Origin of the sequence: Psychrobacter nivimaris, assembly GCF_904846365.1 — a bacterium.
Lineage (GTDB): Bacteria > Pseudomonadota > Gammaproteobacteria > Pseudomonadales > Moraxellaceae > Psychrobacter > Psychrobacter nivimaris_B.
This window is the reverse complement of sequence record NZ_CAJHAL010000003.1, coordinates 1-57,671: the sequence shown is the minus strand read 5'-3', so window position 1 is coordinate 57,671 and position 57,671 is coordinate 1. Positions and strand designations below refer to the sequence as shown.

The following is a 57,671-nucleotide window of genomic DNA, read 5'->3' as shown; positions in this document are numbered from 1 at the left end:
TTTGGTTTGTTATCCCAGTACCGACGGGTGTCACACCAGAAGCGTGGCATATGTTGGCACTATTCATCGCGACTATTGTTGCTATCATAGGTAAGGTACTGCCCATTGGTGCCATTGCTATTATTGCTGTGACTCTAGTGGCACTGACCGGTGTCACAAATGATAATCCGAAGCAAGCCATTAGCGATGCATTATCAAGCTATTCAAGCCCTCTGATTTGGCTCATTGGTATTGCAGTTATGATATCGCGTGGATTGATAAAGACAGGTTTAGGTCGACGTATTGCTTATTATTTCATTTCTATCTTTGGTAAAAAAACCATTGGCGTGGCTTATTCCTTGGCCGCTGCTGAGCTAATGGTCGCACCTATTACCCCTTCTAATACGGCACGTGGTGGCGGTATTATTCATCCTATTATGAAATCCATTGCGCAGAGTTTTCATTCGACACCAGAAGAGGGTACTCAAAACAAAATTGGGCGTTACTTAGCGATGGTGAATTACCACGCTAATCCTATTACTTCTGGTATGTTTATCACTGCTACGGCTCCTAACCCTTTAGTTGTCGAGCTGGTGAATAAAGCCACAGGTGGTGATATTCAGTTATCATGGACAACGTGGGCAGTAGCCATGTTTATACCCGGGATGCTTTGTTTAATCGTCATGCCATTGATCATTTATATGATTTATCCTCCTGATGTTAAAGCAACGCCTGATGCCAAAAACTTTGCAAAAGATAATTTGACAGAGATGGGTCAAATCAGTATTCACGAAAAAATAATGTTCGGTGTATTTGCTCTTATGTTAGTACTGTGGGCGAATATTCCTGCGTTGATTTTGGGTGAACAATATAGTGTTGATGCTACTACCACGGCCTTTGTTGGCTTGACGACACTGATATTGACTGGTGTGCTGACTTGGGATGATATTCTCAAAGAGAAGTCTGCATGGGATACTATCGTTTGGTTTGGTGCCCTGATTATGATGGCAGCTTATCTAAACAAACTTGGTCTAATTAGCTGGTTCGCAGGCAATATTGAGTCTCTCATTGGAACAACTGGGGTAGGTTGGGTAGGTGCAGCAACTATTTTGACCTTAGTTTATTTATACATACATTATTTCTTTGCTAGTACCACCGCTCATATTACCGCACTATTTGCAGCATTCTATGCAGTTGGCCTGACGTTAGGGGCACCGCCGATGTTATATGCGCTAATCTTGGCCGCAGCGGGTAATATCATGATGACGCTTACGCATTATGCGACTGGTACTGCGCCTGTAATTTTTAACTCTGGTTATGTGACGTTAAAAGAGTGGTGGGCCATTGGGGCGATTATGAGCGTGGTTAATTTAGTCATTTGGATAGGTGCTGGCCTCATTTGGTGGAAAGTACTCGGTTATTACTAAATTTAAAAAGCATTCGCTAAAAGCGTGCATCTAATGTTTCTAATGTATAGTTGAGCGCAGCAAAGCAGATATCGGTGTTAAACCCTCTATATTGCAAAAATCGTAACTGCTTAGCTTTTTCTTTTTGCTCAACTGGTATGTCATTACCATACTTTTTGGTACGTGCTGTCACCGCCAGTTTCAGCCAATCTACACCATCAACTAGGTTGTCTGCATCATCATCTACAAACTCACTAAATTCATCAGACTCAGTATTTGCCATATCGATTAGCTCATCGATGTTACCTGGTATAGCAATTTTCTTACGATAGAATTCTTGTTTGATCCGACCACGTCCACGGCCTTTACGAATATTCTCACGTATCAGCATTAGGGTAGTGCGGTAATCACTTTGATAACCTTTTTCTTCAAACTCATCGAGCAGGGCATCAATTTTCTCTGGGTCTTGTTCTTTGTCGATCAGCTTTTGCTTTAGCTCAGCCTTACCGTATTCACGGCGTGATAAATAATAAAATGCGAGCCAACGCAATCGACTTTCTGCTTTGATCGCATCGATTTCTGCTTGTTTTTGTTCAGGGGTTCGTAAGTAAGCTTTGAGCGCGGCTGGTATGTTATCGTTTTGGCTGTCTGTTTCACTACCATTGATAGCAAAAAGCTCAGCTTCATTTTCTGAGTTTTTGGATAGTGGCTCAGTGCTATCACTAGAACCAGTTGTCAAACCATCACTAATTTCGTCATTATGAATGTCGAGTTTGACTTCTGCCAGCATCTCTTTAATGGTTTGTGCTTCAGGTGGTTGATATGTAGGGGCGTCACTAGGCTCAGCGGTAAAATTGGCCGCTGGATGAAAACGCTTTTTACGTTTTTTAGATTTAGAAGTTTTCTTTGACTTAGGAGAGGAGTCTTCAAAGAACGCTGTATCAATAGTAGCGTCATTCGTGACTGAATCATCTTTACTTGAACGAATAGCCCGTTTACTAGGTTTCTCTCGTTTTTTAGGCTCTTTCGTATGAGAATCTTTGGACTGTTTTTTTGGTTTATTATCAACAGAACTAGCTGAGTCGGGTGCCGACTCAGCTAGAATTTCAGCTAAGGTTTTAATTTTCATAATGAATCATAGTGACTGACAACGGTTAATCGTTAAACCATTATTGTACAGGTTCAGAAGCCTGTTCTGCTTCTTCAGTTTCGTCGGCTTTACTATTTTTTTTCGTACCAAGCTTTTCGTCACGTATCTTGTCTTCGATTTCTTGAGCAATGGCAGGATTCTCTTTTAAGAAAAGCACAGAGTTGGCTTTACCTTGACCAATTTTTTCGTCGCCATAGCTGTACCAAGATCCTGCTTTACCAACCGCTCCAATCTCAACGCCTAAATCAATGACTTCGGCTAAGTGGTTAGTACCTTCACCGTAAGTGATTTCGAACTCAGCTTGGCGGAAAGGTGGTGCCATTTTATTTTTGATAACTTTAACACGGGTCTGGTTACCAATGATTTCATCACCATTTTTGACCGCACCAATGCGGCGGATATCCATACGTACAGAAGCGTAGAATTTCAGCGCGTTACCACCAGTTGTGGTCTCAGGGCTACCGAACATAACACCAATTTTCATACGGATTTGGTTAATAAACACCACCATACAGTTAGAGCGTTTGGCGTTACCAGTGATTTTACGTAGGGCTTGGCTCATCAGACGTGCTTGCAGACCCATGTGCGAGTCACCCATTTCGCCTTCAATCTCAGCTCGTGGCGTCAAAGCAGCCACTGAGTCAATTACGATCATGTCGATCGCGCCTGAGCGTACCAACATATCGGTGATTTCAAGTGCTTGCTCGCCATTGTCAGGCTGCGAGAGCAATAAGTCATCAGTATTTACCCCAAGCTTGCGAGCATAGACAGGGTCAAGCGCATGCTCGGCATCGATAAAGGCACAGGTACCGCCTTGCTTTTGACATTCTGCAATAGCTTGCAGAGTCATCGTTGTCTTACCTGAGCTTTCTGGGCCGTAAATTTCAACGATACGGCCTTTTGGTAGACCACCAATGCCAAGCGCAATGTCTAATCCTAGAGAGCCTGTAGAGACCACGTCGACATCCATAATGGCCGAGTCATCGCCTAGATGCATGATGGTGTTTTTACCAAATTGCTTTTCGATTTGACCTAATGCCGCTTTGAGGGCTTTGGCTTTATTGTCGTCCATATTGGATTCCTTGTTTCCGGTAGTTAAGTTGATGCTATAAATAAAATATTGGTACTGTTGAAACCTTTGGCAAACGCATACTGACTGTTATGAAGTCGGCAATTATTGTTTGGCTGTTTTATCGAAAAATAGGTTGTCACGTGACTGGTATAGGTAGTAGTATCGAAGGTATCGTTCTACTATACAGTAAAATTAAATAGCGAGAGAAGTAAAAATAAGTCCGTAATACACTGTCGTTATCGTTGTTTTTAGTCAGCCTTGACGTGCTAATTACTTGACTCAACTTTTTAACACTGTTGATTTGATAAGGTAATTATAACAAAAGCAAGGCACTATAATGAGCGTTGAGGGATGCTAGACGACACTATCTGTCGTATGGTATGCGGCTAAAATCTACGGAAATAATGCGATAGGTCGTTGTTGTTTTGAACCTGATAATGACTATGCTTGTCAATAGATTTAGGAGTTGTCCACAACAAATAAAAGGCTTATTTTCGCTAATTGTGAAACATTATGAATAATTGAATTATTTTAGAAATTATTTAAAATAATTTTTTATGTGTGTGAATTTAATATAAGTATTTGATTTTAAATGATTTATAAATTGTACAAAAAATGAACGATTTTACCTTATCCTTTAAGTTGCTTAGCTATAAACTTGTCAAGTGGTGACTTATACACAGGGTTATCCACAGCTTATGGGGAGAACTCTGTAAAGCCTTATAATACATAAGTTTACGTAGATTATTAGTGTTGGGAACGGGTTCTATATCTCGTTTTTAATCACTTTATAGGAGCAATTTTTTCTACAAACAACGCTATGAGCGCTATGTTTCACAAATTATAAATTTATCTTTTTTTATGCATAATCATACTATAGGTATTAAAAGTCAGGAGTATGACTCAAGATATACAGCTAAGATATCAGCAGACATAGTTATGTATAGGATGTCTAGTATTTTTAGAGATATTTTCTACAGCCTATAGAAGGCCACAAAAAAGCGGCTACATCAGATAGCCGCTTTGTCAAAACATTTAAAAGTAAAGCTGTATTAATCAGTCTTTGATATAGATCAAATCCCACACACCATGCCCACGGTCGAGGCCACGACGCTCAAACTTGGTCATTGGACGAAAGTCAGGACGCTCAGTGAAATTACCTGTACCTGCTTTGTTGGTCAATCCAGCGAAACCATCCAATACTTCAACCATCCAAAATGCATAATGCTCCCAGTCAGTTGCTGTATGGAACCAGCCGCCTTGTTTTAAGCTGCGCGTAACGATGGTCATACGTTCAGGACTGACAAAACGACGCTTATAGTGACGCTTCTTTTGCCATGGATCAGGGAAGTATAGCTGAATACGGTCGATATGGTTTTCTGGTAGCTGCTTGAGCAATTGAATGGCATCACCGTTGATGATTTTTACGTTGCTCAAATCTTGGGTGCCAGCCATATACGCACATTTACCAATACCAGGCTCATGCACTTCTACACCGACAAAATTACGAGTAGGGTCAGCGGCCACCATTTCAATAAACGAATCGCCCAAGCCAAAACCAATCTCTACCGTAAGCGGCGCATCTGGGCCGTTAGGGCTATCGGCGAATAACGTACGTAGGTTATCAATACCGGTAAGATCGCCATCACCAAAACTGTTGTTGACCAAATACTCAGAAAATTCTGGAGCAGTTAGTGCAAGCTCAGCATTTTTGTTCATGTGCGTACGGCGCTTCATAAATGTATTGACGATGCGGATATGCTTGTCAGAGGTCGGTTCTATCTCTTGGCTAGTGCTGTTATCGATATCGATAGGCTCGCTTGTGCTATTAAGGGTTTGCTCATCAGTAGTATCGGTACTATTGACGTTGTCATTGATATCAGAATGTTGACTCATAGGATTCGTAAGGCTTAATTAGGTGGGTGATGTTTGCTTATTATAAGTCAAATCCATACAACTGTGAACGGACAATCCTATTTTCGCGTATTTGCTGATCGGTGCTATGGTTTCTCTATGTTACACACGGGTTTTGGCATTATCATATAATGGTATCTTTTAAATGCTTTTTCTAAGAGTCAGTAAGTAGAGCGTGTTGCCATGTTATTTATCGAGACAGATTCACCGCCACCATTTTATCAAGAGTCGTTAACACCTGCTAAACGTAAGCAGTTAGACAAGTGGTTCATCGGTAACCGTAGCCAGCGTTATTACCTTAAACGTTTTGAGCAGTTTGATCAGCAAGGTTATCTGTCGCCAAAATGGCATTGGGCTGCGTTTTTTATCACTTTTCCTTGGTTGCTATATCGCAAGCGCTATATGGATGCGATTGTCTATAGTGTCGCAGGGTGGTCTTTTATTCAGCTTAATGTCGCGTTGGTGCTAGTCGCCTTTGAATTTATAGCGATGTCCTATGTACCAGATGCTTATCAGATGGCAATACGTATCGGTATTGCTGCTGTTATTTGGCTGTTTTGGTCGTTTATGGTGGCACGTTGGACGGATGCGTATTACTACCGAATGGCAAGGCGTGAGATCGCTGATGCGATAAATGACTATCCGCAAGATGAGGCAGCACAGAAAGCGCATCTGCAAAGAGAGGGCCGTGTTAGCTTATTTGGATTAGCATTAGGGTTTGGTTTTTTTGCGTTTTCGCTATTGGTGATTAAGGTGCAGTTTTTACCGATTATTGCCAAGCCAAAAGCAAATGAAGTATTGTTTGACGCTTATGATATTGCAAAGAATGCTCAAAACCGAGTGGCGTTGATTTATCAGCAGACAGGGCAGTGCCCAGTAAATCTGCCCCTGAGTACCGAGCAGCAGCAGATACGCATGCATGTCGATACTCAGGCCGCTGGCGTGCTAGAAACTGACTGTGCGGTAGTGGCAACGATTCAGAACGTGACGTTTCCGTTACGCTATTTAAATGAGCAGACGCTGGTCTTTTATCATATACCAGACAATGATAACTGGGATTGCACCAGCTCACTGAATAAAAAACAAGCCCCTAAAAACTGCATAGCTGATTAGGGGCTGTATTTCACGAGTGTTTGTAGGGGTTGGTAGTGCTGAGAGCCACGGCTTAGGGTTAATGCTTAGAATCCGTTGCAGTATCATCCTTTTCCTCAACTGGTGTTGCTTGGCTTTTTAACGCCTCATAAAAGTCGGTCAAATCCATTTTACGTGCTTTACCAATATCTTCATCAAACAAGCTTTCGAGCTCAGCCATTGATGATTGCGCGGATTCAATCATGCTAGCTTCATCATCGTAGATAGCTTGTTGACGTTCGATCAAGTCATCATCATAATCACGGAATGTTTTTACTGTTTCTCGTGCTTTTTCTGGAGAAATACCTAACAGCTGTAGTGATTCGCGTGACATGTCCAAAGATGACAAATAAGTCTCACGCCAGATGTGCCGCACACCAACCTCACGTAAACGATAATAGTGCTGACGATCGCGCGCTCTTGCCAATACAATCAGTTCAGGATAATTTTTGCGTAAATACTGGGCGGTGGTGATAGAACGCTCTAAGTCATCGATAGCCAGAATAAACACCCGCGCTTTTTGAATACCTGCCGCTCTTAAAATCTCAGGGTTCTTTGGGTCGCCATAATAGACTTGGTTACCGAATTTTCTTACGAAATCTACTCGGTTTGCAGAGCGTTCGATAGCGGTAAATTCGATATTATGCATGCGCAGTACACGGCCAATAATCTGACCGACGCGGCCGAAGCCTGCAATAATGACCTGATGCTCATGATCGGGAATGGTATCGTATTCGCGGCTCGGTTTGCTCTCGGCAAATAGCGGCTCACCCACTTTTTCTAACAATAAGAATGCCAGAGGTGTCAGCGCCATCGAGATGGTAACGACTAGGTTAAGAGTATTGGCAAGTTCGGGACGCAAGACGTTTTGAGCAGTGGCGACACTGAATAGGACAAAGGCAAACTCACCACCTTGAGCTAGAGTCACACCCAATCTGATACTCGTCGGCCAGCGATTGCCCGATACTTTTGCAATACCTGCAATCACCGCAAACTTGATAAACATCAAGGCGAGCGCGCAGCCAATAATAAAGATGGGCTCTGCCAAAATGAGTTTGACGTCGGTAAGCATACCGACCGACATAAAGAATAGACCTAACAGCAATCCTTTAAAAGGTTCGATACTGGCTTCTAATTCGTGACGATACTCAGAATCAGCGAGCAACACACCTGTCAAAAATGCACCTAATGCCATTGATAGACCGATTTGACCCATCAAAATAGACACGCCCATCACGATAAATAGCGCGACCGCTGTCAGTAGTTCTGACGCACCACTGGAAGCCACAAATTTAAAGAAGGGTCGAACCACATAACGGCTGGCAAAAATCAGACCGGCAAAGACAGCAAATACCTTACCAAAATAAATCAAGTCGTAGCTTTGTTCACGCACCCCTGATAAAAATGGAATGACTGCTAACAATGGAATGACCGCAATATCTTGGAATAATAAGATAGTGAAGGCTTCTCGACCATGCGTGCTTGAAAGCTGCTGTTTTTCAGTCAGTATCTGTAGTACAAACGCGGTAGAAGACAGGGCTAAACCAAAACCAACAATAAAGGCAGTATCTAGTTGTAAGGAGAAAAACTGATGCAATAGCCACATCAGTAGCGTACCAGTCAAACCGACCTGCAAACCGCCCAATACAAATATAGAGCGGCGCAATGCCCAGAGCCGGGAAGGTTGGAGCTCAAGCCCGATAATGAACAGCAGCATGACCACGCCAAACTCTGAAAAGTGTAATAGACTTTCAGCGTCGCCTGCTACATCCAAGCCACTTGGGCCCAATATGAGTCCAGTGATGAGATAGCCTAAAACCGTTGCAATGCCGAAGCGTTTACCAAGAGGGACAAAGAGCAATGCTGCTCCCAAAAATATAGTGGCTTGCAACATGAGATTTGGTGAGCCGGCGGCGGCAGCAAACATCTGGGCTCCTTAAAAATTTGAATAAAATATACAATATAAAATGAACGTGACTAAAATCAGTATGGCTAAAACGATATCGCGCTAGTATCTATTATTTTTTGCGATAAATTTTCCACACACCATTGTCTGCAAGCGGATTATTATAAGCATCGTTGCGGCGTTTACGCGGTGTCTGGCGACTATCTACAATCTTAAAGTCAGGCAGGGCATGTACAATCAGACCAGTACGATAAAAACGCACCCGCTCAGGCTCTAGCATCTCGCCCTTATTATCGCGACAAAAAACATAGGCACGCAGATCGATAAATTCACGATGCGCTACCAGTCGCGCTTCCTCGTCGTTATCTAGCACCGCTGTCATGCGCTCAATTTCATCATCCGTATATTGACCACATTTATCAGTCAGGGCGCCTACTGATCCAAAGCTTTTAGATTCTTTGGCGCGTGTCTTAGTTAAATGTAGACGCTGAACGTGATAGATGAATTGCGGTATCTCAAGGCTGGCAGGGAGCGGTAGATAGTCAGGTGGCATATTGGCCGCTGGATAAAAATCCTTTGCACGCTCAAGCAGATTTTGCCAACGTTGTTGATAGGTTTGGACTTCGGCTAAGTTGCCTTCATAAATAGGCATATCACGAATTTGGCGCAAAATATCAGGTGGAAACTGTTCATTACGAAAGTTTGCAATGTCTTCTTGCAGCGTTGATAACAAAACTTTGGCGTGTTTTTTGCCATCTTTTGATGCAGGATCATCGATATAGTCTGGGGCGACAAAGGGTGCTGAGCGTCTAGACATAGTGTTGTATCATCAATAGATAGAGTGAAAATACCAAAAAGTATGATTATAAAAATTAACTGGGGTGCTAAACAAAACTTTATAATAGTTATTATAACCACATAAGCCGATTTGAACTTAAGTTTTTTGAATGGAATAAAGCAAAAGTTTGTCGCAAATCACGACTGTCTTAATGTGATCTAGATTCTAGTTCTAATTCTACGTAACTTTTAGTATGAACCAGTATCAGATGCCTATACTTGTATTTTCTAGGTCGTGTTTCAAGTTACTGACTTCTTTATTCAATCATTGAGCTGAAAATGTATCGTCAATGGTTATGACCAATATGATTATTGTCATCAGATAGCTGTCCCGAAATATCACAGACCAAGGCATCGCTATGTGAGATATTCTGCGGATGAGACGAGCTTTCAACCTGAATAGTAGCATGGTGAATACCAAGCTCTAGCAGTCTTTGCTCGAGACTGGCAATCAGAATATTTGATTCATGGATACTCATTTCACCATCGACCACCACGTGACAAGAGAGTGCATTGAGACCGCTAGTAATACTCCAAACATGTAAGTCATGTACTTTTTGTACTTGTGAGTCTTCGAGTAATTTTTGCTCTACATCGACGAGCGATATATTGGCAGGCGTTCCTTCCATCAATATATGCACAGAATCACGTACAACGCGGTAGCCACTGATTAAAATAAGCACGGCAACGATTACTGATGCCACTGCGTCTGCCCATACCCAACCAAAACCCATCATAAGTAATGCAGCGATAATCGCAGCTACTGACCCTAATAAGTCACTCAGTACGTGCAAATAGGCGCTTTGCATATTAAGGTTGACGGTTTCTGCATTATTCGGTTTCTGCTCTGCGACCTTGGCATCATCCGTACCATGACTATGACTATGATTATGGCCGTGTGACTCGCCACCTTGACTACCTCGGTGCATTAGCCAAGCGACCAGAATATTGATTAACATACCGATAGTCGCCACGATAAGCATGCCTTGGGTTGCAATTTCTGGCGGTGAGTTAAAGCGTTTAATCGCTTCATAAAAAATCATCAAAGCAATTATGACAAGTGTCGCGCCATTTACCGTAGCAACTAATATCTCAAAACGCTTGTAGCCAAAGGTTTTCTGGTGAGTGGCCGCTTTTTCGCCAATTTTAAATGCGACCAAAGTGGCACCAAGCGCTATCGCATCGCTTAACATATGCCCTGCATCAGATAGCAAGGCCAAACTACCGGTGAGCCAACCACCAATGGCTTCGATAAACATATAACCAGTAATGATAATAAAGCTGAACAGCAAGGTACGCTGATAGCCCTTGGTGTCTCGTGCTGTGGTGGTTTGCTCTAGATGCTCATCATGATCGTGATGGCCTTGGGTTTCCTGAGTGTAGTTATTTTCTTCATCTTCGCGAATGTACTTAGGCACATCCGTATTATCATGCTGTTGGCTATGATTGTGCTCGTCAGAGTTTGGATTATTTGGATTCATAATAATACTCAGATTCGCTGATAGTTGCGTTCGATAGATGATACTTACTGATATGACGTTTACTAATAAGTGATGCTTGCTATGGGTAAAATAGGCATAGAGCCTCTATCGCATACCATTTGATAGTTATAAATTTAACATAGCCAAGCATGAGAAGCTGTAACGACGAAGTAAACATGATGAGAGGAGGAGCAGAAAGATATGCACCCATTTGTTGAGAGCTGCGTGAGAACTACCAACCGACAGGATCAATATCCAAAGTGAGCTTAAGGTATTTAGCGCTTGGTAGGGCAAGCACTGGCTGCCACCACTGTCCCAACACATGGTGCAATTGACGACGGTCTTTAGCCAATAGCAAAAGCTGTGCATGGTAGCGACTGTTCTTCTTACTCATGGGCGCATCAATAGGACCGAGAACAGCGAGGTTATGAGCATTCGGCAAATGCGCAATAGCATCCTTGAGTGCTTGAGTAGTGGCTGCTAATGTTTTGCCTTCACAGCGTATTAAGGCAGCATGTCGATGAGGAGGCAAGCCCATCATTTGACGCTCTTGCAATAACTCGCGCGCGAATGACAAGTAGCCGTCTTTGACCAGTTTTAATAGTAATTCGTTATCAGGTTGCAATGTTTGAATCAATACGCGGCCAGCTTTGTCACCTCGACCAGCACGGCCAGCTACCTGAATCATGAGCTGTGCAGTATGCTCTGGTGAGCGAAAGTCTGCTGATAAAAATCCGCGATCAGCATTGGGTAAGCAAACCAGCGTGACATTGGGGAAGTGATGACCTTTGGCAACCATCTGTGTACCGACCAATATGGCAGGGTTGCCTTTATTAATTTGCTCATAAATGTTTTCCCAGCTGTCTTTACGTCTTGTGGTATCACGGTCTATTTGAATAATTGGATAGAGCTCTTTGCTGGTTTGGGGATTAGCAAAGATTGCGTGTAGATTTTCGCTGAGCCTTGTCGTTCCCATGCCTTTGGCATCCAAATTTTGACTACCACAATCAGGGCATACGGTAGGGATATAGGCTTGCCAGTCGCAATGATGGCATTTCAAATAAGAGTTGTTTGAATAACTGTTTCGCTGGGATTGGCTATTATAGTGAACGGTCAGATGAGCGTCACAGCGCGGACAATCAGCTTGCCAGCCACAAGCCTCACACAATAGAACAGGCGCATAGCCACGACGATTCAAAAATATTAATACCTGATCACCGGCTTCTAGCGTTTGCCGTATCGCCCCGATCATGGCATCCGTCAGCCCTGTATCATAGCGCGCACCGTCATCTTGAGCCTGTTGATGGGTACTTTGCAAGCGAGCATCAATCAGCTGCATGGTTGCAGGCTTGGCATTACCTGGACGAGTAAGCAGTTGGTATTCTACTAGTTTGCCATCATCGACCAGTTTTAAATGCTCAAGGGAAGGTGTGGCAGTACCAAGTATCACTGGGATTTTGTACTGCAAACCTCGATAGAGAGCAACATCAGCGGCATGATAACGCAATGTGTCTTGCTGCTTGTACGAGCCATCATGCGCTTCGTCAACGACAATCAGGCCTAAGTCTGCGAAAGGATATAGCACAGCCGAACGTGTACCGATCACGATTTGTGCATGACCCGTGCGGCAGTCTTGCCAACCTTGCAAGCGATGAGTATTGGTCATGCCAGAGTGTAATAGCACAATGTGGGCTGCGAACCGACTGGCAAATCTTGCCCGCGTTTGCGGTGTTAGTCCAATCTCTGGTACCAAAATCAACACCTGTTTGCCAGCCTCTAGTACAGCTTGCATCGCTTGCAGATAGACTTCGGTTTTACCACTCCCAGTAATACCGTTGAGCAGAAAACCAGTATAAGTATCAGATTCGTGTGCAGCAATAATAGCGTCGACAGCAAGTTTCTGCTCATCATTGAGATCAAGTGGCATTTTTGCCAGTTTAACTGGAGTAGGCGCTTGTTTTGGCTGAATATAGCGCTCGACTAACCCTTTATCTTCTAGCGTCTTTAAAAAGGCTCGTTGCATCCCTTCTAGTAGCAATACATCTTCACTTGCGCCATGCTGACCATGTAGCTTTAGCATGTCGAACTGCTGCTTTTGTTTTTTAGCATTGGCTCGAAAATCATTATCAGTGATATGAGGCAAAATGCGCCAATGGGTAATCAGCAAGTCTAATGGTTTGCCTTGACGGACAAGGCTTGGCAGGATAACTGCTAACACGTCGCCAAGCGGATAGTGGTAATAGCGGGCTAACCAATAGGCAAGCTTGAGCATGTCCGAGTCCAAAATCGGCTCAGCATCTAGACATTTATTAATGGGTTTAATTTTATTAACAGGTACGCTGCTATCGTCTTGTGAAATATGAGCAATCACAATACCAATCAGAGTCTGACGACCAAATGAAACCTCAACACGGCTGCCGATTTGCGGTATCGCACTGTTTGGCAAAGCAAGCATATCAGCTGGTAATCTATAGTCAAACACCCGATAAAGGGGAACGGGCAGAGCAACTTGTACCAACATAAACGGCTTCGCAGTCTTATTAGGTGAATATGAGATCAGAATAATAGAACGGAGACCAATAAGCTTAGCATGATGCTAAGCTTATTGTGATATGACTTATAGGCTGTTACTAAAACTAGCACCTAATATTAAACATCAAATATCGTCTTATTCGACATAAAGAATAGACTCAATTTCTACCACGCCACCTTTAGGTAGAGCAGCTACTTGAACGGCAGCACGGGCAGGGTATGGCTCGCTTAGATTGGCGACAAACACTTCGTTCAAGACAGCAAAATCACTCAAGTCAGTCAAAGATACGTTGAATTTGACCACGTCATTTAGACTGCCACCAGCTGCTTCACAGATAGCTTTGATGTTTTCAAATACTTGCTCAGCCTGTGCTTTAAAACCTTCTCTTAGTTCCATCGTGTCAGGATCAAAACCAAGCTGACCTGAGATATAAACAGTATTGCCGACTTTTACAGCTTGAGAATAGGTGCCAACTGCTGCAGGTGCTTTATCAGTTTGGATGGTTTGACGAGTCATGGGGTGTCCCTTTTATATTTTATGTGAGTGATTCATTGCTACTAGAATAGCAGTTCTATTTTAGCTATTTGCATCACGACTATAGCAGTGATGCAAATGTGCTTATTATAATTGATATAACCGTATAATGTTAGGGAAACCTAGCAGCGAGCGTAGTTCACGAATGCCCTGTGCTAAGTGGTTGCGACTACGTACTACAATATGAATGATGGTATCCGTATTGCGAACATCAACGGTTTCAACACCCATATTGAGCTGGCGTAAGTGATAGATAACTTTACTGATTTGCTCGTCACTAAGCGCAATAGAGAGCTTTAAATAAGCAGGAAAACGAATCTTGCCACTGTTTTTTAGATCGTGCTCACCGATGTCACCTTGTTTGACTGCATTGTCATTGCGCCAACGTAACTGGATCACTTGATAAGGATTGTCTTTTCGGATATCGTCCAGTGAGAAGCACTTATGACGATGAACGACCAAACCATGACGCGATAAATGCCCTACGATAGGGTCGCCATATATCGGATGACAGCAATTAGCAAAATCAAGCTCGACACCAGCAGCATTTGCAATCAGCTGTTGCGGTTGGGTCATGTCATCGCTATGTACTTTTGCCTGTAGATCGCTCAGCTCATCGCTAAATAAACGTGTCACGACTAGCTGAGGAAGTAGCGTACCTGAGCTTATTTGTTCAAATAACGCATCTTTTTCAGTTAGGCCGCGCCATTCAGTCAGGTCTTTCCAATCAGCATCTGTCAAGTCATCAAAACTTTTCTGATGCGTTCGGAGTGCACGATCTAAGGCTTGCCTGCCATGGTGTTGTTTGTCAGCGACAGACAGATCTTTAAACCAACGTAAAATCTCTTCACGGGCTTTGTTAGTCACTACAAATCCTAACCACTCCGCTTTTGGTTCTGAGTGGCTATTCACTTCTATCTCAACGGACTGTCCATTTTTTACCACGGTGCCGAGCTTTGCAGCTTTACCATCGATATTTGCACCAACGGCAACGTTACCAATCATAGGCCCGACCGCGTAGGCAAAATCTAGCGCCGTTGCACCCTGTGGAAGCTCGTAAGCACGCCCTTGAGGGCTATAACAAATGATTTTACTAGAGTGCAGATAATCCATCAGCTCATTAATAGTAGAGACTGCTGCTGAAAAATCAGGACTGTTTTCATTCAGGTTGTCTTCATCGACCAAATCTTTCATGTTGCGCAATGACGCTTGGATAACCGACTGACTGACATCAGATGCGTGCTCTGCGCCGATGACCCCAAGTCTTGCAGCGCTCTGCATTTGCTTAGTCAATATAGTAACTTTTACCACGTCATTATCACGCTCATAGATGAGGGTGAGGGATTGGTTACCACCTGGCAGCGGACGACGAATATTATCCGCAATATGGGTATCATCAATCTGATATTTTTTGATTAGATAATAGGCTAGCTTGTCGCAGGCTTCGATATTGTCGAGGACGATTTCAAACGCATAGTGACGTAGTAGCGCATTAATCTCACCGCGATTGCGAAAAAACTGACGATATATGACCACGCGATTGTCTAAGACTTTGACCAGACCATTGAGATCCAAGTTGTTTAGCACGATACTCAAATAACGATGAATCGACTCTCTTTGAAAGTTTCGTCCAAGCCCATGTTGTAACAGTTTATCAGACAGCTTGTTGTACATATCAGAGTCTAAATTGCGATAACACAATACTTCGATATAGTCAGCAATATCATTCAGACCCATTAATCGTGCAAATGGCACATAAAAATCCAAGGTTTCTTGAGCTGTGGTGCGTTGCTTCTCAGGACGTACCGCGTCTAGCGTAGACATATTATGTAGACGGTCAGCAAGCTTGATAATGAGTACACGCGGATCAGCGAGGGTAGCGGTCAGAATTTTATGAAAGGTGGCCGCTTTATTCTGCTGCTTGTTATGTGAAGAGGACTTTAGCTTGGTCACACCATCGACCAATCTTGATACAGTTTCACCATAACGCTGCTTGATTTGCTCATCACTAACTTCGGTGTCTTCGACCGTATCATGCAGGATTGCTGCAATGATGGTATCTCGATCTAAGCGAAAGCCCGCTAGTATCTCAGCGACAGCGATTGGATGCGTGATATAAGGTTCCCCTGATTTGCGCTTGTCTTTAATGTGCGCAATATCTCCGAACTCACAAGCATCAACAATATCACGGCGCTCAGCAGCAGTGAGATAACCTACCGAACGTAGTAAATTATATTGAGCATCATCGACGAGGTGATGACTGAGTTTGGGTAGGGTTTGACTCATAAAATAATGATCCTATTTTCCATGACCTACTTGTTGGGCCACTTACCGAAGCAAATGGAGGCTAAATAATGACCTACCATACAAAACTTAAGGATGAGTACGCCATTCTCTAATTAATCGCAAATCGCTTTCAATGTCAACTGATAAGCGTGTGGGCGATGAAAAAATTTCACTCAGTGGTCTATTTTGGAGATAAATGGTGACCAAAATAGCCAATACATTATTATTACAACCAAAAAACCACAGCCTATGCTGTGGTCTCTATAGTTGATCAAGATGTGTATTTATTTTATAAAAACACGATTGGCTTTATAAAATACATCTTATCAAAACAGCCTACTAGAAGCTGTGGTCGCCTGACAATGCTAAATCTAATGAACTAGTAGCAAAATTATGCTCTGGCTGATTTAGGATATCGCGTGTGATTTTGCCAGCGGCAATTTCACGTAGTGCCAATACTGTAGGCTTGTCGTTATCAACGTCAACCAACGGTTCGGCAATACCTTTGGCCAATTGACGGGCGCGTTTGCTTGCGACCAAAATTAGCTCAAAGCGATTATCAACATTATCCAAACAATCTTCAATCGTCACTCGTGCCATAAATAGCTACCTCGGTTGTTTTTATTAGTAACGGACCTTGCCCGCCACTCAATAAAAATAATATCAAAAATATAAAGGGGGATAGCTAAATATTATAGCATTTTTTGCCAAGTCGCGTAGTTGCTTTTTATATCTACTTACGAGATTAGCTGCTTGTACGTAGTTTACTCTTCTACTTGAGTGTTTAGCAAGTTGCTAATCGTGCGATGATAGCGCTGCTGCTGACGACCAAGTGTCTGCCTGTCGGCCACGATGATGGCTTTTAGCTCAGCTAAGGCTACATCAAAATTATCATTGATCACTACATAGTCAGCATTCACATATTGTGCCATTTCGGTGACTGCGCCAGCTAGACGGCGCTCTATCACTTCTACAGAATCCTGCGCGCGGGTTGAGAGACGTTGACGTAATGTCGCAATGCTAGGTGGTAGAATAAAAACCATAATGGCATCGGGAAAGATATTTCTGATTTGCGTCGCGCCTTGCCAGTCAATCTCCAAAATAACGTCAATACCCGCTGCTAGCTGGGTACGGACACTTTCCTCTGACGTGCCATAATAGTTACCAAATACTTCAGCATGCTCTAGAAATAGACCCGCATTGATACCATTGGTAAAACTATCGGTATCTGTGAAATGATAGTGCTGACCATCAATCTCACCTGGACGTGGTGCGCGAGTGGTATGAGAGACGCTGACAGTCAAGTCATTGGTGGTTGCAAGCAACTGCTTAACCAGTGAGGTCTTGCCAGTACCTGAAGCGGCAGTAACGATGAATAATGAACCTGTCATACAATTTATCCTAATAGAAGGTGTCTTAGTAACTCGTAAAATGTATTGTAATAAATGCGTGTTGATAAAAAGTTAAGCAGTACCTCAGTCAAAAACAAAGACTGGAAAAAATAAAAAACGCCATCATGTATGGCGATAGAAATTATAATAGATGCATTATTATAAACTGCTTTTATACAAGTTAAAGCTGGTTTTGCAATATGTCGTAAGTATGCTGAGATTTGCCTATAAAATATTGCTATGAGTAGACAGCTATTTTAGAGAGCGATAAAAGCAAATTATGCTAAAGTAGAGCATTGATTTCGCCCTAACTTTTGAATAAAAAATTCAAAAATACGTTTTAACTATAAATTATCCAATGATAGGCCTTTTTATGCAAATTTATCTTGCCAATCCCCGTGGGTTTTGTGCTGGTGTGGACCGTGCAATTGCGATTGTTAATGAAGCATTGACACGTTTCGAGCCGCCTATTTATGTCCGTCATGAAGTTGTGCATAATAAGTTTGTGGTGTCAGACTTGGCCAATCGTGGTGCGGTATTCGTTGAAGAGCTTCACGAAGTGCCAGATGGCTCTATCGTTATTTTCTCCGCTCATGGGGTCTCCAAAGCAGTCGAAGATGAGGCTGAGCTCCGAGATTTGACGGTGTTTGATGCAACATGCCCGTTGGTAACTAAAGTACATATCGAAGTGGCAAAGTTTGCGCAAGATGGGATGGATGCAGTGTTAATAGGACATGCAGGACACCCAGAAGTCGAGGGTACTATGGGGCGTTTCAACCGTCGCCATGGTGGGCAGATTCATCTGGTCGAAGATGAAGGTGATGTGGCCGCGTTGACTGTCCAAGATGCCGAACGCTTGGCATTTGTGACTCAGACAACTTTATCGATGGATGATACTGCGCGCGTTATCGATGCACTGCGTGAAAAATTCCCTAGTATCCAAGGCCCTCGCAAAGACGACATTTGCTATGCTACTCAAAACCGCCAAGATGCGGTAAAAGATTTGGCCAGTCGCTGTGAAGTAGTCTTGGTAGTTGGTTCACCAAACTCATCAAACTCTAATCGCTTGCGAGAGCTGGCTGAGCGTATGAATTGCCGTGCGTATTTAATTGATAATGCCAGTGAGATGGACAAGCGTTGGTTAGATGGTGTGCAGAGTATAGGCGTGACCGCTGGTGCATCTGCGCCCGAAGTATTAATCCAAGAAGTATTGCAACAGTTGCAAGACTGGGGTGGTGATCTGCCTAGTGAGCTATCTGGTATTGAAGAAAATGTGACGTTTAGTCTGCCAAAAGCCTTGCGGATTCCTGTCACTCAGGTTGGTAAGTAACTAATATTCGTGTTTGTATTTATATTTGTATGAACTATTATTTATATGGATAAGGTCGCATGAAAGAACCAAAAGCCAGATTTTTATTGGCAGAGGCCACGCTCGCTGAAGTCAACAAGCAACTAAAACTCAATATGCTAGTGATGGCAGCAGTGGTTTTCGTATTGTTTATGAATATCATGAAGTTTATGGCAGAAAAAAGCTTTTTCTACGCGATGCTTGCAGTAGTTATGATCTGTTTATTATTTTTCATACAAAAGGCTCGCCGTATTCTCACGCTAAGAAAACAAGAGCTTATTCATAAATAGAAAGTACAAGCCTAAATAAAAAATACAGATGAAAGTACCAAATATAGGATAGCTATGACTGCTTATTACAAATTTATCAAACGAAAATTACAAGAAGACGGTGTCAGTGTGGCGCATTATCAGCCAACCAAGCATGCGCAAGGTGCTTGGAATGAGCATGAGCAGCACATGGCACCAGCAACGGGCCTACTGACAGCTGAGATCAACAGCTTTGCGCCACAACCCAATACTCGTATCGCACGTGTGAGCCTTGATATCTTGGGGCTAATACCGCTTGACGATTTTACTATCACTACTCGCTGTATCCGACCGGGTAAGACTATTGAACTGGTCGAAGCGGTCATGAGTAGCCGTGGCCGCGATGCTATCATTGCAAGAGCATGGCGACTGATTACTCAAGATACCAGCGAGATTGCCGGACTTGAAGATCAACCAGCAGAATATAACCCTGAAGAGTTGCCAGTTTGGGAAGGTATGAAGGGCTGGCCGGGTGGCTTTATCGAAAGTGTACGTCTAGTAGCAACAGAAGACCGTCGTGCTGGTCGCGGTATGGTATGGATTACCAATGATCTCGACATGATTGAAGGCGAGGCTACTGATGATTTGGTGCATCTATTAGGTATGGTCGATACTGCCAATGGTGTTGTACCAAGATTGGGTCTTGGTTTATCTAAGTTAGAATGGATGTTTCCCAATACGGATTTGCAAATCCATATGCATCGCTCGCCAAAAGGTCGCTGGCTCGGTATCGAGGCTGTACAACAATATGGCGATGATGGTATCGGATTGACCAGTGCGGTACTGCACGATGTATACGGCCCTTTTGGTCGTAGTGAGCAAATCCTTACTATTCGTCCGATGCCACGCTAAAAGGCTAAGAGTCAGCCAGCTTATAGTTTTGTAAAATGAAATGATACGTTGTAATCAATTAATTATACAAATAATAGAGAAATAGTTTTAATAGTAGCTAACAAGACAATATTACTAAAAAGATAATATTACTAACAAGCCGATGTTAATCGACATAGAGGTTACTATGAAAACCCATACTCAATTTTCAAAAAAGCTGACGACTCTCTGGGATATATTGATAGAAGCATATTCAGAGTAGTTGCTGTTGTTTGCACTTTGATTGCTATATCAGAAAATGACTGAGCAAATAAATAACTGATACCAGAACACCGCCTTGGTAAACAAGCGCGGTGTTTTTTATTGAATAAAGCTTTTGAGCTTGAATTTTTTCTCAATGCCCATATTAGTATAGACAGTTTAACGGTATTGCATACGGTAAGTTCTCTAACATTATGAGAACGGCTTTAGTGAGTATATCGTTATCTGATAATAGGTCTTTCATAGAATTTAAAGGAGTTTTTATGAGTGAAGCAACTCAAGCTGAAGGTCTGAATCCAGAATTAAAAAAACATACGTTTGAAGCGGAAGTGGCGCAGTTACTGCATTTGGTAACGCATTCACTATATTCTAACGCTGATATTTTTGTCCGCGAATTGGTATCTAATGCGTCGGATGCTTGTGATAAGTTGCGCTTTGAAGGCACAAATGATGATAGCCTTTATGAAGATGATGGCGAATTAAAAATCCGTATCGCCGTCGATGAAGCTGCCAAAACTATTACCTTTACTGACAATGGTATTGGTATGAACGAAGCCGATGCAATCGAAAACTTAGGTACGATTGCTAAGTCAGGCACCAAAGCATTTTTGGATAAACTGTCTGAATCACAAAAGCAAGACGGTCAATTGATTGGTCAGTTCGGTGTTGGTTTCTACTCTGGTTTTATCGTCGCTGATACCATCAGTGTTGAATCACGTAAAGCGGGTGAGCCTGCTGATAAAGGCGTGCGCTGGGTATCAGATGGTACTGGTAGTTTTACTGTTGAACCTATTACCAAAGACACGCGCGGTACGGCGATTACTTTGCATCTAAAAGAAGAATATAGCGAGGGCGAAGATAACTACTTAGATCGCAGCAAAATCAAGCGCTTGGTTAATAAGTACTCTGACCATATCAGCTTGCCGATTCAGATGCGTAAAGAGATCTGGCAAGAAGATGTAAAAGAAGACGAGAACGACGACACGCCTGCTAGTGGCGAGATGGTACTCACTGATGAGTGGGAAACAATCAACAAAGCCAGTGCACTGTGGACTCGCTCAAGCTCTGAAATTGAAGATGATGAGTATGTTGATTTTTATAAGAATATCTCTTATGACATGGATGCGCCGCTTACTTGGACGCACAACCGTGTAGAGGGTCGCGTACAGTATACGCAGCTACTATATATCCCTAAAAAAGCGCCAGTCGATCTATACACTCGTGAGCAGCAGCATGGTCTAAAGCTTTATGTGAAGCGCGTCTTTATCATGGACGAAGCTGAACAATTGCTGCCGATGTATTTGCGTTTTGTGAAAGGTGTGATTGATTCAGCAGACTTGCCATTGAACGTGAGCCGTGAGCTACTACAAGAGTCACGTGATGTAAAATCTATTCGTGATGGTAACGCTCGCCGTATTTTGACCTTACTCGCAAGCCTTGCGAATAGCGAAGACAGTGACAAGCAAGAGAAATTTGCCCAATTCTATGCAGAGTTCGGTGATGTCATCAAAGAAGGTCTAGGCGAAGACGCAGGCAATCAAGAACGTATTGCTAAGCTATTACGTTATGCCACCAGCACGCAAGACGGTCTAGTGACGAGCTTTGAAGACTATAAAGGCCGTATGAAAGATGGCCAAAAAGCCATCTATTACCTCACCGCTGATAACCTAGCAGCTGCGAAAAACAGCCCGCAACTTGAGCTATTCAAGAAAAAAGGCATCGAAGTTATCTTGATGACCAGTCGTGTTGATGAATGGGCAATGAACTTCTTGACCTCATTCGATGAGACACCGCTGCAAAACATCGCGAAAGGCGCAGTAGATTTAGGCGACTTGCAAGATGAAGCAGAAAAAGCAGAAGCAGAGAAAGCACAAGAAACGCTAAAGCCAGTAGTTGATAAGCTAAAAGCTGCGTTGGGCGAGCGTGCTAAAGACGTCAAAGTGTCTACTCGTTTGGTTGATAGTCCAGCTTGCTTGGTTGTAGGTGAAGGTGAGTTATCGCCACAAATGATTCAGATGCTACAGCAAATGGGTCAGGACGTACCAGCAAGTAAGCCAACGCTAGAAGTAAACCCTGACCATCCACTCATCAAAAAGCTTGAGAGCAGTGAGCAGTTTGATGATCTGGCACAAGTGATCTTTGATCAAGCATTATTGGCAGATGGCGGTCAGCTAGACGATCCAGCCGCTTACCTAAAGCGCGTCAATGAGCTATTGATGAGATAATGTTTAGTAATTAGTAAAAAAGGAGGCTTTGTATAATAGGCCTCCTTTTTTATTTAAATTTTTAGCCAAATTTGAGTGAATTTTACAAATCAGCCTTATCCTCTTAACCGACAATCCGTTACAATCGCGATAGATTAGCGAGCTAAAATATTAGGCAGTGCTAGTCATCTTCTATAATCACTCCATCGTGAATTCAATATAAATCGATGTCTGCATGCTGTACAAAAAATCGTCAATTGATTGCACCGCGCGGCTGTTACATTAAGATAATTATCATTGAGTCATTTTATTTTTCTCGACTGGCTAGAGGTCTAAGTCTTTGTCACTTACGTCGTTAAAAACCGTCTCGCTTCAGCGTTTTTCGCTCAATTTCGCTGCCAATATTATTGCAACCTTGTGGATGCTAGTGGGCTCAACACGGGCTTTTTCTTGGGTTAAACCCACTTTTGTACAGTTTGCCGTATTTGCGCTATTGGCGCTTGGTAGCAATGTCTTATTTTCATGGTTAGCTGCTGAAAGTGGCAGCATATTTAATGAGCAAGGATTGGTCAGTTATTTGATCTGGCCGATGATTATTTTGCTTGGTGGTATCATTTTGGCTCGGCGAGCCAGCAACCAAGCATTGGTATTTGTACCAGTAGTACTGTGGTTGGTCGCTGATACATTGTCAGCCCTATTGCAGAGCTTGGTGCAGTTTTTTGGTAGCTATGGTTGGTTGCCAAATTGGAGTTATTCGTTCTTACCAGTACTGTTTTTAGTATTGTTCTTATGGCAGACGTTAGCTCTATTGTGGATTTTCTCCCGTCGTCTGCGTATACCATGGTGGGAGCGAATCATTGTATTGGTTGGCGCGGTAGCGTTGCTGACCATCTGGCAGCGTAATGTCGCAGATCAGCCAATCTTTAAGCAAATACCTGTAGAGCCTGTATTAGAAGAGGCGGCACTGTATCAGCAGCCACGTCTATTACAGCAAGCATTGGATAGTATAGACCCAAGTATCGATGGCAAAACAGACTGGTACTTTATGGGGGTTGCAGGATTTTCTGATCAAAACGTCTTTCGCTCTGAGATTAATAAAGTGCGTGAGCTGTTTGACGTGCGCTTTGGTACTAGTGGCCATTCATTATCGCTGATTAATAATACTTATAGCTGGCTAGATGAACCAATCGCTACTAAGACCAGTATTTTGCGCGGCCTAAAGAAAATCGGTCAGCAGATGAACGCTGATGAAGATGTATTGTTTCTAACGTTGTCTTCACATGGTAATCAGGATATCGTCCAGTTGGCAAATCCGCCGCTTGCGATGGATAATTTAGATGCTACATGGTTGCGTGACGCGTTAGACGCATCTGGTATCCGCTGGCGTGTGATCGTGGTGTCTGCCTGCTACTCAGGTTCGTTTATTGACGAATTGGCATCGCCAACCACGGTAGTGATTACTGCGTCAGCCGCTGACAAAGCATCGTTTGGCTGCACTAATACAGCTGAGATGACCTATTTTGGCCAAGCGTTTTTTGCTGAAAGCCTTCGAGGAAACACCAGTTTTGAGTCGGCTTTTAAAGATGCCAGTATACGGGTCAATGAGCGTGAGAGCGCCATGGGCTTCGAGCCATCAGAGCCGCAAATGGTCATTGGTAGTTTAATGGAGACAGCATTGCCTGCGTTTGAGCAAGTATTGTTTGATAAGGCACGCCCATCCGTTGCTAGTATTACAAATAATGCTACTTCTACAACGGTTAATACTCTACCTGAAAGCGCTACTAATCTGTCGGTAGACGAAGGAGAGATAGCTGCTGAATAGCTGAATAGCTGAATAAATACGAAGTATGATCTAGCATTTTATAAATGCCAATATCAGATTTACTATTAGATGATGAGTATTTATTAAACATCGTCATTGGTTCTATTTTGAATAAAAGGATATCACTCATGCAAAATTCCTATAGTCATAGTTTATCTACCAATAAACAGCTTACCCAAAAAAGTGTGAATCGTTGCTTTAACGGTGAGCAGCATTATTATAGTCACGAGTCGACATCTACCAAAACCTCTATGACGTTTAGTATTTATTTACCTGACGAAGCCTTGGCTGGACGACGTTGTCCTGCGATATTGTATTTATCAGGTTTGACATGTAATGCTGATAATGTCACTCATAAAGCGCATTTTCAGCAAAAATGCAGCGAGCTTGGTATGATACTTATCGCACCTGATACCTCACCTAGAAGTAGTGACGACAGCGATGTACCAAACGACGATCGCTATTTTGTCGGTCAAGGTGCAGGTTATTATGTTGACGCGACCCAAGCGCCTTGGTCAGACAACTTCAACATGCAAAGCTACATCGTCGATGAGCTATATGACTTACTACGTTCAGAGTTTCCCATTCACAGCATCGGTGTCACAGGACACTCAATGGGTGGTCATGGTGCGTTATTGCTAGGGTTTAAGTTCCCAAGCAAGTTTGTCAGCGTATCGGCTTTATCGCCAGTATGTGCGGCGAGTGAGTCTGCATGGGGGCAAGCTGCCTATACAGAGTACTTCGGTGATGATAAGTCTCTATGGGCGCAAGCCGATGCCTCACAAATGATTGAAAAGGTTGGCCAGCAATATTCGAGCATTTTGGTTGATCAAGGCGCAGCTGATAATTTCTTAGCAGAAGGTCAGCTACAGACCTCTAAACTACAAGATGCTTGTGCAAAAGCCAAACAGCCCTTAACATTACGCTACCAAGCGGGGCATGACCACAGCTATTATTTTATTCAGACGGTGATTAATGATCATATCGAACATCATTGGCATATGGCTCAAATGAGCTAAGATGCCCTGCAGATGACCGTGATACATTTTTCGCTATTCCATTCATGCTTAACAGGTAATTTTTATGGCAAGTTATCAAGATTTGACAGCTTCTAATCCAAAGAATAAGTCAGCAGATACGAGCTCTACAAAAGCGACTATGCAAGCTGATATGGATGCTGCTCTACAAAACAAACAACGTAGCAATGATTATAATGATGAAGTGTCTCAAGCTAAGTCAGACGAGCTGATTGTAAAAACCGTCAATGACGCTGGTGATAGAGTACTTGATGACGTGCAAATATCTCGTGTGATAGAGATGGCATGGGAAGATAGAACGACATTCGGTGCCATAGAGCATAGCTACGGTCTCGATGAGACTGGGGTTATCAAGCTCATGCGCCAAGAGCTAAAGCCGTCATCTTTTCGCTTATGGCGTCAGAGAGTAAGCAATCGTGCTACCAAACATGAGGCAAAGCGCTCTTTCGAAGTTGGCCGCGCTTATTGCAAAACTCAATATAAGCAGCGCTAAACCATTAAGTATTTAGCATCAATATATAAAAGGCTCTCAGCATATGTGAGCCAATTATAATTTCCTTTTTAATTTATTAATATCTTATATAAACATGAATTAGGTAGCTCAATTATGAACAGTCCTGCTAAACCTTATCTTATTGCACCGTCGATACTCTCAGCTGATTTCGCGCGGTTGGGCGAAGAAGTGGAGAAGGTACTAGAGTCTGGTGCCGATGTGATTCATTTTGATGTAATGGACAACCATTACGTACCCAATTTGACGTTTGGTAGCATGATTTGTAAGGCACTGCGTGACTATGGTGTTGAAGCGCCAATTGATGTGCATCTTATGGTTTCACCTGTCGATAGTATGATTGAGCAGTTCTTGGAAGCGGGTGCTAGTATCATTACTTTCCATCCTGAAGCCAGCGCTCATATCGATCGCTCACTTCAACTGATTAAAGATGGCGGTGCGGAGTGTGGCTTGGTATTAAACCCAGCGACCCCGCTGCATTATCTTGATTATGTCATGGATAAAGTAGATCAGATTTTATTAATGAGTGTGAACCCAGGCTATGGTGGACAGTCGTTTATCGATAGTACTTTAGATAAAGTCCGTCAGGTACGTCAGCGTATTATTACTAGTGGTCGAGATATTCGATTGGAAGTTGATGGCGGTATCAAAGCCAGTAATATACGTGCGATTGCTGAAGCGGGCGCTGATATGTTTGTCGCGGGTTCTGCAATATTCAATCAAGAAGATTATAAAGCGGCTATTGATGAGATGCGTGCAGAGTTGCTATTAGCCAACAACAGCTAGCGAGTGTTGTATGGTTAATAAACGCTATTAGCCATACAACAATAATATTAGAATGTGCTGTATAACTTATGACTATATAGTTAATCCTCTATGAAAGAGCTGCAGCGTTAACTTCGCTTGAAGTATTACAGTTATATCTGCACTCAGTTGCCTTGTATCTCTTTTAAATTGAATCAACTATATATAACGGTCAGTTACGTAAAGGTGAAATATGGACACAAACAATTCTAGCAGTTCAACAGAACCTTCTGAGCAAGTAAACTCTCATGAAACGTTGAATCAGCAGGCCAAGCTAGCACTTGATAGTGAAACACCGCAGCGCAGTTTGGTACCTAGAGGCATTACCATTGGCTTAGCGATGTTTGCACTTGTACTTAGTTTGGCAGGTTATGGCTTTCGCCTGATGGTAGGTGATGATGTCGAAACCGTGCTGCGTCATGCTGCGGTCATTGTGCCTGCATTTATGCTAGGCATTCCGCTGTTTTTTTGGGTAGGCTCTCGCATACTTAATAAAGTCAAAGGCCTAAATATCGAGAGTTGGAATGCGATTAGTTTGGGTTATTTGACCTCTTGTGTATCGATGCTATGGTTGATGGGTACTTATAGTTAAGTTATATCGCTGTAAATATAATGCTTTTTCGCGTCTCTATTATTTATTCGCATCTATATTGTTTATTCACGCCTATACAGTGTCGTAATATTTTATATTTTTTAATCATTAAGCCATGTTCTACAAGCATGACTGGAATTTTATATGAGAATCGTACCAGCCAGTATTGCTAAAATTATCTATCCTAAAGACTTACCAAATGGCTTATTTACCAGCTTAATTATCGCTTGTTTGTTAATGGGATTGGCGTCATTACGTCACGGAACCGACTTACAAGGTTGGCTAAATGTCATTGAAAACTGGCTGCTTATGCTGCTGATATTGCCCACTGCGACGGCCACCGTTGCACTACCATTTAAGTATCGTGATCCTAGCCTTGAGCTAAAGCTGGTTTATTACCTTGGAATGTTTGTGGCCTTCTTATTTACATTAGGAAAGTTGCGTTATTGGCACTAATATATACAAACGACATGGCATTCAAGTTTGCTTTTATAGCGAAGACTTATGTGACAGCCCTTGAATTCGAGTGTTAAAGCGTCCATTGTATGAGTAAGACAGATTTACCCGCGTTACTGTAAGACGATAGATTTGCCGAATGAGTTTATTTTTAAGAAATGACTGCTTTGCAATGACCAGTTTCTCTACCAGTACTAAACGGGATAATAAGGAACACATTAATGCCATACGATATCGATAATGATATAGAAGTAGATAACGAGAATAGCGATCAATTTGCAGGATTTGCCAAAGAAACCACGTTAGAGTTGGTGGAAGCAGATGATGGTAGGTTGTTATTGCGTGATGCTGAACAAGACGAAGCGCCGCTGATGACTATTGATTTTTCTGACAAGCTAAAAGAGCTACTTGGTAGCGATACTCAAGCCATTGGTCAACACATGATTCATGCTGCGATTCAAGTCATTATGCAAAAGCAAATGAGTAAATGGCATGCGCATGTATATGATAAAGAACCAACACACTACAGCTAAGCTTTGGTTGTTTTTGAGCACCAGTTAAAGCAAATACCAGTCAAAGCGAATGACTGGAGACGTAGCTTAGCAATATGAAACTACAGCCATAAAAAAAGGGTTTATCAATTGATAAACCCTTTTTTTGTTCAAATAACGTCTTTATAGAAAGTATTTATAAAAATGCCTTCTACAAATGATGGAAATTATTTGATTTTAGCTTCTTTGAAGATCACATGCTGGCGTACTTTTGGATCAAACTTTTTGATTTCCATTTTGCCAGGCATAGTGCGCTTGTTTTTAGTAGTGGTGTAGTAATATCCAGTACCAGCTGTTGATACTAATTTAATTTTATCTCTCATGATAGCTTTCCTGTAAATGAGGGGTCTTCAAACGATAGGTACGTGTCTCAAAGATTAAGTTGCCACAATTAATGTAGCAAAACAGCAGCCTAAATGATGAGAGTCATCACCCAGCTGCTGTTTTTAACTTAAACTTTTTGACCTTGTGCGCGTAGATCCGCTAACACTTTATCGATACCAAGTTTGTCAATGATGCGCATACCTTTGGTAGACACACGTAGACGTACAAAGCGGTTTTCAGACTCTACCCAAAAACGATGGTTGTGAAGGTTTGGTAGAAAGCGACGACGGGTTTTGTTGTTTGCATGCGAAACATTATTACCCACCATAGGGCGCTTTCCAGTCACTTGGCAAACTCGAGACATGGCGAACTCCTAATCTATGAGGTATGAGCTTTTCTCATACCAGTCTGGGCAAGTTGCACGTTTTTGCGGCATGGACACAGCAAGCGGCAGCTTTGCACCAAACAAAACTATATGAAGGTTGAGCTGGTTTTGCTGCTATCTAAAGGCAAATAACAGGCTGACCAATTCAGAAAATTTTAAAGCCGACATTTATACCATAAAACAGATGAATACTCAAATATTTTTACAATAACTGTCGAATTAAAGGAGGGCTATTATACCCTGAAATGATCGCTCTATGTTGTTGATTGTTTAATAGTAAAGATTAATTTTTAGTTGTAAGTTATAACAAAAGTCAGTAAAGTTGCTGTTATATATTTAATACAATCTGTTAATACACCAGTATTACTGTAAATCAATGTATCATTACCAATCTCTTTTGATTCTGGGTAATGATTTTTTGCTTATTTGCTCAGATAAATTACTGCTCATGCGGAGTCAAAAACATGTCCTATAGTTCATTACCTTTTACTTCTAAGTTGTTTCAATTAACAGCGCTGACTTTAGCACTTACATTGGCTGGCTGTGGCGGCGGTGATGGTGATACTGTAGACTCTATTGCTCCGCCTTTTGACCCAAGTGAGCAACCTAGTACTGGTGGAAGCGGTGAAGATGGAACAGGAATACCAGTAAGTGGTATCAATGTAACACCTATAACCTTAACAGACCCTAATGGTAACGTGACTCGTACTATTACTTCAGCTGGAGCAAGCGCGACAGTCAAAGTAACAGATAGGAGCGGAAATCCAGTAAGTAATGCTTTGGTATCGTTTCAGGCTGACGGTGTTACGTTTGGCACTAGTAATAGCAAAGTTTTGACGAATACAAAAGGTGAGGCCACTATATCCGTCAAGCCTTCTGACAGCACAAATACAGGGAGCTATCAGTTAAGCGCAACTGTTAACTATAATGATTTGACCAAAACTACGGCAGGTTATAATTTTTCTTTACAGTCTATACAAGTGTCATTAACTGAATTTGCATTGTCATCTACCAATTTAGACTCAGGTGGTAATACAAATATTACGCTAAAAACAAAAGATGCGATTAATGACGTCTATCAAAATGATGTCACTGTGAATTTCACTACTAGCTGTGGCAGTTTCGATAGCAATAGTGTAGTTTCAAGCAATCAAGGGGATGTCACGACAACTTATAAAGCGATTGATGATAATGGCAATTTATGTGCAGGCACACAAACCATTACAGCTACGCCTGCGAATAACCCAGCAAACAAACAAACAAAAACTGTCAGTATCGCTGGTGTTGAAGCGAATTCAATGGTTTATACCACCACAGAAAAAGTACAGTTAGGCGCTAGTAATAGTGGTTCATCGAGCTCGGGTCAGATAGAGTTCACTATATATGCGAACGGCAGACCTGCTGCAAACCAACAGGTTAAAATAAGTAAAGTTGACACGCCTCCAGATTTTAGCTTTGTAACATTAGGCAATCAAGCACCTGAGACAGTAACAAGTGACTCGCAAGGTAAGGTGTCAGTTAATTTATATCCTGGCGCATTGCCTGGACCTGTAGAAATTAAAGCGGCTTTAGTATCAAATCCTAGCATATTTGCATTATCAAAAGATGTGTCTGTAGCAACAGGGCGTGCAACTCAAAATGGTGTTAGTATTTCATTGAGTAAAAACGTATTAGCCTATGGTGTAGATGGTGATACTGCTGAGATTACAGCACGATTAGTAGATAGAGTTGGCAACCCTGTACCTGATGGTACGGTAGTGAGTTTTGTCAGTGAAGGTGGCAGAGTAACGCCAAACTGTATAACTAATCAAGGAATATGTACGGTTGAGTTCAGCACTCAAAATCCACGGCCAGTAGATAATCGAGTGTCTGTTATTGCTTATGTAGAGGGTGATAAAGACTATATTGATAAAGATGGTGATAATCAATTTAGCATTGGTGATGTATTGACGCATAATATCGGCGATTTCTTCCGTGATGATAACGAAAATAACAAGTATGATTCTGAAGCTGGTGAATTTGTATATAGAAGAAATGCTACTGGCGCTGTTTGTGCACCTTCTTCTAATAATCAGCCAAATATCCCTACAGTTGAAGTAGATGGCAAGATTCAGAGTACTTGTGATAATAAACTGCCAGCGATCTTACGCCAACAGTTTATATTAGGCTTAGCTTCAGATAGTCCAGTATATGAGGGCTTACCAGGTAGCGTTGCAGCTAATCCAACTAATGATTTAAATACACCTAAACCAGTTAATTTTAGAGTGTATGGTAATAGTGCACGTACAGTAAGTATGGCATCAGGAACAACTATTAGCGTTACAGCTGAAGATAAGACTAATTACTCTCCAGCAGTTCAGTTAGTAGATACTTCAACTAAAGGGCCTAATGATGAAGACATTGTAAGCACTAGAATTGAGATATCTAATGCGGAACCGAATACCGTGGCTGTGGTGAAAGCAGGCTCTTCTATTTTTAACATAAACATCGATTCTAATGGTTCAGGCTCACAATCTAATAGTGGTTTACCAGTAGGGTCATCATTAGTATTATTAAGTAAGAGTACTACTTGTGAAGCAGAACTTACCTTAGGTGCTAAAACTGTACCAAGTATAGTTAATCTAGGAGTCGGTAAGGTAGTTGATAGTGCGGTAAGCTATAAGTTTGAATATAGAGGCTGTCGCCCTAATGATCGAATTAAAGTAACAGTAACGACACCAGCTCCAGCTGCTACTACGACAACGACCACAATACCTGTCATGTAGTAAGCTTGTTAAAGTATTTCAAATAAAAAACCCCCAACCCTACGTTGGGGGTTTTTGCATTGTATTTTCAAACAACCAAATCACTTTAAATAACCAAAAACAACCAACTCGCTCAGCAAAATATTGCAAAAAAGATTAAAATAACCGGTTTACTACGCTGTCAGCAATTTTTCAGCGATAAGTCATCATTTTTTATATTGGGCGAATTATGTCAGACAACACTAAAACGGTTTCATTATCGACCATAGCTTCTCAGAGCAAACAGACACCTAGTGCTATCGATACAGCCACGTTGCTCATCAAATGCAAAGATCAGGCAGGTATCGTACAGGCAGTCTCTGAATTTATTCATCGTTATGGCGCTAATATCATTACGCTCGATCAGTATTCAACGGCACATGAAGGCGGTCAATATTTTATGCGTTTAGAGTTTGCTTTGGCAGGATTAAGCGATATTATTGAAAATTTTGAAGCCAGCTTTGCGCATACGGTTGCTAAGCGTCACGACATGGATTGGCGTCTACATAATAATGCAACGAAGACCAAAGTCGGTATTTTGGTATCTAAGTTTGATCATGCATTGTTAGATTTATTATGGCGACATCAGCGTGGATTGCTCGATTGCGAGATTACTTGCGTGGTCAGCAACCATCCTGATTTAAAGCAAGCAGTACAAAATTTTGGTATTACTTTCCATCATGTGCCAGTGACCAAAGACAATAAGGCAGAGGCAGAAGAACAGATTCATAAGCTGATGGCAGGTAACGACTTACTAGTATTGGCGCGCTATATGCAGATTTTGTCATCAGATTTTGTCAAACGTTGGCCGATGCAGATTATTAATATTCATCATTCTTTCTTGCCTGCGTTTGTGGGTGCAGATCCTTATCGTCAGGCTTACGATAAAGGCGTTAAGCTTATCGGCGCAACTGCGCACTATGTCACAGCTGAGCTTGACCAAGGGCCTATCATCGAGCAAGATGTACACCGTGTGACGCATCGCCAAGGGGTGACAGAGTTGCGTGCTATCGGCCGTGATATCGAACGCAACGTATTAGCACGTGCCGTAAACTGGCATGTCCAAAACCGTGTGATTGTAGCGGGTAATAAGACAGTCGTATTTAACTAAGAAAAATGAGTAGTGAGTCTGCTAAGAATGTAAAAAAAGCGGTCAGTAGCAACAGTTACTGACCGCCCTTTTTTTGAACATATACTTTATAAGAGCATTTCTAAGACGAACTTGCTACCAACAAAGCCAATGGCTAATAGGATAAAGGCATAAATAGTGATATTGGCCGCACGTTTGCCTCGCCAGCCTGCACGCCAGTTACCGAATAGTAGCACACCAAATAATAACCATGACAGTAGACTAAAAACAGTCTTATGCACGATATGCTGCGCCATTAAGTCTTGCACATAAATAAACCCAATCCCCAGTGCGATACTGAGCAATACAAAGCCAACCAACAACATATCGAATAATAAACTCTCCATACTTTGCAGGGAGGGTAGCTTATTGACCCAAAATCGATGAATGGTATGATGCTTGAGCTCACGTATTTGTAGACGTAGAAATAGCGCTTGTACCGCCGCCATCAACAGCACACAATAGGCAGCCAATGATAATATGATATGGATTTCAAGTCCGATACTGATATCAGTCAATGGTTGATAAGGGGCGCGGCCGAAATAACCGACAGTCATACCTATTAGCGCAGTGGGTGCAGCCAAAATACCAAGGCTAAGAATAGGGCGGTATAAACAGAACAATAGATAAAAGAATAAGAAAAATAAACTGGTCAGACTGATGATGTTAAATAAGTTGAAATTTAAACCATACAGCGTCACAACGTATGGATATAGCAGTACCGCATGTGCAGCCATACCGATGAGCAACAAGCCTAGACTGCGGCCTTTGTAGATAGGTTTATCAGCAATCAGCGCCCAACCGATGTAAACGCTGACCGCTATATAAGTCAGGCTAGCAAGTAAGAATGCAAAGTGCACAGATATAAAACCTCATCTTATACTGAGCATAAACTGCCGCTCAATGTATCACCAAAGTGGTATTATCGGAATGATTAGAATAATCCTCCAATTTATCATAAAATGGGTGGCAATTGAGCACCATCTTGCTTATAACTTATAAATGATCGGCAGTGCTACATAGCGCAAAACATAAAATATGTCATCTATAAAAAGTTGACTGCAATTATAAGCGCTGTGTCCTTTGCGAAACGACTATAAGTTTTGAGTCATGTTAATGCTATAGTATTGATAATATAATTCTTTTATCATGTCTCTTGTCATGCAATATCCTAATATCTTATAGCGTATCCTAATATTATTTATGAACCATTTTAATGGTTTGATTTAGAGTTATTTTAATTGCGTATTATTTAATTGAAAACCATTTTAATTGAGAGTTATTTATGTTTGATACCTTAACAGAACGTTTATCGTCGAGCCTACGTAACATCGTCGGTACCGGACAGTTGACCGAAGACAATATCAAAGACACGCTACGTGAAGTGCGTATGGCGTTGTTAGAAGCTGATGTGGCGTTGCCTGTCACTCGTGATTTTGTAAAACGCGTCAAAGAGCAAGCGCTTGGTGCTGAGGTGCTAAAAGAGTTAGCGCCAGGTCAAGCCTTTGTCAAAATCGTACACGACGAGCTGACCGAAATGATGGGCAGTGCCAATCAGCAGTTAGAGATGACAGGTAAGCCGCCTGTTGTTTATTTGCTAGCAGGTTTGCAAGGTGCGGGTAAAACGACTACAGCTGGTAAGTTGGCCAAATATCTACAAGAGCGCCAAAAGAAAAAAGTCATGCTAGTCTCTGCTGACGTTTATCGTCCAGCGGCTATCAAACAGCTTGAGCAAGTAGCCGGTCAGGTGAATGCTAAGTTTGTGAACTCAAGCACAGATGAGAATCCAATTGATATCGCAAAGCGTGCGATAGAAGAAGCCAAAATCCAATATCAAGATATCCTGATTATTGATACTGCTGGTCGTCTACATATCGACGATACCATGATGGATGAGATTAAGGCGCTAACTGCTGCGGTTAACCCATCTGAGACGCTATTTGTCGTCGATGCCATGACTGGCCAAGATGCCGCCAATACTGCAAAAGCCTTTAATGATGCGTTGCCATTGACAGGTGTTATCTTAACTAAGACTGACGGTGATGCTCGCGGCGGTGCGGCGCTTTCTGTACGCGCTATCACCGGTAAGCCAATTAAGTTCTTAGGCCGCGGTGAAAAACTAGACGAGCTAGAGCTGTTCCACCCTGAACGTATTGCGCAGCGTATCCTTGGTATGGGTGACGTACTGAGTCTGGTCGAAGAAGTTGAGCAGAAAATTGACCGTGATAAAGCCGAAAAAATGGCGAAAAAGATGCAAAAGGGCGGTGACTTCGACCTTGAGGATCTATTGACTCAGTTTCAGCAGATGAAGAGTATGGGCGGCATGGCAGGCTTCTTAGATAAGATGCCAGGTATGGGCGGCTCAGACATGCAAAAAGCCGTCGAAGATGCCAAACCAGAAGAAAAAGTACGTGAAATGGAAGCATTGATCAATTCAATGACGCCGTTTGAGCGTAAAAACCCTGACAAGATTAATCCAAGTCGTAAGCGCCGTATCGCTGCAGGTTCAGGCCGTGAGATTCAAGATGTTAACCGTCTGCTCAAGCAACACAAGCAGATGGCAAAAATGATGAAAATGATCTCAAAGCCTGAAGGCATCAGTAAAATGATGAAATCTATGCAAGGGCTCATGGGCGGCGGTAGTGCTGGCGGTGGCGGCGGTCCATTGTTTGGCGGCGGTCAGCAAGGTGGCGCTAAAGACGTGAATCCAGAACAAATGGCTAAGCAGATGGGACTGGATCCGAATAACATGCCGAGCACCGAAGAGATGCAAAAGCAAATGCAAGAAATGCAAAACCAAGCACCAAAGAAGTTCAAAACCCGCTTTTAGATAACGACTAGTTATTTTCAAGAAGTTTGATCGAAGCCCCGAAGCCAATGAAGCTTTGGGGCTTTTTGTCGTTATCAGTTGCAGATAAACATTGATGGATAAAGTGTGAAAAATATAGAAATTAATAAAATTCGTGTACCCTAAATGCTATGATAGGCGCTGCTTCATTCTGTCTAAATTATTACAGGACATGAATGATAGATCGTTATGAAAAATTAGTAAAATCTGACAAATCAATTTAGAACGCCAAAAGTAAAAGCCGAGGTTGTGATGTTTTTAGCAATGGATACCGTGTTCGATCAGTGTTCGATCGCGATTTTAGATTCGAGTGGACAGGTACTATCAAGCCATACCGAAACAGGTAAGCGTCAGCAGACTCAACAGATTTTACCGATGATTGATGCTGCATTGTCTGAGGCGCAGGTACGTCTTGCTGATATACAGGCTTTAATATTCAATCGCGGGCCAGGTGCGTTTAGTGGTATTCGCATCAATACGGCAGTGGTACAGGCTCTATCTGTAGCGCATGATTTGCCTTGTGTTGGCGTCTCAAGCCTGCAAGCAATCGCACAATGCGCGTATCAGAAATATGGTCTAACACACGTCTACAGCGCCCTTGATGCTCGTATGCAGCAAGTCTACTTTGGGCAGTATGAATTGATAACTGACGACCAGTTAGGTAGTAGCATTATGCAGCCAGTATTGGCTGATGGTAGCGATAGTACAGAGCAGCTATTAGATTATGATAGCCAAACAGTATTCAACCTGCCTATCGCGGGTAATGGCGCGCCGCTATTGGCACGACATGATCAGCAAGACTGCCATGAAGATGTTTGGCCAGATGCTGTTGTCATTGGGCAGCTTGGTATTGCTCAGTTTGCAAACGATGGTGGTACGGAAGCGTCACAGGCATTACCAAAGTATCTACGCAATCAAGCTTGGAAAACACTTAAAGAGCAAGGTAAAGCTTAGCTTGATAAATATGCTTTTTGCAGCCAGCTTTTTAGTGTTTAGTAAGCGCATACCCATATAAAATCAACGTTAATATAGGACAGCCAATCGGTCTGTTTTTAGGCCAGTTTTTTTAGGCCAGTCTGTTTCTAGGAAAGTCACTGTGGATATAGTTTTATTCGTTCAAGCTGTCATTATGGGTATCGTTGAAGGTATCACTGAGTTTTTACCCATTTCTAGTACGGGATATTTGATCTTATCAGCAGATGTGATGGGTTTCTGGACTAAAGAAAAAGTTGATTTATTTGTTGTTGTTGTGCAGCTTGGCGCTATTTTGGCAGTGATTTATGACTATTGGGGTAGATTGTGGCAAGCGCTGATGGGCTTACTGACTGGCAAAGCAGAGGGCATGACCAATCCTAGACAGTTGGGACTGAGTCTGATTGTCTCTACTATTCCTGTGATGATTGTTGGTTTTACCTTTGCCGATGAAATCAAAGCTTATTTGTTTAATCCTATTGTCGTTGCCATTATGCTCATCATCGGCGGTCTACTGATATTTTACGTGGAAAAGCGTCCTAAAACGGTCATTGCAGAAGAAGCTGAAGATGTCAGCATAAAAACTGCGTTGATGATTGGTTTGTTCCAATGTTTAGCTCTTATACCAGGGACGTCACGCTCAGGTGCCACTATTATTGGCGCGCTGTGGTTAGGTGTCTCACGTAAGGCTTCTGCTGAGTTTTCTTTCTTTTTGGGTATTCCTGTCATTGTAGGCGCGGCACTGTTGGATTTACTCAAACATGGTGATGTACTGACCAACAGTGAAGACTGGCTGGTGCTAGGTATCGGAACCATCGTGTCATTTGTGGTGGCGCTACTTTGTATTCGCTTACTTGTGGCATGGGTAAGTCGCCGCGACTTTACTATTTTTGCTTGGCTGCGCATTATCACGGGTGTTATCGTGCTGGTCGCCGCTTGGGGCTTTGGTTATCAAATGGCTGGCTAGATTTGCGTTATGATTTAACACGCCAGTAATTTATAGTGAAAATAAGCAGCAAATAGGATGATGGTTATGACCGATGTGCCCCAAACGTATGACGAAACAGGTGCTGTTGTACATTGTCAGTTATTCTACGTCAATGACAGCCAGCAAGCACAGGTTGAGAGCCTACAGTCATTGATAGCTGAGCATACATTACCAATTATCTTAGATATAGAGGTCGCTACAGAGAAACTAACTCAAAGGCGCCGTCAGCAATTGAGCCAAGCATCTACTCAGCCTATTTTATTATTAGATAATAAAGACAAGCTATCATGGCTAAGTGATGGGCTCAGTGTGGCGCCTGAGTGGGACAAGTTGCAGCGCCGTGTAGTGAGTGCTGGCCGTAAGTCTGAGCTGCTATTACAAGCGGCCAAAATCACATCAGATAGTCATGTTATTGATGCAACTGCTGGCTTTGGGCATGATAGTTTAATATTGGCCAGTACTGGCGCCCAAGTCACTATGCTTGAGCAGCAGCCTTTGATGGCATTGCTGTTACTTGCAGAGCAGCAGCGTATGAGTGCGCTACCCAATTGGCAAAAGCTCATGAGCCGTCTACAGATTATCAATGCTGATGCGCTCAGTTATTTTGCGAATTTAGAGGCTAGTACCGTAGCCGATAACGCTACCACAATCGATGTCGTCTATTTGGATCCGATGTTTCCGGAAGATAGCTATCAAGATAGTAAGACAGGTAAAGGGGCAAAAGTCGGTAAGCATATGCAAGCACTGCATCAATTGGCTCGTCCACCAACGTTAGATGAAGAGCGACAACTGCTAAGTAGTGTGCAGGCTGTTGTTAAACAAAGTATGCAAGGTCAAGGTCGCGTGGTCGTAAAGCGTCCACAATTTGCACCGCTGCTTGCTGATGAGCCAGCTAGTGAAAGCTGGCATAATGAAGCCGTACGCTTTGATGGATATTTTGTCTGACAGCTGCTGTTTGCGATAACGAATGTACGAGTATAAATGTACGCAATTAATCAGCTTATGTGTTCGAAGTTAATGGATTTAGGAGCAAGGAATGTCAGCGTTAATCATTTGGGTCATGGGTGCAATTCTATTATTGATTAATATCATGCTGCGTACTCGCATTCTTCGGCTTGAGGCACGGTTAAAAGAGCTGAGCAATCCACAAGAGCAACTGGCATTTTTGCGTCAACAAGCAGCAAAAAAAGACAAAATCCCGGCGTTAAAAGCATTACGCAAGCAGTATCCTGAGCTATCACTGATCGAAGCGAATAAATTGTGGCAACAAACTCAGTAACCAGACCATTAAACTTAGTAATTAGTCCATTAAAACTCAGTAACCAGCCCCTTCAAAAATTAATTTAGTTGTTCTAAGCGAAATATATAAGCGCACATAAAAAATATCCAATTAATGATAATAAAAAGCCATGACATTTAAAGACAAGCTACAAGCCTACATCCAGCTAACCCGTTTTGATAAGCCAGTCGGCATTGAGCTGCTCTTATGGCCAACGCTTTGGGGCGTACTATTCGTTGCAATGGGTCAAGCGCAGCAGCAAGGAATGACGGCAGCGTTGCCAAGTATCAGGGTGTTCGCGATATTTGCCCTTGGTGCAATATTTATGCGAGCGGCTGGTTGTGCGATTAACGACTTTGCCGATCGAAAAGTAGATGGTCATGTGACTCGCACTAAAGGTCGCCCATTAGCAGATGGACGCTTATCTGGTAAAGAAGCCGTCGCTGCATTTTTAGTACTGGTGCTGTTAAGTGCTAGTCTGCTATTTTTCTTGCCCATAGCTGTGTTCTATTGGTCGCTTGGTGCCGTTGTATTGGCATTTATTTATCCATTTATGAAACGCTATACGCACCTGCCGCAAGTATTTTTAGCAGCTGCTTTTGGGTGGGCGATACCGATGTCTTATGTGGCGGTGCAAGGCGCTCCCGATGTTTGGTGTTGGCTGCTATTTTTAGCCTATATGTGTTGGACCGTAGCCTATGATACCCAGTACGCCATGGCTGATCGTGAAGATGATTTAAAGATTGGTGTGAAATCAACGGCGATACTATTCGGTCGTTATGATGTGATTATCATCTCAATACTACAGATGCTCTTTTTGCTAATGATGGGCGTGGTTATGTGGCATTACTTTGCTCCGACCACATTAGGCGTAACCCCAGTATTTGGATTGGCACTAGTTGCGATGATGTTTGCCAAACAAAACAGTGCTTGTGCCAGTCGTAACCCTTTGGCTTGCTTTCAGGCGTTCTTGGCTAATATCTGGGTAGGGCGCTATGTCTTTGCGCTCATCGCAGTTACTTGCATATGGACGACGCTAAATGGATAAGTTCGATAAATTGCCGAGGTTCAAATCAAAGAAACTGTCTGATACGAATGCGTCAGTTACGGACTATCAAGCTAAACTTGCCGAACATGGTCTGACTCGTGAGCAAGTTATCGCAACTGAGCGTAAGCTAGCAAAATTTGCTAATACCATGGATTCGCTGGTGCGAGTGCCTTTTACTAAGCAAGGAATGGGTGCGGATGCGGCGCTTTCGACCATTCCACTAGCAGGAGATTTGGCAGGATTGGCATTGACCAGTTATGCATTTATATTAGGGCGTCAGTTAGGTGTGCCCGCTCATAAAATGACGCCAGCGGTTAGATTGGCAGTTATTGATATGGTCGTTGGTATCGTACCTGGCATTGGTACGCTATTAGATATTTTCATTCGCCCTAGCCGTAAGACACTGGGTATCGTGCACGAGCATCTACACCATGAGTATGGTATTACCGAAACCATGCATATGGATCGACCGTTTTTGCACCAGTCATTAGAAGACAAGCAGCAGCAAAGCCGTTTTGGGTTTTTTTGGCGCAATCCAATCGTTGCTTGGTTATATCTGCACATCCCTGATTTTCTTGGACTGCTGGTCATTGTGTTTGTCGGTTGGGGGCTGTGGACAGTGATAAGCTGGTTGGTCGGGATGTTTGGGCAATCGACTGGGTTTGGGTAAATATAATTACTTATCAGACAGCTCAGTAGAGACAAGTCAGTACAGAGCAATACACAGAAACGAAAAAGGCGGCAACGATAATAACGTTTGCCGCCTTTTTTATGGTTTTAAATAGGGCATTGAAACAAAGGCCGCCTCAGACTTTATTCAGTGATGACTTCTGCTTCAGCACTGACGGCATCAAAGCTAGTAACTTTATTGTTTCGGATAAGGTCGATAGTGCCACCACCAGCGTGGCTTACGAGTTGGATACTGCCGTCAGCTGATTGATAAGTAGGATTGTTGCCTTGGCCTTCTGGTGCGCTCAATGTCATTTTTGGCTGGTTGGGGCGGGTAATGATAGCGTTGAGCATACCAGCTGCCGACGTCTCAAAGACTACGGACAAACTCTCACCTGCTGCACTTTTATAACGGACATCAGTGATTTGTGCGCCTTTAATAGCTTGTTCTGGATTAGGTTTTTCAGCGCTATCATTTGCAGTGAGCATAGTATCATTAAGATCTTTATCTAACTCTGTTAAGCTCATATCACGTTCTGAATCAGTCTGCGCTACATTTTTAGCGTCATCTACATTGCTATTTTCAGCTTCATCAACATTGATATTGGTCGTTACTGGCGTGGTTTGCGTTGAGGTCTCAGCTGTAGTTGTATCAGTTGCTTCAGGTTCTGGATCTTTTTGACAAGCAGTCAGTAGCAACAGGCTTAAGAAAATCGCAGGCGCCGTACGATAAAGCAGTTTAGATTTTTGTAAGTTTATTATTTTTGGGAGAGAAGTATTCATAATCAGCTTTATCCGTTAATGGCGCTCTACGTAAATGGGGCAATTTGCAAGGGTCAACCTGCTATTTATTGACAGTATATTATTACGTGTTTACCGTAATCACCAGCTTACGCTGTCCACCATATTCTTGAAGGTTTCTATGCTCACATAGGTAAATACCTTGCCACATGCCTAGACCTAACTCACCATCGACAAGCGGTATAGTCAGGCTTACTCCAAGCATCATGCTTTTGAGATGCGCTGGCAGGTCGTCTGAGCCTTCTAAAGTATGGCGATACTCTGGCTGATCTTCTGGTACGATTTTATTAAGCCAATCTTCTGTATCTAATCTGACATCTGGATCAGCATTTTCATTGATCGCAAGACTGGCTGACGTATGCAGCAAAAATAGATGAACCAACCCTACCTTGGTAGAATGAGGTAATAGCTGAAAAATCGCTTCTTCAACCTTCGGAGTAATGATATGAATGCCACGCGCATAGGCGGGTAGAGTAAGGGTGGTTTGGTGATAGCTCATGGGGTATATCTCATTATTAGGGTCGACACCAAATTAAGATACCATAAGCCAGTATAAATCGCAGAAAGCGTTGCTGTTATTTACACAAGAGCCATTTATTCTTAAACAAGCGGCGTCTGTAGCCGTGTACGATTGGGTGATAAGCGTGCGAGCATCGTCTCTGATAGTGGTGAAAATGACCCTAGCATCATATCTGCTAATGCTTCAGCACAAATAGGTGCCAATGCATAACCTTTTGCGCCCATCGCACTCATTGTCCATATCCGCTGACTGTTTGCCAATTGTCCAACGATAGGATGGTAATCAGGTGTTTGGGTGCGAATGCCAGCTCGGCCCTGCCATAGACTCGTATCTGCCGGAATGATAGATGCCATTTCAGGAATAGCGTTGATGAGCTTGTCTCGGCTAATTTGATGCTCTTCCTCACGGATATCCGTGTCCGTATCATTACGTATAAAGCTTGCCCCTAGTAGAAACTGAGGGCTGTACTCTGTAACATCGTTTAATTGTCCGTCATCTGTTTGGGCAGTGAATGGCGTACAGTAACCACTATATTTGAGTGGTATTTTAGGCAGCTTAGCGTACTGCTCAGAGGTTGGCGTAAACCAAGACAGCTGCCCACGAATTTTACGGCAATCAAAAATACGCTGATCCAATTGATGACTTTCAAAAGCCGCGCAAATGACGATATTATCAGCAGTTATAGTGACAGTGTTAAGGTTTTCATCAATACCTTCGATACGAACCTGCTGATCAGTCTCGTTGATTTTAGTCACTTCTAACTGCTGGAAGTGAATGAGCGGATGAGTCAGTATGATGTCTTTTAATGCTTGCGGGTTGACCAGACCAGACTGAGGTAAGTACAAGTTCTCTGATAAATCTTGCTCTTTTAGGCCGCTAGTAATCTGTGCTTGCTTATGCGATAGGGTGGTCGCCATCTCGTCAGGATAGTCGGCAATTTTTTCTGTACCGATATTGGCTTTTATTAGTAAATCAAGGGCGCCAGTCGGTTCAAGTACCGGTGCTGTATTAAGCTGTACGGCTGTTTGATTAAGGTCTCGATATAGCCTGCTGCTATGGAGATAACCGATGGTATGCAGATGCTCATCGACATGGTGAAGTGGCGTCATTTTGGGCGCAAGTAACGCTCTAGGATTGCCTGATGCGCCTGCTAAGGGCGCTGATTTATCTAATAAAATGACGGTAATACCGCGACTGGCAAGCGACCAAGCTGTGAGCAACCCTGAGACGCCTGCACCAATGACGACAGTATTATCAAATGTGCTATAAGTCGTTTGCTGCTTCGCCTCGTGGCTTTTATTATCACAACTTTTATTATCGCTAGTAAGGTCACTACTTTCTGCATTAGTCATAGTGGCCGTTAGCATTTCCCGCTTTCGACCAAAACCTCTGACTTTTTTAATTTGAAAGCCATGCTCTCTTAGTCCACGCTTGACGATACCTGCACAGCTATAAGTAGCGGCAGTCGTATGAGGGCGTGATAGGCGCTGCATTTGTGCAAAGATACTGTCAGCCCACAAGGTACTATTGCAAGAAGGCGCAAAACCATCTAAAAACCAAGCATCAATATAAGGCGTATGCTGGTTAGAGTGGTCTAATGCCAGTTTACTTAGACTTTCTGCTGCATCACCAAGCCACATATCGACAGTTAAGTTATCATGAGAAAAACTTAAACGATGACAGCCTGCAATCAGGGGCGGATATGCAGCCAAAAGTGGCTTAATAAATGCCATTAGCTCAGGCGCACGCTCACCCCATAGCGCAAGTATCTGGGTCAGATCTGCTAGTGGTATGGGGAATTTTTCAGTAGTGATAAAGTGCAGGCGAGCCGTTGCTAATTGCGGATTGGTTTCACGTAATTGTCGCCACAATTGCCACGTTGCTAGTAGATTAAGCCCAGTTCCAAAGCCTAGCTCAGCAATTGTAAAGCATTGCTTTGGTGCCAGGTGTGCTAAACGTTCTGGTAACTGATTGTGCTCTAGAAACACGTGACGAGTCTCTGCCAAACCATCCGCATGAGAAAAGTACACATCCCCAAACTCACCTGATACTGGCACCATATTGCCAGTATCATCCGTTTGCCAGTCAATCTTGGCAGGCGTGATAACGTTTAAATGTTCAGGGTTTTGATGTTTAGCGGTAGACATGAGGCACTTCTTAGAAATATCAGTAACGTTAGCTCAACGATCAATTGTGACGGATCAATGATATCGACATTTGGTTAAACGCAGCGAAGGAGAGTAATGCAAGTCAGTGCGAGCACAGTATATGCTACCAGCGCTCACGGCGGACAAATACTAACCACGAGACAAAAATACCGACTAATAGACTGATCAGAACGGTAAACGCACCGTATAGAAATAACTGTCCTTTACTCTCGTAAACCAAGACATTTACTTGAGTCTGTAAGTCGTTCACTTGCCGCTGTAATTGTGCATTACGGCTGAGCAGTTCTTGATTGGCAGCTGACAATGCTTTAGTAGATGGTTGCAACTGTGCCGCCAAGGTATCATTGATATCTAGCGCTGAGTTTTTTGTTGGTAAAGCGCGCGCCGCTATTGGGCCAGTCAACGGCATCATTGCTGTCGGATCGGTTGCCTCGACAGCAGGTGTTATAGGCGCAGTGGGTGCAGCCTGCGCCGAAACGGCTGTCACTAACATGAGACCAATCAGGGCACTTTTGTAGGAGCAGGTAGGTGAAAAAGAGACTCTCTGAATCACGATGCAGCTACTTGATTATTACTGTCAGTTGGTGCTGGCAATGCTTGAATAAATGGTTTGATATCGACATGACTATACACGCCATCACGTAAGTAAGGCTCATCGTTTGCCCATACTTGAGCCGCTTCGATAGAGTCAAAGTCTGCAATGATTAAGCTGCCTGACATATCACTTTTGCCATGCTCGATAGGCGTTGGACCTGCGATAACGAGGCGTCCCTCTTGGTGCAGCGCTTTTAAGCGTTCAATATGTTCAGTACGAGTGATCAGACGTTGTGCACTGCTATTAGCCACGTCATGACCAATGATTGCAAATAAAGACATGAGACTTCCTTAGTGAATAATAAAAAAGTAATGGTGAGCTTAGTATAAACGTCATAGCAATAAAATTGTGATTGCTGCCATGACAAGGCAACAGAAACTATTTAGTGGTTTTGTCTGTTAGGGCAGGGTTGAGATGCTTTTTCAACACGGCAAATTGAGCCACGACAAACACCAGCATAATTGGAATCCAGCCATAGGTTTTAAAGTTAATCCATGCTTCATCTGACATTGTGAACGCTGTGATATAATGTAGTACACCCATTAGGGCAAAAAACAGCGCCCAAGCAACAGTCAGTTTTTTCCAGCCGCTAAGCGTCAGGGTAAATACCTCTTTCATCGCAAGCTGCATCAATGGCTTGTTAATTGCAGCACTAACAAATAGCGTTAATGCAAAAATACCATTGATAATGGGTGACTTCCAACGCAAATAAATATCATCACGCAGCAGTAATGTGCCGCCGCAGAATAAAATCGTTAATAATAAGACAACCCATTGCTGCTTATCAAACTTACCTTTTTGACGAATAAAATGAATGGCATAAACGATAATAGTAGCGACGAGCAAAGCTCCAGCTGCTGCTAAAATACCGTTATAACGCGCCGCGATAAAAAAGGCAATTAAAGGAATAAAGTCTAGTAATGCTTTCATAGCAAATGATATGTCCAACAAAAACGTATGGGGTAGTTTACACGTCTACTGCATCAAAAAAAAGCAATCAACACGATAATCATGTGATATACGTAACCTACTAGTAATACTCTCTTATTGCATCCGGTGACTATGCTACCGGCCAAATAAAAACACAAATACAGCAGTGATAACTGCTAAATCTATAGAAATATTAAGGCAGGTCAGAATACTCATAATAGTAATAACGACGACCTGCTACCTAACGCTTATTTTATTTAACACTTTAAGGCTTACCTTATGAAAATTGATTTACATTGCCACAGTACTTGTTCAGATGGAACTTATGCGCCGACTGATGTAATACAACGTGCCCATGCAGCGGGTATCAACGTATTGGCATTGACTGATCATGATACGTTGGCAGGAATTGATGAGGCGAGAGACGCTGCTAGCGCTTGTGATATGCAAATTATTAACGGCGTTGAGATCAGCTGTGAGCATACATTAAGCGGTGGTTATGGGAAGAATAAATCTACTAATAAAATCATCCATGTACTTGGACTGGACTTTACTGATCGCGAAAAAATGCATGCAACGCTGCAGCAACTGCAAGACAGTCGAGCCACTCGTGGTCAGCGTATTGTCGAAAAACTAAGTGAGCTATTAGATATCAATTATGATGAGCTGTGGCAAGCAGTACTCGATAAAGCGGGCGGTAACCCACAAGCAGTCGGACGTGCACATATTGGGCAGGTATTATTTGAGCGCGGTGAAGTCAAAACCGTTCAAAAAGCCTTTGATAAGTACCTAGCAGATAATAAACCTGCTTATGTAGCAATCGAGGCATTGACGATGCAGCATGGTATCGAGCTGATTCACGCTTGCGGCGGCAAAGCGGTGCTCGCACATCCCACGCGATATCAACTATCAGCGACACGCGTGCGTAAATTGATCGAAGAGTTTGCGCAGCTTGGCGGAGATGCTTGTGAACTACCAGCCACTAGTGAGCCAATTAGTACTCGCAGAATGGTTGATCGTAGCCTCGCTGAGCATGGTCTTGCGGCATCTATTGGTAGTGATTTTCACGGTAGTAACATGCCTTGGCGACGTTTGGGCGATGTCCCTATTTTAAATGATGATCAGCAAGGGGTTTGGGAGTCTTTTACAACGCTTGCTTAGTGAGTGAGATTTACCTTTTTACAGCTGCTTCTAATAAGGTTATTTTCAGTAGCGATAGGGCCTTATTTATCATGATGAATAAGGCCAAAAATAGCTACATAAACATAATTACATTCATAGAGAAATTATTGGGAAATAAATGCGTAAAATAGATTGATAATAAGGCTAGAACTTGTAACACTTGATATGGAAGTTTCAGAGCGAATAGTATGCTTTGGCTTTGATTCTAGCGCTTATATATTCAACGCACTTACACCTTTTAATGTATTTATACTCTCTGCGGTAGCCCTTCTATGGCTGTATCGATATCCCATCTAGGTTACAACAAAATCTCTCAAATGATCTTTGAGTGGCAAGCTGCTGACCGAACATCGCTGATGGCCTTATTTATCGTGTTAGAAGTGTCATTGCATTGGTTCTGGTGCTTGTATGTCTGGTGGCAACAAGATGCGTTAAACACCTATGTGAACATACATTATCTATATCCATTATGGCTTGGGATTAGCTTTGTTGGACTGTTCTTTTTATGCATGGTCAAAGGTTTATTTCACTCAAGCAATGATAATGACATTGTTTTAAGTCGATGGCAAATAGCTTTGGTTTTGGTTTACACCGCCTACATTTCTACTGTTGTTGTGATGATAGGGTACAGCAGTCTGTTTGCAGGCGTGTCGCTCGTCGGCGCTGCTATGCTTGGCATGATGTTGATCAGGCGCCGCTATGCTTGGCGCATGTTTTGGCTGCATATTATCTTGATGCTATTAGCGATCATGTCACCTTACTTTGGTATCAGTTTGCCCAATTTACGCCAATTGACCGTTATTCATCCCATGCTTGAGAGTCATAACTATCTAACTTATAACGAGATTATGGCCGCTGAAAATGCGGTGGCTGCGTTAGCTTTTGAAAACAACGTCTTAAATTGGGATAGTATCAGCGAGCTACAGCGATCATCCGCATTTTTTTGGCGGTCGACGCACTTATATTTAGCGCTGCCAAAAGCGATTTTTATAGTCTATATGTTCCGTGCCTTACTGTTGGTATTAGATGATAGTCGATTTGAGACCTTACGACACGCCAATCAGGACGAGCTTACTCAGCTTAAAAATCGTCGCTACGGTCTGAAAAAGATGAAGTATGCCTTGGCTACTGTGCGAGAATATCAAGACTTAAGCGTCATGCTGTTAGATTTGGACTGGTTCAAACAGATTAACGATAATTATGGACACGATGTAGGTGATCAGGTTCTGATTGAAATCTCGCAGACGCTATCGCAGTCGTTAACAGATAAGACTATTATCAGTCGCTATGGCGGCGAAGAGTTTTTAATTGTCCTACCAGACACGAAGCATGATAGCGCTATGATGATTGCCGAGCAATTACGGCTAAATATTGCTGAACATGTCATGAAGATTGAAGGTCTGGCTGATTTTAATGTGACAGCAAGCTTTGGGCTATATACCTTAACTCATGAAGAGCGAGATTGTATTGTCCAAGGGTATGAAAAGATTACACAGCAAAAGACCGTCGCTCGAACGTCACCGCTTATCAAGCCAATTGCTACTCAGCGCGCGGAAAGCCAAATAGCCTCAATGCAAAAGCTGCCTAGTGATATCTGCCAACGTTTGATTAGTACAGCGGATAAGGCCTTATATGAAGCCAAGCACCGTGGTCGCAATCAAGTTGTCAGTGCAAATGAGATGTGGGCTGAAAAAGAAGGCGGTAAGCAATTGCTTTACAAAAGTCGTTAGCCATTAATTATTAGCGATCAGCCATGCCGCTAAGATTGTGTAAGTATTATCGGTATGGCTGATATTCTATTGATTAGTCCAATTTAGATGCCAGTTTCATTAATCCCTCCAATCAAGAAGCTAATTGCTGTACCAAGCTTGCGAGCACACTTGTGGCAAAGCTACCCGTCGTCAAAGTAAAGTTTAATACCAGCGTCTGATCGTCCGACCATTCCCAGCTTAACGCCTCAATCGGTAGACGTAGCGCTCGTCTTTGCGCCTTAATATCGCGCTGCTCTAATCCAGTTGCCAATTGCATAAGTAGTGGACTGTGTTGTACTACCTCGGTCTCTAAATCTGCAGCGCTACCGGTGACTTTATCGTTACCCGTGCCCCATAGCACAGCAGTTGGATGAATATCGCCACTGTCAAGACGAGCATGCAACGTATCATCTAGTGTCTCACTAGTGAATATTGATCCTGAACCATCCAAATTAAACACTTCACCTGCTAGGCCAGTGTTCCAGCTACCATCACGTACCCGTGCTGCCAATATCTCATTAAATATCAAGCTACGTGCAGCAGACAATTCCATCGTATTTTGCTCGCGCGGGGCACGCTTACGTTTGCTCTTTTTTGGCTGCGGGCGAGGCTCTCGCGGCGGACGAGCAAACAGTGATAATGCCTCTCTGACGTTATTACCCTGACGACCAAAACGCTGTGGACCAAAATAATTGGGTACGCCGTTTTTGCCAATGCGTGTTAAATGCTGCTCGACGGCCTCTTTTGCAGATAGTAGTTGCTCGGGTGATGCGTTACTTCCGTCATCAACATTTTCGTCACTAGCGCTCACAAACTGAATATCACGCAAGGTAATAACAAACTGATTGGCACGGTGCGTACCGCGATTAAGTTTTTTATTGTGCCAATGCTGCGCAAGGATAGTGACAGACTCATTTTCACCGATATCTACCGGTGCAAACTCAGCAGGCGGTAATTGCTTCTTTGGTATGCGCAAACTGAACCACTGAGTCGTCAATGCGTGACGGTCTTTCAACCCTGAGTAGCCAACATCACGTAATGGAATGTCTGCCCACTCTGATAGTAGTTTCGCCAGATAAGCAGTATTCATGCCTGATTTTTCGATATGTAGCCATAAATGCTCACCTTCACCAGTGAAGTCTAACGGTAATAGCTCATTAACGATAAAATCAGTCGCATTAGCCTTGTAAGTCGCTTGCTGTATTGGCTGCAAGCTTGGCTGAGGTAAATTTGCAGTATCTGTAATAGTGGCAATATTAATATGAGCTAGGTCAATTTGCTCACTGGCTGTTTTCTCACTGGCTGTTCGTTCATTAGTGTTTTGAGCAACAGTTGTTCGATCAAGAGTAGCAGCTTGGCTATCTAAACTATCTTGAGAAGTAGTTATTTCGTTTTGGTTGTCTTGAGAAGTCATAAGGTCGTCTTTTATTTTGTTTATTAATAATGATTAGAAGTAAAAGGAGTGCGCAAAGCAAAGTCGCATAATTACGTTTTGCAACGCAGCAAACATACAAAAAAACATCGTGTGCACGGCGCTCTTGCTACTATCAATGCATAGCATATTAAAAATAATAGGATAAGTTGAATTTGTCTGGTTGGTTACGGTCATTTTCAACCTGCTGTCATTAGACATCATTATAACTGTTAAGGAAGCATTATGACCGACGCAACGATCAACACAGTCACCATCAGTAAAACGGATATTCCAAGCGGTGGTATGAAATCATATAAGCAAGAAGACGATAGTATCATTTTAATCACTCGCGATGATGATGAGTTCCGTGCATTCGATGGCAAATGTCCACATGCGGGCGCAGACTTGGGTAACGGATTACGCTGTGGCAATCGCGTAGTTTGTCCTTGGCATCATGCGACTTTTGATAGTCGCGATGGTTCACTATTAGAGCCGATAGCGACTAAAGGATTGACCCAGTATGAGCTGACTCATAATGGTGATAATCTGACAGTCGATACCTCAGCTCAGGTAACGGGGCAGGTCGAAAGTGATAAATTAACTGACACCCATACCATTATCGTTGGTGGTGGCGGTGCAGGATTTATGACAGCCAACCAGTTGCGTCAGGGTGGCTATGGCGGCAAGATTACGTTGATTAGTAAAGAGGATAAAGCTCCTTACAATCGTCCTTTATTATCCAAAGCGTTTTTGGCAGGTAAGATGGACGAGGATAAGCTGCTGTTGGGCGGTGCTGACTGGGCAAGTAACAACAATATTGAATTACGCCTCAACCAAACGGTTAGCGAAGTGCTACTCAATGAAGCGACCGTCGTCATCGAAGATGATGATGGCAACAGCGAGCGACAAACCGCAGATTTCTTGGTTGTCGCCACTGGCGCTAAACCAAGCTTGCCACCTATTACAGGTGCTGAGATAGATGGTGTATATACGCTACGTAGCATGAGTGATGCCAAATTAATTAAAGCGGCCAGTCATGATCAGCATGTGGTGATCATCGGTACAGGTTTTATCGGCATGGAGACCGCTTCAGCATTAGCACAAGCAGGCACGACAGCTTCTATTACAGTGATTGGGCAAGGTAGCCGTGTGATGGGCAATATTGTCTCTGAAACGGTGAGTAATGCCTTAATTAAATTGCATGAAGAGAAGGGCATCAATTTTGTGTTTGACGCAACCGTCAAGGGAATTACTAAGGTTAATCGTCAAGTGGACAAGGATGGAGATAACAATAACCAAGCTTTCTCAAATGTAGGCGGTGTCACGCTGGCGAATGGCGAGCATATTGATGCTGATATCGTGATACTGGGTACTGGCGTGTCTCCACGTACAGAGATATTGCGTGAAGTTAACGATCCAGATGGCGTACAAGTCGATGCGCATCTACAGCTGCGCGATGAAGTCTATGCGCTGGGTGATATTGCGAAAGCTAGCAACCAAATGGGTCGCATGCGTATTGAGCATTGGCGCGTAGCATTGCAGCATGGTATGGTCACGGCTGCTGCGATATTAAATGATGACAGTATCGATTCACTGGAAGCGCGTATTCCTTTCTTTTGGACCATGCAATATGGCAAGAGCCTACGCTATAGCGGTCATGCCGAGACACCAGATCACAATATTCTATTTGGTACGCCAGATACGCATGATTATATCGAATACTATTTTAATGATGAGGGCGAGGATACACGGGCTAGTGCGGCAAGTACGCTTGGACGTAATAAAGAGCTGGTTGCCTTCTCTGAGCTATTACGCCGTGGTCATGCGCCGACACGCGCTCAGCTTAATGCAGGTCTTGATATTATTGAGCAAGCGCATGCATTATCGCCCTAGTACTATCAAACAATAAGTATTAGTATCTGGGGCATGTCATCAATTAGCACATGAATACATTTAGTGGTCTTAAAATGGCTAAATTTTGCTAAACGTCGTCAGAAATTTTGCAAATATGTTCATATTAACGGCAATTTTTTCCTCGTTTATCTACAATTTTTCTCATTTTAAGCTGCACAATCTAAGTAATGACATACCCCTAGACTGACTTAGTAATCTAAGTCAGTTTTTTATATGGCTAAATCCATATAGATCTGCTACATCGTCATCCTTGTTAAGTATACTAATGTATCACTTGCACTCGGTTTTCTTGTATCGAAATTATTTGAATGCAACTATCCATAGACGGAAAAGGAAAAATTATAATATGAGCGAAAATAATATAAATAACAGCAATGTAAACACAGACCACTTTGATAAAGAGTCGGTATTTTTACGTGAAGCGACATTAGATGATATTGGCGCACTTGAACAGTTATTGAATTGCTGCTATCGCGAGACAGCAGGTTGGACTAATGAGGCTGACTTGATCGGTGGTATCAGGACTACATCAGCAGAGCTCGCTGCTGTAATCAATGACCCTAATCACTATTATTTTGTCTATCCGAAAACCACCACAGGCGACCATGATGGAGAAGAAACGGGTGAAATACTTGGCTGTATCGCTGTCGATATCAAAACCGATGCTGACTCAAATAAAAAAGCCTATATCGGCATGTTTGCGGTACATCCTGTGCTACAAGGGAAGGGTGTTGGTAATGTGATTTTACAAGCAGCTGAGACCTTTGCAGATCGTCATTTACAGTCACTTAATCAGCCTAGCCGTCTGACTATGTCTATCTTAAGTCATCGTCCTGAGCTTTTGGCTTACTATCAGCGCCGCGGTTATCAGTTCAATGGTAATAAAATGCCGTTTCCAAACGATGGCAATAATGGCGAGCCAAAGCGTGATGATTTAGAGTTATTAGAACTCGAAAAATTCGTTAGCTAATCAAATTGGCTTAGTAAAAAACACTAAAAAATATTCTATCTAAATTAACCCCAAAAATGTCCAAAGGTCATAAACAGACCAATACTCAGAAGCATAAATGCCACAATAATTAAGCGCTTGAACCAGTTAAATGCTGGCAAGCGCGTGGTATTATCATCCGACATGAGATAAGCGAACAAAAACAATAGGCTTGCTGCCAAGGTCATGATACCAAGCCCAATTGGTAATATAAATAAGTACACTTGCCACACAGTCATCTCTCAACGGTCATTATTAAGGGCATCATAGCAGCAACAGGATTGCGCTGTCTGTATGAACGTGACTTCACTTAGACTTTTTATAGCTATTCAAACAGAAGTGATTCGATTATAGAAAAACAAGATTAAATAAAAATAGGCAAATATCGAGAAATAAGTTGGCTTCTAAGATATAATTCTATATAGTTCTAGTAACTTTATAGACACATTAAGAACGAGGGGATTAGTGGTAAAAAATCAGCGAAAACCTTACTTACATATTCATATAGATGTCACATATCAAATGACTATTACTGGTAATTGAGGTACTTGCAAAACCAGTTTTAAAGTTTATCAAGCGAGTGACGAGTTGGTTTTGACTATTGAAACTGAGGTATGTCTCTATAATTTATTCGTAATAAAGTTATTGAAATATATTAAACAAAACTATCCTTATTCTTAGAGAGATAACATGCTAAAAAGAATTGCTTTTCTAACGGTTACATCAATACTATTTGCTGGTTGTGCGTCTGTACCCACTGAAAATGTTGAAGTATCTAATGTACTCAAGCAAGTTAAAGCACCAAGTACAGATAATGCTGGTCTATATATTTACCGTAGCAATAGTGTGGTGGGTGCGGCTTTGAAGAAAGATATCTGGGTAGATGATGAGTGTATTGGAGAGACTGCGCGTGGAACATTCTTTTACCATGAGGTGCTAGGAAATAAAGAGCATAAAGTTTCAACAGAATCTGAGTTCTCACCAAATGATTTAATGGTAATGACTGAAACAGGTCAAAACTACTTCGTCAAACAGTATATTAAGCCCGGTCTTTTTGTCGGTGGTGCTGGTTTGAAGTTAGTACCTGAAAGTGAGGGCAAAGAAGCGATAGCTGACCTTGAGCTCGGTATTAAAGGCAATTGTAGTAAATAGCTAATTTTATCATCCGAGTGGTTCGTAGTATTAACGACATTTAGCTATTAACTCACTGAAAAATAGGCTGAGATTGGATTGAACACGAAAAAGAGGGTGCTTTATAAGCACCCTCTTTTTCGTGTTCAGTCTGCGTAACTAACGCATCGTCACAAACTCTTCCGAGCCTGTTGGATGAATGGCAACCGTATTATCAAAGTCAGCTTTAGTCGCGCCCATTTTGATAGCAACGGCAAAGCCTTGAATCATCTCATCGACACCAAAACCAATACCATGCAAACCAATCACTTTTTTGTCATCGCCTAAGCATACTAGCTTCATGGTGCATTTTTGACGATGTTGAGTGACCGCGCTATACATATCAGTGAACGTTGAGGTATAGCACTTGATGTTTTCTTTACCATGCAGATTGATCGCGTCGATTTCAGATAGCCCAATCGTACCGATAGCCGGATGGGTAAAAATCACCGTCGGTATCAATGTATAGTCTAAATGCTCATTGGGCTTATTGTTAAACAAACGCTCAGATAAGCGGCGACCAGCGGCAATCGCTACAGGCGTTAAATCTACGCTGTTTTCGATGATATCACCGACTGCATAAATACCATCGACATTGGTGTTTTGGAATTTATCGACTTTGATTTTACCCGTCTCAGTCGTGGCAACCCCTGTCACTTGCAGATTGATACCGTCTGTCGATGGCGCGCGACCAATCGCCCATATCAAGCAATCGACAGTATCGATACAGTCTTCACCGCCATCGTTGGTGGTCAAATCCAGGCTGTCATCGTCATTTTTATTGACTTCACTGATCACCGTATTGGTGTGTAATTTAATGCCAGCTTGTTCCATTTCTATCAGCAAAGTCTCTACGATAGTATGGTCAAACGTACGTAGTGGCGAGTGTTTGCGCACATACAAATGCACTTCGGCACCCAAACTGTTTAACACGCCTGCGATCTCGACAGCGATATAGCCAGCACCTACAATCGCCACGCGTTTTGGCAAATGATTCAACGCAAAAAATCCGTCAGAATCAATGCCGTATTCTGCGCCTTTGATATCTGGCTGAATAGGATGACCGCCCGTAGCAATCAAAATGTGGTCAGCGGTAATCAGCTCGCCATTTACTTCTACGGTATTGGTATCGACAAACTTGGCAAAGCCTTTGATCACTTCGACGCCGTTTTTGGCCAAGTTGTTATCATAAGCGCGGTGAATGTTTTCGATATATTGTTGGCGGCTCTGTACCAGCTTTTGGAAGTCAAAACCTTTTAACTCAACATCAAAACCATAATCTGGCGCATATTTATGGATAGCTTCAGCCACTTGGGCGCCATACCACATGACCTTTTTGGGAACACAGCCCAAATTTACACACGTGCCGCCCAATTGGTTGGCTTCGATAATGGCGCATTTTTTGCCATAGTTGGCTGCACGGTTGAGTGAGGCGATGCCGCCGCTACCGCCGCCAATAGAGATATAGTCATAATGTTTGGTCATAATACGGTCTCTTTATTAAGTTGTTATTGGTGCTGTTTCTGACTCTACTGTAATGGGTCTTGTCATTCATCTTACAAGTTTTTTATGATTAGCGTATGTTGAATCGCTTGACTATAAACGCTGCTTGGTTAAGAAAAGCCTAGCATTTAGATATTTAAATCTACTCAAACCCATTTATACAATAGGACGACGTCTATAAAATAACAGTCCCGGAATAGACAAGCCAAGTACCAATCCTGAGGTGACAAATAAAGCTTCGAACAAATACACCATCATTTGGCTAAATAACTCATCTGAAAAGCCAAAGTAACCAATCTGTACCATACTGACCATCGCCTTATAGGCGGCGATACCAGGCATCATACAGATGACACTGGGTGAGATGAGCGCTTTTGGCGGCAGAGTATATTTCTTAGAAAAATACACGCCCAAAAAACTGGCAAGCATCGCGCCAAAAAAACTAGCAACCACGATATGGATGTGCTGATAAACGAGCGCTGTCTTTAGTCCAAAGCCAAATGCAGTCATCAGTAAACAAGGCAGTATATAGCGTTTGGGTACGCTAAACATTAGCGTCCAACCAAGGGTGATGATACAAGACAGTATGACAGTTTTGATAAACCACATCTTAAAACCCCCAATGCTGTATGCGAAGTAAAACCAATGCCATCACGATACCGACGCACGCGGATAAGGTGAGCATATAGGTAAAGACCGCACGCCCAACGCCGATATTGACATAGCCTTTTAAGATATCGGACAAAGAGTTAATCAAAGGAAAGCTGGGCACCAGTAGCAATACGCTGGAGGCAACAGCGATATCCGCATTATTACCAATATCAAAATAATAGGTCGTCGCCCCAATCAGTGAAGCGATAAAAGCCGTCACAATGACGGTGATAAAAGGGTTAAAGTGGTGCTTGGATAGATATATACGAGTAAACATCGCCACCATACCAGCGATGAATGTCACCGCCGTAATCGACCAACTACCGCCATTCAGATAAGCAAAAGCCGCACAAGATGCGCCAACAAACACGCTTACTAACCATGTTGGATACACGGTCTTATCCAATTCATCAAAGGCAAGGGTAGTGCGGTCAATCAAATCATTGCGATTGATAGTGGCTTCAGTCTTATTAACAATTTGCTGGATTTGGACCAATAAATTGACATTGATGCTCTGATTGATCGTGTCTCTGGTGGTGGTGATACAGCGTTCGTCACAGATAGTCGTCAGGGTAATGGCGTTAAAATTGAGCGAACATTCGACGCTGTTCATCCCCAATGCGAGCCCCAAGCGCTTGGATAAGTCCACTACTACGGCAGACTCAGCGCCATATTGCATAAGGAGTAATCCGCAGCGCACGCATAGTCGGGTAATGCGCTGCTGCTTTACGTAGCTGATAGAGGTCATGAGTGAGATACGCAGGTTGGTTGGTATTGATACGCTATTATAAAGGGTCTGGATGCTGACGCGCAGACATTATCGGATATTATATTTGATGCTACTATAAAGTATAAACTTTTTGGCAAGGAGCATAGCGATGCATATCGCTATTTTGACTTTGACGTTTTCATTGCCCGGCTGTAGCTCGCTAAAAGAGAAACGCCACCGTATGGGCGGCTTGCACGCGCGCTTTGGCAATACGCCAAGCGTCGCAGTTTGTGAGAGTGGTGAGCGCGATCGACATGATGCTAGCGAGTGGACGTTTGTGATCGTTGGACTATCTAAACGTGAGGTCGAGTCGCAATGTAGTCAAATTGAGGAGAAGATAGAACGTACGGTAGATGCACGGGTGATGAATGTTGAAAGAGAGTTTGTTTAGGTGGGTTGTACTTATAGGAAGTTAATTGAGACCATCCCAGATTCTGTGTAACTGCCATTTAGATTAAATGCCTGCTTATACGGTCATCAAACATAATCATAAAGCGATTCAAAGCAGACGTCCAGTTACGGATGGGCATCGACCACTTTTTAGA

The 57,671-nt window shown here is 42.7% G+C and carries 53 protein-coding genes (1 of these 53 running past the window's edge); 28 read left to right on the top strand and 25 right to left on the bottom strand.

What is annotated here, in order from left to right; translation table 11 throughout:
- Window positions 1–1,406: the 3' portion of an anion permease gene (locus tag JMX63_RS02225; protein WP_102091889.1), read on the top strand. 52 nt of this gene lie to the left of the window's left edge; only the last 1,406 of its 1,458 coding nucleotides appear in the window; its start codon lies beyond the left edge, outside the window; the stop codon is at window positions 1,404–1,406.
- Between the two features lie 16 nt (window positions 1,407–1,422).
- Here JMX63_RS02225 and JMX63_RS02220 read toward each other — a convergent pair whose 3' ends face one another.
- The 3 genes from JMX63_RS02220 to trmB all read right to left on the bottom strand — a co-directional run bounded on the left by JMX63_RS02220 (window position 1,423) and on the right by trmB (window position 5,503).
- On the bottom strand, window positions 1,423–2,514 hold the full coding sequence (locus JMX63_RS02220) for a regulatory protein RecX (protein WP_201570622.1): 1,092 nt from the start codon (window positions 2,512–2,514) through the stop codon (window positions 1,423–1,425).
- A gap of 40 nt (window positions 2,515–2,554) precedes the next feature.
- The gene (recA, locus tag JMX63_RS02215) at window positions 2,555–3,607 is read right to left on the bottom strand and encodes a recombinase RecA (protein ID WP_101205782.1); all 1,053 of its coding nucleotides are present in this window, start codon (window positions 3,605–3,607) and stop codon (window positions 2,555–2,557) included.
- Between the two features lie 1,056 nt (window positions 3,608–4,663).
- On the bottom strand, window positions 4,664–5,503 hold the full coding sequence (gene trmB, locus JMX63_RS02210) for a tRNA (guanosine(46)-N7)-methyltransferase TrmB (RefSeq protein ID WP_201570620.1): 840 nt from the start codon (window positions 5,501–5,503) through the stop codon (window positions 4,664–4,666).
- A gap of 201 nt (window positions 5,504–5,704) precedes the next feature.
- Between trmB and JMX63_RS02205 the strand changes: the two genes are divergently transcribed.
- Complete coding sequence (locus tag JMX63_RS02205; RefSeq protein ID WP_201570618.1) at window positions 5,705–6,634, top strand: DUF2628 domain-containing protein; 930 nt, start codon at window positions 5,705–5,707, stop codon at window positions 6,632–6,634.
- Between the two features lie 58 nt (window positions 6,635–6,692).
- Here JMX63_RS02205 and JMX63_RS02200 read toward each other — a convergent pair whose 3' ends face one another.
- The 8 genes from JMX63_RS02200 to gmk form a co-directional block, all read right to left on the bottom strand.
- Window positions 6,693–8,579: a monovalent cation:proton antiporter-2 (CPA2) family protein gene (locus JMX63_RS02200; RefSeq protein WP_201570616.1), complete on the bottom strand. Its 1,887-nt coding sequence runs from the start codon at window positions 8,577–8,579 to the stop codon at window positions 6,693–6,695.
- 91 nt (window positions 8,580–8,670) lie between these two features.
- Window positions 8,671–9,375 carry a hypothetical protein gene (locus tag JMX63_RS02195; protein ID WP_102092779.1) on the bottom strand — a complete coding sequence of 235 codons (705 nt, stop codon included), beginning with the start codon at window positions 9,373–9,375 and terminating at the stop codon, window positions 8,671–8,673.
- A 307-nt stretch (window positions 9,376–9,682) separates the two neighbouring features.
- Window positions 9,683–10,876, bottom strand: coding sequence for a cation diffusion facilitator family transporter (locus tag JMX63_RS02190; protein ID WP_201570607.1), 1,194 nt, complete (start codon window positions 10,874–10,876; stop codon window positions 9,683–9,685).
- A gap of 232 nt (window positions 10,877–11,108) precedes the next feature.
- Window positions 11,109–13,397 carry a primosomal protein N' gene (locus JMX63_RS02185; RefSeq protein WP_201570605.1) on the bottom strand — a complete coding sequence of 763 codons (2,289 nt, stop codon included), beginning with the start codon at window positions 13,395–13,397 and terminating at the stop codon, window positions 11,109–11,111.
- A gap of 147 nt (window positions 13,398–13,544) precedes the next feature.
- Window positions 13,545–13,925, bottom strand: coding sequence for a RidA family protein (locus tag JMX63_RS02180; RefSeq protein WP_201570603.1), 381 nt, complete (start codon window positions 13,923–13,925; stop codon window positions 13,545–13,547).
- Between the two features lie 105 nt (window positions 13,926–14,030).
- A complete protein-coding gene (locus JMX63_RS02175; protein ID WP_201570595.1) occupies window positions 14,031–16,229 on the bottom strand; it encodes a RelA/SpoT family protein in 2,199 nt (732 codons plus the stop codon).
- 339 nt (window positions 16,230–16,568) lie between these two features.
- The gene (gene rpoZ, locus JMX63_RS02170; RefSeq protein ID WP_057761396.1) at window positions 16,569–16,829 is read right to left on the bottom strand and encodes a DNA-directed RNA polymerase subunit omega; all 261 of its coding nucleotides are present in this window, start codon (window positions 16,827–16,829) and stop codon (window positions 16,569–16,571) included.
- Window positions 16,830–16,993: 164 nt separating this feature from the next.
- Complete coding sequence (gene gmk, locus JMX63_RS02165) at window positions 16,994–17,620, bottom strand: guanylate kinase (RefSeq protein WP_102091897.1); 627 nt, start codon at window positions 17,618–17,620, stop codon at window positions 16,994–16,996.
- Between the two features lie 373 nt (window positions 17,621–17,993).
- Here gmk and ispH point away from each other — a divergent pair, with 373 nt between their 5' ends.
- From ispH to JMX63_RS02110, 11 genes are all read left to right on the top strand, one after another.
- Complete coding sequence (gene ispH / locus JMX63_RS02160) at window positions 17,994–18,950, top strand: 4-hydroxy-3-methylbut-2-enyl diphosphate reductase (RefSeq protein ID WP_201570593.1); 957 nt, start codon at window positions 17,994–17,996, stop codon at window positions 18,948–18,950.
- Window positions 18,951–19,009: 59 nt separating this feature from the next.
- Window positions 19,010–19,258 carry a hypothetical protein gene (locus tag JMX63_RS02155; protein WP_201570591.1) on the top strand — a complete coding sequence of 83 codons (249 nt, stop codon included), beginning with the start codon at window positions 19,010–19,012 and terminating at the stop codon, window positions 19,256–19,258.
- Window positions 19,259–19,312: 54 nt separating this feature from the next.
- Entirely contained in the window at window positions 19,313–20,128 is an 816-nt protein-coding gene (locus JMX63_RS02150) for a thioesterase family protein (protein WP_201570589.1), read from the top strand.
- 503 nt (window positions 20,129–20,631) lie between these two features.
- Window positions 20,632–22,593, top strand: coding sequence for a molecular chaperone HtpG (htpG, locus tag JMX63_RS02145; RefSeq protein ID WP_201570587.1), 1,962 nt, complete (start codon window positions 20,632–20,634; stop codon window positions 22,591–22,593).
- Between the two features lie 319 nt (window positions 22,594–22,912).
- Complete coding sequence (locus JMX63_RS02140) at window positions 22,913–24,394, top strand: C13 family peptidase (RefSeq protein WP_201570585.1); 1,482 nt, start codon at window positions 22,913–22,915, stop codon at window positions 24,392–24,394.
- Window positions 24,395–24,522: 128 nt separating this feature from the next.
- Entirely contained in the window at window positions 24,523–25,413 is an 891-nt protein-coding gene (fghA, locus tag JMX63_RS02135) for an S-formylglutathione hydrolase (RefSeq protein ID WP_201570583.1), read from the top strand.
- 229 nt (window positions 25,414–25,642) lie between these two features.
- Entirely contained in the window at window positions 25,643–25,924 is a 282-nt protein-coding gene (locus tag JMX63_RS14560; protein ID WP_265089081.1) for a TIGR03643 family protein, read from the top strand.
- A gap of 114 nt (window positions 25,925–26,038) precedes the next feature.
- Window positions 26,039–26,728 carry a ribulose-phosphate 3-epimerase gene (gene rpe, locus JMX63_RS02125; RefSeq protein ID WP_057761380.1) on the top strand — a complete coding sequence of 230 codons (690 nt, stop codon included), beginning with the start codon at window positions 26,039–26,041 and terminating at the stop codon, window positions 26,726–26,728.
- A gap of 211 nt (window positions 26,729–26,939) precedes the next feature.
- A complete protein-coding gene (locus JMX63_RS02120; RefSeq protein ID WP_227673211.1) occupies window positions 26,940–27,338 on the top strand; it encodes a hypothetical protein in 399 nt (132 codons plus the stop codon).
- Window positions 27,339–27,482: 144 nt separating this feature from the next.
- Window positions 27,483–27,794 carry a hypothetical protein gene (locus tag JMX63_RS02115; RefSeq protein ID WP_057761376.1) on the top strand — a complete coding sequence of 104 codons (312 nt, stop codon included), beginning with the start codon at window positions 27,483–27,485 and terminating at the stop codon, window positions 27,792–27,794.
- 221 nt (window positions 27,795–28,015) lie between these two features.
- Window positions 28,016–28,327 carry a hypothetical protein gene (locus JMX63_RS02110; RefSeq protein WP_201548793.1) on the top strand — a complete coding sequence of 104 codons (312 nt, stop codon included), beginning with the start codon at window positions 28,016–28,018 and terminating at the stop codon, window positions 28,325–28,327.
- A gap of 185 nt (window positions 28,328–28,512) precedes the next feature.
- On the opposite strand, the gene rpmG is transcribed toward JMX63_RS02110, so the two are convergent.
- Together rpmG and rpmB are read right to left on the bottom strand one after the other, a co-directional pair.
- Window positions 28,513–28,668 carry a 50S ribosomal protein L33 gene (rpmG, locus tag JMX63_RS02105; protein WP_010201403.1) on the bottom strand — a complete coding sequence of 52 codons (156 nt, stop codon included), beginning with the start codon at window positions 28,666–28,668 and terminating at the stop codon, window positions 28,513–28,515.
- Window positions 28,669–28,796: 128 nt separating this feature from the next.
- Entirely contained in the window at window positions 28,797–29,033 is a 237-nt protein-coding gene (gene rpmB / locus JMX63_RS02100; protein ID WP_057761372.1) for a 50S ribosomal protein L28, read from the bottom strand.
- 485 nt (window positions 29,034–29,518) lie between these two features.
- Here rpmB and JMX63_RS02095 point away from each other — a divergent pair, with 485 nt between their 5' ends.
- Window positions 29,519–31,819 (top strand): Ig-like domain-containing protein, encoded by a 2,301-nt coding sequence (locus JMX63_RS02095; protein WP_201570581.1) that lies wholly within the window; start codon window positions 29,519–29,521, stop codon window positions 31,817–31,819.
- 208 nt (window positions 31,820–32,027) lie between these two features.
- Window positions 32,028–32,948, top strand: coding sequence for a formyltetrahydrofolate deformylase (gene purU, locus JMX63_RS02090; protein WP_227670811.1), 921 nt, complete (start codon window positions 32,028–32,030; stop codon window positions 32,946–32,948).
- A gap of 86 nt (window positions 32,949–33,034) precedes the next feature.
- On the opposite strand, the gene JMX63_RS02085 is transcribed toward purU, so the two are convergent.
- Window positions 33,035–33,826, bottom strand: a complete 792-nt coding sequence (locus JMX63_RS02085; protein WP_201570579.1) for a cytochrome C assembly family protein — start codon at window positions 33,824–33,826, stop codon at window positions 33,035–33,037.
- A gap of 425 nt (window positions 33,827–34,251) precedes the next feature.
- Here JMX63_RS02085 and ffh point away from each other — a divergent pair, with 425 nt between their 5' ends.
- The 7 genes from ffh (at window position 34,252) to JMX63_RS02050 (ending at window position 40,771) form a co-directional block, all read left to right on the top strand.
- Complete coding sequence (ffh, locus tag JMX63_RS02080; RefSeq protein ID WP_057761369.1) at window positions 34,252–35,796, top strand: signal recognition particle protein; 1,545 nt, start codon at window positions 34,252–34,254, stop codon at window positions 35,794–35,796.
- Window positions 35,797–36,066: 270 nt separating this feature from the next.
- Entirely contained in the window at window positions 36,067–36,768 is a 702-nt protein-coding gene (gene tsaB / locus JMX63_RS02075) for a tRNA (adenosine(37)-N6)-threonylcarbamoyltransferase complex dimerization subunit type 1 TsaB (protein ID WP_201570756.1), read from the top strand.
- A gap of 142 nt (window positions 36,769–36,910) precedes the next feature.
- Window positions 36,911–37,753, top strand: a complete 843-nt coding sequence (locus tag JMX63_RS02070; protein WP_201570570.1) for an undecaprenyl-diphosphate phosphatase — start codon at window positions 36,911–36,913, stop codon at window positions 37,751–37,753.
- A 66-nt stretch (window positions 37,754–37,819) separates the two neighbouring features.
- Window positions 37,820–38,719, top strand: coding sequence for a class I SAM-dependent methyltransferase (locus JMX63_RS02065; protein WP_201570567.1), 900 nt, complete (start codon window positions 37,820–37,822; stop codon window positions 38,717–38,719).
- 91 nt (window positions 38,720–38,810) lie between these two features.
- Window positions 38,811–39,053, top strand: coding sequence for a hypothetical protein (locus JMX63_RS02060; RefSeq protein WP_201570564.1), 243 nt, complete (start codon window positions 38,811–38,813; stop codon window positions 39,051–39,053).
- Window positions 39,054–39,183: 130 nt separating this feature from the next.
- On the top strand, window positions 39,184–40,101 hold the full coding sequence (ubiA, locus tag JMX63_RS02055; RefSeq protein WP_201570562.1) for a 4-hydroxybenzoate octaprenyltransferase: 918 nt from the start codon (window positions 39,184–39,186) through the stop codon (window positions 40,099–40,101).
- Window positions 40,094–40,771 (top strand): DUF4112 domain-containing protein, encoded by a 678-nt coding sequence (locus tag JMX63_RS02050; protein ID WP_201570560.1) that lies wholly within the window; start codon window positions 40,094–40,096, stop codon window positions 40,769–40,771. The genes ubiA and JMX63_RS02050 overlap by 8 nt, the downstream gene beginning before the upstream one ends.
- A gap of 143 nt (window positions 40,772–40,914) precedes the next feature.
- Here the strand turns inward: JMX63_RS02050 and JMX63_RS02045 are convergent, their stop codons facing one another.
- The 6 genes from JMX63_RS02045 to ispZ all read right to left on the bottom strand — a co-directional run bounded on the left by JMX63_RS02045 (window position 40,915) and on the right by ispZ (window position 45,784).
- The gene (locus tag JMX63_RS02045; protein WP_201570558.1) at window positions 40,915–41,553 is read right to left on the bottom strand and encodes a hypothetical protein; all 639 of its coding nucleotides are present in this window, start codon (window positions 41,551–41,553) and stop codon (window positions 40,915–40,917) included.
- Window positions 41,554–41,635: 82 nt separating this feature from the next.
- The gene (locus JMX63_RS02040; RefSeq protein WP_201570556.1) at window positions 41,636–42,070 is read right to left on the bottom strand and encodes a secondary thiamine-phosphate synthase enzyme YjbQ; all 435 of its coding nucleotides are present in this window, start codon (window positions 42,068–42,070) and stop codon (window positions 41,636–41,638) included.
- 101 nt (window positions 42,071–42,171) lie between these two features.
- Window positions 42,172–44,238, bottom strand: coding sequence for an FAD-dependent 5-carboxymethylaminomethyl-2-thiouridine(34) oxidoreductase MnmC (gene mnmC / locus JMX63_RS02035; protein ID WP_201570554.1), 2,067 nt, complete (start codon window positions 44,236–44,238; stop codon window positions 42,172–42,174).
- A 124-nt stretch (window positions 44,239–44,362) separates the two neighbouring features.
- On the bottom strand, window positions 44,363–44,752 hold the full coding sequence (locus tag JMX63_RS02030; RefSeq protein ID WP_160022274.1) for a hypothetical protein: 390 nt from the start codon (window positions 44,750–44,752) through the stop codon (window positions 44,363–44,365).
- Window positions 44,753–44,808: 56 nt separating this feature from the next.
- The gene (locus tag JMX63_RS02025; RefSeq protein ID WP_201570546.1) at window positions 44,809–45,135 is read right to left on the bottom strand and encodes a YciI family protein; all 327 of its coding nucleotides are present in this window, start codon (window positions 45,133–45,135) and stop codon (window positions 44,809–44,811) included.
- Between the two features lie 97 nt (window positions 45,136–45,232).
- Window positions 45,233–45,784: a septation protein IspZ gene (gene ispZ / locus JMX63_RS02020; RefSeq protein WP_201570544.1), complete on the bottom strand. Its 552-nt coding sequence runs from the start codon at window positions 45,782–45,784 to the stop codon at window positions 45,233–45,235.
- Window positions 45,785–46,063: 279 nt separating this feature from the next.
- On the opposite strand from ispZ, the gene JMX63_RS02015 reads away from it, so the two are divergent.
- Both JMX63_RS02015 and JMX63_RS02010 read left to right on the top strand, forming a co-directional pair.
- A complete protein-coding gene (locus JMX63_RS02015) occupies window positions 46,064–46,945 on the top strand; it encodes a PHP domain-containing protein (protein ID WP_201570542.1) in 882 nt (293 codons plus the stop codon).
- 293 nt (window positions 46,946–47,238) lie between these two features.
- Window positions 47,239–48,696, top strand: a complete 1,458-nt coding sequence (locus JMX63_RS02010) for a GGDEF domain-containing protein (RefSeq protein ID WP_201570540.1) — start codon at window positions 47,239–47,241, stop codon at window positions 48,694–48,696.
- Window positions 48,697–48,808: 112 nt separating this feature from the next.
- Here JMX63_RS02010 and truD read toward each other — a convergent pair whose 3' ends face one another.
- The gene (gene truD / locus JMX63_RS02005) at window positions 48,809–50,131 is read right to left on the bottom strand and encodes a tRNA pseudouridine(13) synthase TruD (protein ID WP_201570538.1); all 1,323 of its coding nucleotides are present in this window, start codon (window positions 50,129–50,131) and stop codon (window positions 48,809–48,811) included.
- A 243-nt stretch (window positions 50,132–50,374) separates the two neighbouring features.
- Between truD and JMX63_RS02000 the strand changes: the two genes are divergently transcribed.
- Together JMX63_RS02000 and JMX63_RS01995 are read left to right on the top strand one after the other, a co-directional pair.
- Window positions 50,375–52,024 carry an FAD-dependent oxidoreductase gene (locus JMX63_RS02000; protein WP_227673210.1) on the top strand — a complete coding sequence of 550 codons (1,650 nt, stop codon included), beginning with the start codon at window positions 50,375–50,377 and terminating at the stop codon, window positions 52,022–52,024.
- A gap of 367 nt (window positions 52,025–52,391) precedes the next feature.
- On the top strand, window positions 52,392–53,015 hold the full coding sequence (locus JMX63_RS01995) for a GNAT family N-acetyltransferase (RefSeq protein ID WP_201570536.1): 624 nt from the start codon (window positions 52,392–52,394) through the stop codon (window positions 53,013–53,015).
- Between the two features lie 44 nt (window positions 53,016–53,059).
- Here the strand turns inward: JMX63_RS01995 and JMX63_RS01990 are convergent, their stop codons facing one another.
- A complete protein-coding gene (locus tag JMX63_RS01990; RefSeq protein WP_102090330.1) occupies window positions 53,060–53,272 on the bottom strand; it encodes a hypothetical protein in 213 nt (70 codons plus the stop codon).
- A gap of 451 nt (window positions 53,273–53,723) precedes the next feature.
- On the opposite strand from JMX63_RS01990, the gene JMX63_RS01985 reads away from it, so the two are divergent.
- Window positions 53,724–54,185 (top strand): DUF2846 domain-containing protein, encoded by a 462-nt coding sequence (locus JMX63_RS01985; protein WP_201570534.1) that lies wholly within the window; start codon window positions 53,724–53,726, stop codon window positions 54,183–54,185.
- Window positions 54,186–54,323: 138 nt separating this feature from the next.
- Here the strand turns inward: JMX63_RS01985 and gorA are convergent, their stop codons facing one another.
- The 3 genes from gorA to JMX63_RS01970 form a co-directional block, all read right to left on the bottom strand.
- A complete protein-coding gene (gorA, locus tag JMX63_RS01980) occupies window positions 54,324–55,688 on the bottom strand; it encodes a glutathione-disulfide reductase (protein ID WP_201570532.1) in 1,365 nt (454 codons plus the stop codon).
- Window positions 55,689–55,862: 174 nt separating this feature from the next.
- On the bottom strand, window positions 55,863–56,315 hold the full coding sequence (locus JMX63_RS01975; protein ID WP_101205820.1) for a threonine/serine exporter family protein: 453 nt from the start codon (window positions 56,313–56,315) through the stop codon (window positions 55,863–55,865).
- Between the two features lies 1 nt (window position 56,316).
- Window positions 56,317–57,105 carry a threonine/serine exporter family protein gene (locus tag JMX63_RS01970; protein ID WP_201570530.1) on the bottom strand — a complete coding sequence of 263 codons (789 nt, stop codon included), beginning with the start codon at window positions 57,103–57,105 and terminating at the stop codon, window positions 56,317–56,319.
- Between the two features lie 130 nt (window positions 57,106–57,235).
- Here JMX63_RS01970 and JMX63_RS01965 point away from each other — a divergent pair, with 130 nt between their 5' ends.
- On the top strand, window positions 57,236–57,517 hold the full coding sequence (locus tag JMX63_RS01965; RefSeq protein WP_201570528.1) for a DUF503 domain-containing protein: 282 nt from the start codon (window positions 57,236–57,238) through the stop codon (window positions 57,515–57,517).
- Window positions 57,518–57,671: the final 154 nt, after the last annotated feature.

What these genes read in the sequence shown, in the direction of transcription:
- JMX63_RS02220 (WP_201570622.1), bottom strand. Translation starts at nt 2,514, where the DNA reads ATGAAAATTAAAACCTTAGCTGAAATTCTAGCTGAGTCGGCACCCGAC.
- recA (WP_101205782.1), bottom strand. Translation starts at nt 3,607, where the DNA reads ATGGACGACAATAAAGCCAAAGCCCTCAAAGCGGCATTAGGTCAAATC.
- trmB (WP_201570620.1), bottom strand. Translation starts at nt 5,503, where the DNA reads ATGAGTCAACATTCTGATATCAATGACAACGTCAATAGTACCGATACT.
- JMX63_RS02205 (WP_201570618.1), top strand. Translation starts at nt 5,705, where the DNA reads ATGTTATTTATCGAGACAGATTCACCGCCACCATTTTATCAAGAGTCG.
- JMX63_RS02200 (WP_201570616.1), bottom strand. Translation starts at nt 8,579, where the DNA reads ATGTTTGCTGCCGCCGCCGGCTCACCAAATCTCATGTTGCAAGCCACT.
- JMX63_RS02195 (WP_102092779.1), bottom strand. Translation starts at nt 9,375, where the DNA reads ATGTCTAGACGCTCAGCACCCTTTGTCGCCCCAGACTATATCGATGAT.
- JMX63_RS02190 (WP_201570607.1), bottom strand. Translation starts at nt 10,876, where the DNA reads ATGAATCCAAATAATCCAAACTCTGACGAGCACAATCATAGCCAACAG.
- JMX63_RS02185 (WP_201570605.1), bottom strand. Translation starts at nt 13,397, where the DNA reads ATGTTGGTACAAGTTGCTCTGCCCGTTCCCCTTTATCGGGTGTTTGAC.
- JMX63_RS02180 (WP_201570603.1), bottom strand. Translation starts at nt 13,925, where the DNA reads ATGACTCGTCAAACCATCCAAACTGATAAAGCACCTGCAGCAGTTGGC.
- JMX63_RS02175 (WP_201570595.1), bottom strand. Translation starts at nt 16,229, where the DNA reads ATGAGTCAAACCCTACCCAAACTCAGTCATCACCTCGTCGATGATGCT.
- rpoZ (WP_057761396.1), bottom strand. Translation starts at nt 16,829, where the DNA reads ATGGCACGAGTGACGATTGAAGATTGTTTGGATAATGTTGATAATCGC.
- gmk (WP_102091897.1), bottom strand. Translation starts at nt 17,620, where the DNA reads ATGACAGGTTCATTATTCATCGTTACTGCCGCTTCAGGTACTGGCAAG.
- ispH (WP_201570593.1), top strand. Translation starts at nt 17,994, where the DNA reads ATGCAAATTTATCTTGCCAATCCCCGTGGGTTTTGTGCTGGTGTGGAC.
- JMX63_RS02155 (WP_201570591.1), top strand. Translation starts at nt 19,010, where the DNA reads ATGAAAGAACCAAAAGCCAGATTTTTATTGGCAGAGGCCACGCTCGCT.
- JMX63_RS02150 (WP_201570589.1), top strand. Translation starts at nt 19,313, where the DNA reads ATGACTGCTTATTACAAATTTATCAAACGAAAATTACAAGAAGACGGT.
- htpG (WP_201570587.1), top strand. Translation starts at nt 20,632, where the DNA reads ATGAGTGAAGCAACTCAAGCTGAAGGTCTGAATCCAGAATTAAAAAAA.
- fghA (WP_201570583.1), top strand. Translation starts at nt 24,523, where the DNA reads ATGCAAAATTCCTATAGTCATAGTTTATCTACCAATAAACAGCTTACC.
- rpe (WP_057761380.1), top strand. Translation starts at nt 26,039, where the DNA reads ATGAACAGTCCTGCTAAACCTTATCTTATTGCACCGTCGATACTCTCA.
- JMX63_RS02120 (WP_227673211.1), top strand. Translation starts at nt 26,940, where the DNA reads ATGGACACAAACAATTCTAGCAGTTCAACAGAACCTTCTGAGCAAGTA.
- JMX63_RS02115 (WP_057761376.1), top strand. Translation starts at nt 27,483, where the DNA reads ATGAGAATCGTACCAGCCAGTATTGCTAAAATTATCTATCCTAAAGAC.
- JMX63_RS02110 (WP_201548793.1), top strand. Translation starts at nt 28,016, where the DNA reads ATGCCATACGATATCGATAATGATATAGAAGTAGATAACGAGAATAGC.
- rpmG (WP_010201403.1), bottom strand. Translation starts at nt 28,668, where the DNA reads ATGAGAGATAAAATTAAATTAGTATCAACAGCTGGTACTGGATATTAC.
- rpmB (WP_057761372.1), bottom strand. Translation starts at nt 29,033, where the DNA reads ATGTCTCGAGTTTGCCAAGTGACTGGAAAGCGCCCTATGGTGGGTAAT.
- JMX63_RS02095 (WP_201570581.1), top strand. Translation starts at nt 29,519, where the DNA reads ATGTCCTATAGTTCATTACCTTTTACTTCTAAGTTGTTTCAATTAACA.
- purU (WP_227670811.1), top strand. Translation starts at nt 32,028, where the DNA reads ATGTCAGACAACACTAAAACGGTTTCATTATCGACCATAGCTTCTCAG.
- ffh (WP_057761369.1), top strand. Translation starts at nt 34,252, where the DNA reads ATGTTTGATACCTTAACAGAACGTTTATCGTCGAGCCTACGTAACATC.
- tsaB (WP_201570756.1), top strand. Translation starts at nt 36,067, where the DNA reads ATGTTTTTAGCAATGGATACCGTGTTCGATCAGTGTTCGATCGCGATT.
- JMX63_RS02065 (WP_201570567.1), top strand. Translation starts at nt 37,820, where the DNA reads ATGACCGATGTGCCCCAAACGTATGACGAAACAGGTGCTGTTGTACAT.
- JMX63_RS02060 (WP_201570564.1), top strand. Translation starts at nt 38,811, where the DNA reads ATGTCAGCGTTAATCATTTGGGTCATGGGTGCAATTCTATTATTGATT.
- ubiA (WP_201570562.1), top strand. Translation starts at nt 39,184, where the DNA reads ATGACATTTAAAGACAAGCTACAAGCCTACATCCAGCTAACCCGTTTT.
- JMX63_RS02050 (WP_201570560.1), top strand. Translation starts at nt 40,094, where the DNA reads ATGGATAAGTTCGATAAATTGCCGAGGTTCAAATCAAAGAAACTGTCT.
- JMX63_RS02045 (WP_201570558.1), bottom strand. Translation starts at nt 41,553, where the DNA reads ATGAATACTTCTCTCCCAAAAATAATAAACTTACAAAAATCTAAACTG.
- JMX63_RS02040 (WP_201570556.1), bottom strand. Translation starts at nt 42,070, where the DNA reads ATGAGCTATCACCAAACCACCCTTACTCTACCCGCCTATGCGCGTGGC.
- mnmC (WP_201570554.1), bottom strand. Translation starts at nt 44,238, where the DNA reads ATGTCTACCGCTAAACATCAAAACCCTGAACATTTAAACGTTATCACG.
- JMX63_RS02030 (WP_160022274.1), bottom strand. Translation starts at nt 44,752, where the DNA reads ATGTTAGTGACAGCCGTTTCGGCGCAGGCTGCACCCACTGCGCCTATA.
- JMX63_RS02025 (WP_201570546.1), bottom strand. Translation starts at nt 45,135, where the DNA reads ATGTCTTTATTTGCAATCATTGGTCATGACGTGGCTAATAGCAGTGCA.
- ispZ (WP_201570544.1), bottom strand. Translation starts at nt 45,784, where the DNA reads ATGAAAGCATTACTAGACTTTATTCCTTTAATTGCCTTTTTTATCGCG.
- JMX63_RS02015 (WP_201570542.1), top strand. Translation starts at nt 46,064, where the DNA reads ATGAAAATTGATTTACATTGCCACAGTACTTGTTCAGATGGAACTTAT.
- JMX63_RS02010 (WP_201570540.1), top strand. Translation starts at nt 47,239, where the DNA reads ATGGCTGTATCGATATCCCATCTAGGTTACAACAAAATCTCTCAAATG.
- truD (WP_201570538.1), bottom strand. Translation starts at nt 50,131, where the DNA reads ATGACTTCTCAAGACAACCAAAACGAAATAACTACTTCTCAAGATAGT.
- JMX63_RS02000 (WP_227673210.1), top strand. Translation starts at nt 50,375, where the DNA reads ATGACCGACGCAACGATCAACACAGTCACCATCAGTAAAACGGATATT.
- JMX63_RS01995 (WP_201570536.1), top strand. Translation starts at nt 52,392, where the DNA reads ATGAGCGAAAATAATATAAATAACAGCAATGTAAACACAGACCACTTT.
- JMX63_RS01990 (WP_102090330.1), bottom strand. Translation starts at nt 53,272, where the DNA reads ATGACTGTGTGGCAAGTGTACTTATTTATATTACCAATTGGGCTTGGT.
- JMX63_RS01985 (WP_201570534.1), top strand. Translation starts at nt 53,724, where the DNA reads ATGCTAAAAAGAATTGCTTTTCTAACGGTTACATCAATACTATTTGCT.
- gorA (WP_201570532.1), bottom strand. Translation starts at nt 55,688, where the DNA reads ATGACCAAACATTATGACTATATCTCTATTGGCGGCGGTAGCGGCGGC.
- JMX63_RS01975 (WP_101205820.1), bottom strand. Translation starts at nt 56,315, where the DNA reads ATGTGGTTTATCAAAACTGTCATACTGTCTTGTATCATCACCCTTGGT.
- JMX63_RS01970 (WP_201570530.1), bottom strand. Translation starts at nt 57,105, where the DNA reads ATGACCTCTATCAGCTACGTAAAGCAGCAGCGCATTACCCGACTATGC.
- JMX63_RS01965 (WP_201570528.1), top strand. Translation starts at nt 57,236, where the DNA reads ATGCATATCGCTATTTTGACTTTGACGTTTTCATTGCCCGGCTGTAGC.